The sequence below is a fragment of the Frondihabitans sp. Leaf304 genome, assembly GCF_001423105.1.
GTDB lineage: Bacteria > Actinomycetota > Actinomycetes > Actinomycetales > Microbacteriaceae > Frondihabitans.
This window is the reverse complement of sequence record NZ_LMNV01000002.1, coordinates 711,363-769,033: the sequence shown is the minus strand read 5'-3', so window position 1 is coordinate 769,033 and position 57,671 is coordinate 711,363. Positions and strand designations below refer to the sequence as shown.

At 65.6% G+C, this 57,671-nt stretch carries 52 protein-coding genes, 1 tRNA gene and 2 pseudogenes (1 of these 55 only partly in view); 38 read left to right on the top strand and 17 right to left on the bottom strand.

The genetic code is table 11. From position 1 onward, the window contains the following. The 8 genes from aroA to trmD all read left to right on the top strand — a co-directional run. Positions 1–2,683 carry the 3' portion of a 3-phosphoshikimate 1-carboxyvinyltransferase gene (gene aroA / locus ASF54_RS03395; protein ID WP_055958815.1) on the top strand. The gene continues 470 nt to the left of window position 1, outside the view, so the window shows 2,683 of its 3,153 coding nt (coding positions 471–3,153); its start codon lies beyond the left edge, outside the window; the stop codon is at positions 2,681–2,683. Continuing rightward, complete coding sequence (locus ASF54_RS03390; protein ID WP_055958812.1) at positions 2,680–3,858, top strand: acyl-CoA dehydrogenase family protein; 1,179 nt, start codon at positions 2,680–2,682, stop codon at positions 3,856–3,858. The genes aroA and ASF54_RS03390 overlap by 4 nt, the downstream gene beginning before the upstream one ends. Positions 3,859–3,895: 37 nt before the next feature. Further along, positions 3,896–4,756, top strand: coding sequence for an SDR family oxidoreductase (locus ASF54_RS03385; RefSeq protein WP_055958809.1), 861 nt, complete (start codon positions 3,896–3,898; stop codon positions 4,754–4,756). Then, positions 4,728–6,842, top strand: coding sequence for an FAD-dependent oxidoreductase (locus ASF54_RS03380; protein ID WP_200919559.1), 2,115 nt, complete (start codon positions 4,728–4,730; stop codon positions 6,840–6,842). The genes ASF54_RS03385 and ASF54_RS03380 overlap by 29 nt, the downstream gene beginning before the upstream one ends. Before the next feature lie 233 nt (positions 6,843–7,075). Next, entirely contained in the window at positions 7,076–7,495 is a 420-nt protein-coding gene (gene rpsP, locus ASF54_RS03375; protein ID WP_055958806.1) for a 30S ribosomal protein S16, read from the top strand. A gap of 3 nt (positions 7,496–7,498) precedes the next feature. After that, on the top strand, positions 7,499–7,735 hold the full coding sequence (locus ASF54_RS03370) for an RNA-binding protein (protein WP_055958803.1): 237 nt from the start codon (positions 7,499–7,501) through the stop codon (positions 7,733–7,735). Then, on the top strand, positions 7,713–8,414 hold the full coding sequence (rimM, locus tag ASF54_RS03365; protein WP_084815913.1) for a ribosome maturation factor RimM: 702 nt from the start codon (positions 7,713–7,715) through the stop codon (positions 8,412–8,414). Before ASF54_RS03370 ends, rimM begins: the two co-directional genes overlap by 23 nt. 4 nt (positions 8,415–8,418) lie before the next feature. After that, on the top strand, positions 8,419–9,123 hold the full coding sequence (gene trmD, locus ASF54_RS03360; protein WP_055958798.1) for a tRNA (guanosine(37)-N1)-methyltransferase TrmD: 705 nt from the start codon (positions 8,419–8,421) through the stop codon (positions 9,121–9,123). A gap of 49 nt (positions 9,124–9,172) precedes the next feature. Here the strand turns inward: trmD and map are convergent, their stop codons facing one another. Continuing rightward, complete coding sequence (gene map, locus ASF54_RS03355; protein WP_055958795.1) at positions 9,173–9,943, bottom strand: type I methionyl aminopeptidase; 771 nt, start codon at positions 9,941–9,943, stop codon at positions 9,173–9,175. Positions 9,944–9,981: 38 nt separating this feature from the next. On the opposite strand from map, the gene ASF54_RS03350 reads away from it, so the two are divergent. The 13 genes and pseudogenes from ASF54_RS03350 to ASF54_RS03305 all read left to right on the top strand — a co-directional run bounded on the left by ASF54_RS03350 (position 9,982) and on the right by ASF54_RS03305 (position 19,679). Beyond that, positions 9,982–10,557 (top strand): hypothetical protein, encoded by a 576-nt coding sequence (locus ASF54_RS03350; RefSeq protein WP_157510000.1) that lies wholly within the window; start codon positions 9,982–9,984, stop codon positions 10,555–10,557. A gap of 184 nt (positions 10,558–10,741) precedes the next feature. After that, on the top strand, positions 10,742–11,092 hold the full coding sequence (rplS, locus tag ASF54_RS03345) for a 50S ribosomal protein L19 (RefSeq protein ID WP_055958791.1): 351 nt from the start codon (positions 10,742–10,744) through the stop codon (positions 11,090–11,092). 96 nt (positions 11,093–11,188) lie between these two features. After that, positions 11,189–12,025, top strand: a complete 837-nt coding sequence (gene lepB, locus ASF54_RS03340) for a signal peptidase I (protein WP_235480920.1) — start codon at positions 11,189–11,191, stop codon at positions 12,023–12,025. Positions 12,026–12,059: 34 nt separating this feature from the next. Beyond that, positions 12,060–12,695, top strand: a complete 636-nt coding sequence (locus ASF54_RS03335; protein WP_055958789.1) for a ribonuclease HII — start codon at positions 12,060–12,062, stop codon at positions 12,693–12,695. A gap of 106 nt (positions 12,696–12,801) precedes the next feature. Continuing rightward, positions 12,802–13,125 carry a DUF2469 family protein gene (locus ASF54_RS03330; protein WP_055958787.1) on the top strand — a complete coding sequence of 108 codons (324 nt, stop codon included), beginning with the start codon at positions 12,802–12,804 and terminating at the stop codon, positions 13,123–13,125. A gap of 107 nt (positions 13,126–13,232) precedes the next feature. Then, entirely contained in the window at positions 13,233–13,604 is a 372-nt protein-coding gene (locus tag ASF54_RS03325; RefSeq protein ID WP_055958786.1) for a YraN family protein, read from the top strand. After that, positions 13,601–15,049: pseudogene (locus ASF54_RS17035) on the top strand (YifB family Mg chelatase-like AAA ATPase); the annotation flags it as partial. The gene ASF54_RS03325 and the pseudogene ASF54_RS17035, both read left to right, overlap by 4 nt. Positions 15,050–15,091: 42 nt before the next feature. Further along, complete coding sequence (locus ASF54_RS17030) at positions 15,092–16,909, top strand: AAA family ATPase (protein WP_442855781.1); 1,818 nt, start codon at positions 15,092–15,094, stop codon at positions 16,907–16,909. A gap of 128 nt (positions 16,910–17,037) precedes the next feature. Then, complete coding sequence (locus ASF54_RS16605) at positions 17,038–17,508, top strand: hypothetical protein (protein WP_162237090.1); 471 nt, start codon at positions 17,038–17,040, stop codon at positions 17,506–17,508. A 20-nt stretch (positions 17,509–17,528) separates the two neighbouring features. Further along, complete coding sequence (locus ASF54_RS03315; protein WP_157509999.1) at positions 17,529–17,960, top strand: hypothetical protein; 432 nt, start codon at positions 17,529–17,531, stop codon at positions 17,958–17,960. A gap of 136 nt (positions 17,961–18,096) precedes the next feature. Next, positions 18,097–18,324 carry a hypothetical protein gene (locus ASF54_RS16265; protein WP_157509998.1) on the top strand — a complete coding sequence of 76 codons (228 nt, stop codon included), beginning with the start codon at positions 18,097–18,099 and terminating at the stop codon, positions 18,322–18,324. Between the two features lie 39 nt (positions 18,325–18,363). Continuing rightward, positions 18,364–18,945 carry a GntR family transcriptional regulator gene (locus ASF54_RS03310; protein ID WP_084815911.1) on the top strand — a complete coding sequence of 194 codons (582 nt, stop codon included), beginning with the start codon at positions 18,364–18,366 and terminating at the stop codon, positions 18,943–18,945. Positions 18,946–19,112: 167 nt separating this feature from the next. Further along, entirely contained in the window at positions 19,113–19,679 is a 567-nt protein-coding gene (locus tag ASF54_RS03305) for a hypothetical protein (protein ID WP_157509997.1), read from the top strand. Positions 19,680–19,842: 163 nt separating this feature from the next. Here ASF54_RS03305 and ASF54_RS03300 read toward each other — a convergent pair whose 3' ends face one another. The 3 genes from ASF54_RS03300 to ASF54_RS03290 all read right to left on the bottom strand — a co-directional run bounded on the left by ASF54_RS03300 (position 19,843) and on the right by ASF54_RS03290 (position 24,407). After that, on the bottom strand, positions 19,843–23,661 hold the full coding sequence (locus ASF54_RS03300; protein ID WP_055958773.1) for a phage tail tape measure protein: 3,819 nt from the start codon (positions 23,659–23,661) through the stop codon (positions 19,843–19,845). Positions 23,662–23,778: 117 nt separating this feature from the next. Then, positions 23,779–24,051 carry a hypothetical protein gene (locus tag ASF54_RS03295; RefSeq protein ID WP_055958770.1) on the bottom strand — a complete coding sequence of 91 codons (273 nt, stop codon included), beginning with the start codon at positions 24,049–24,051 and terminating at the stop codon, positions 23,779–23,781. After that, on the bottom strand, positions 24,051–24,407 hold the full coding sequence (locus ASF54_RS03290) for a P27 family phage terminase small subunit (RefSeq protein ID WP_055958766.1): 357 nt from the start codon (positions 24,405–24,407) through the stop codon (positions 24,051–24,053). Before ASF54_RS03290 ends, ASF54_RS03295 begins: the two co-directional genes overlap by 1 nt. Positions 24,408–24,578: 171 nt before the next feature. Here ASF54_RS03290 and ASF54_RS16260 point away from each other — a divergent pair, with 171 nt between their 5' ends. Continuing rightward, on the top strand, positions 24,579–24,857 hold the full coding sequence (locus tag ASF54_RS16260) for a hypothetical protein (RefSeq protein WP_157509996.1): 279 nt from the start codon (positions 24,579–24,581) through the stop codon (positions 24,855–24,857). A gap of 9 nt (positions 24,858–24,866) precedes the next feature. On the opposite strand, the gene ASF54_RS03285 is transcribed toward ASF54_RS16260, so the two are convergent. From ASF54_RS03285 to ASF54_RS16015, 5 genes are all read right to left on the bottom strand, one after another. Next, positions 24,867–25,451: a hypothetical protein gene (locus ASF54_RS03285; RefSeq protein ID WP_157509995.1), complete on the bottom strand. Its 585-nt coding sequence runs from the start codon at positions 25,449–25,451 to the stop codon at positions 24,867–24,869. 684 nt (positions 25,452–26,135) lie between these two features. Next, positions 26,136–27,374, bottom strand: a complete 1,239-nt coding sequence (locus tag ASF54_RS03280) for an AAA family ATPase (protein ID WP_055958762.1) — start codon at positions 27,372–27,374, stop codon at positions 26,136–26,138. Next, positions 27,371–27,856 (bottom strand): hypothetical protein, encoded by a 486-nt coding sequence (locus ASF54_RS03275; RefSeq protein WP_157509994.1) that lies wholly within the window; start codon positions 27,854–27,856, stop codon positions 27,371–27,373. Before ASF54_RS03275 ends, ASF54_RS03280 begins: the two co-directional genes overlap by 4 nt. Before the next feature lie 762 nt (positions 27,857–28,618). Continuing rightward, positions 28,619–28,689 (bottom strand) — tRNA-Arg (locus ASF54_RS03270). Between the two features lie 378 nt (positions 28,690–29,067). Further along, a complete protein-coding gene (locus tag ASF54_RS16015; protein ID WP_084815908.1) occupies positions 29,068–30,477 on the bottom strand; it encodes a recombinase family protein in 1,410 nt (469 codons plus the stop codon). A gap of 34 nt (positions 30,478–30,511) precedes the next feature. On the opposite strand from ASF54_RS16015, the pseudogene ASF54_RS16980 reads away from it, so the two are divergent. From ASF54_RS16980 to ASF54_RS03255, 3 genes and pseudogenes are all read left to right on the top strand, one after another. After that, positions 30,512–30,598 (top strand): annotated as a pseudogene (locus tag ASF54_RS16980) (hypothetical protein); the annotation flags it as partial. After that, on the top strand, positions 30,595–31,803 hold the full coding sequence (dprA, locus tag ASF54_RS03260) for a DNA-processing protein DprA (RefSeq protein WP_055958754.1): 1,209 nt from the start codon (positions 30,595–30,597) through the stop codon (positions 31,801–31,803). The pseudogene ASF54_RS16980 and the gene dprA, both read left to right, overlap by 4 nt. Before the next feature lie 66 nt (positions 31,804–31,869). Beyond that, the gene (locus ASF54_RS03255) at positions 31,870–32,793 is read left to right on the top strand and encodes a tyrosine recombinase XerC (protein WP_055958751.1); all 924 of its coding nucleotides are present in this window, start codon (positions 31,870–31,872) and stop codon (positions 32,791–32,793) included. 10 nt (positions 32,794–32,803) lie between these two features. Here ASF54_RS03255 and ASF54_RS03250 read toward each other — a convergent pair whose 3' ends face one another. Further along, on the bottom strand, positions 32,804–33,361 hold the full coding sequence (locus ASF54_RS03250; RefSeq protein WP_055958749.1) for a peptidoglycan DD-metalloendopeptidase family protein: 558 nt from the start codon (positions 33,359–33,361) through the stop codon (positions 32,804–32,806). A gap of 173 nt (positions 33,362–33,534) precedes the next feature. On the opposite strand from ASF54_RS03250, the gene ASF54_RS03245 reads away from it, so the two are divergent. The 9 genes from ASF54_RS03245 (at position 33,535) to ASF54_RS03200 (ending at position 42,196) form a co-directional block, all read left to right on the top strand. Further along, on the top strand, positions 33,535–34,974 hold the full coding sequence (locus ASF54_RS03245) for a sugar porter family MFS transporter (protein ID WP_055958746.1): 1,440 nt from the start codon (positions 33,535–33,537) through the stop codon (positions 34,972–34,974). Positions 34,975–35,258: 284 nt separating this feature from the next. Further along, complete coding sequence (rpsB, locus tag ASF54_RS03240; protein ID WP_055958743.1) at positions 35,259–36,239, top strand: 30S ribosomal protein S2; 981 nt, start codon at positions 35,259–35,261, stop codon at positions 36,237–36,239. Positions 36,240–36,330: 91 nt separating this feature from the next. Beyond that, positions 36,331–37,164 carry a translation elongation factor Ts gene (gene tsf / locus ASF54_RS03235; RefSeq protein ID WP_055958740.1) on the top strand — a complete coding sequence of 278 codons (834 nt, stop codon included), beginning with the start codon at positions 36,331–36,333 and terminating at the stop codon, positions 37,162–37,164. 122 nt (positions 37,165–37,286) lie between these two features. Beyond that, the gene (gene pyrH / locus ASF54_RS03230; RefSeq protein ID WP_055958737.1) at positions 37,287–38,006 is read left to right on the top strand and encodes a UMP kinase; all 720 of its coding nucleotides are present in this window, start codon (positions 37,287–37,289) and stop codon (positions 38,004–38,006) included. Positions 38,007–38,113: 107 nt separating this feature from the next. Beyond that, positions 38,114–38,629, top strand: coding sequence for a ribosome recycling factor (gene frr / locus ASF54_RS03225; RefSeq protein WP_055961960.1), 516 nt, complete (start codon positions 38,114–38,116; stop codon positions 38,627–38,629). Further along, positions 38,629–39,606, top strand: coding sequence for a phosphatidate cytidylyltransferase (locus tag ASF54_RS03220; RefSeq protein ID WP_084815904.1), 978 nt, complete (start codon positions 38,629–38,631; stop codon positions 39,604–39,606). Before frr ends, ASF54_RS03220 begins: the two co-directional genes overlap by 1 nt. A 67-nt stretch (positions 39,607–39,673) precedes the next feature. Next, positions 39,674–40,231, top strand: a complete 558-nt coding sequence (locus ASF54_RS03215) for a DivIVA domain-containing protein (protein ID WP_235480919.1) — start codon at positions 39,674–39,676, stop codon at positions 40,229–40,231. 46 nt (positions 40,232–40,277) lie between these two features. After that, a complete protein-coding gene (locus ASF54_RS03210; protein ID WP_157509993.1) occupies positions 40,278–41,108 on the top strand; it encodes a transglycosylase SLT domain-containing protein in 831 nt (276 codons plus the stop codon). Positions 41,109–41,461: 353 nt separating this feature from the next. Beyond that, positions 41,462–42,196 (top strand): alpha/beta hydrolase, encoded by a 735-nt coding sequence (locus tag ASF54_RS03200; protein WP_235480918.1) that lies wholly within the window; start codon positions 41,462–41,464, stop codon positions 42,194–42,196. 33 nt (positions 42,197–42,229) lie between these two features. Here ASF54_RS03200 and ASF54_RS03195 read toward each other — a convergent pair whose 3' ends face one another. Beyond that, the gene (locus tag ASF54_RS03195; protein ID WP_055958725.1) at positions 42,230–43,288 is read right to left on the bottom strand and encodes an AI-2E family transporter; all 1,059 of its coding nucleotides are present in this window, start codon (positions 43,286–43,288) and stop codon (positions 42,230–42,232) included. Positions 43,289–43,295: 7 nt separating this feature from the next. Next, complete coding sequence (locus ASF54_RS03190; RefSeq protein ID WP_055958723.1) at positions 43,296–45,056, bottom strand: hypothetical protein; 1,761 nt, start codon at positions 45,054–45,056, stop codon at positions 43,296–43,298. A 217-nt stretch (positions 45,057–45,273) separates the two neighbouring features. On the opposite strand from ASF54_RS03190, the gene ASF54_RS03185 reads away from it, so the two are divergent. Together ASF54_RS03185 and ASF54_RS03180 are read left to right on the top strand one after the other, a co-directional pair. Beyond that, complete coding sequence (locus ASF54_RS03185; RefSeq protein WP_055958720.1) at positions 45,274–47,052, top strand: hypothetical protein; 1,779 nt, start codon at positions 45,274–45,276, stop codon at positions 47,050–47,052. Further along, positions 47,049–48,032: a tetratricopeptide repeat protein gene (locus tag ASF54_RS03180; RefSeq protein WP_055958717.1), complete on the top strand. Its 984-nt coding sequence runs from the start codon at positions 47,049–47,051 to the stop codon at positions 48,030–48,032. Before ASF54_RS03185 ends, ASF54_RS03180 begins: the two co-directional genes overlap by 4 nt. Positions 48,033–48,139: 107 nt before the next feature. Here the strand turns inward: ASF54_RS03180 and glgB are convergent, their stop codons facing one another. The 5 genes from glgB to glgX all read right to left on the bottom strand — a co-directional run bounded on the left by glgB (position 48,140) and on the right by glgX (position 55,561). Next, entirely contained in the window at positions 48,140–50,311 is a 2,172-nt protein-coding gene (gene glgB, locus ASF54_RS03175; RefSeq protein WP_084815903.1) for a 1,4-alpha-glucan branching protein GlgB, read from the bottom strand. 9 nt (positions 50,312–50,320) lie between these two features. After that, complete coding sequence (locus ASF54_RS03170; protein ID WP_055961945.1) at positions 50,321–52,288, bottom strand: alpha-1,4-glucan--maltose-1-phosphate maltosyltransferase; 1,968 nt, start codon at positions 52,286–52,288, stop codon at positions 50,321–50,323. A gap of 369 nt (positions 52,289–52,657) precedes the next feature. Next, complete coding sequence (locus ASF54_RS03165; protein WP_055958714.1) at positions 52,658–52,948, bottom strand: DUF3072 domain-containing protein; 291 nt, start codon at positions 52,946–52,948, stop codon at positions 52,658–52,660. Positions 52,949–53,066: 118 nt separating this feature from the next. Then, complete coding sequence (gene ybaK, locus ASF54_RS03160; RefSeq protein ID WP_157509992.1) at positions 53,067–53,549, bottom strand: Cys-tRNA(Pro) deacylase; 483 nt, start codon at positions 53,547–53,549, stop codon at positions 53,067–53,069. Further along, positions 53,546–55,561, bottom strand: coding sequence for a glycogen debranching protein GlgX (gene glgX, locus ASF54_RS03155; protein ID WP_055961939.1), 2,016 nt, complete (start codon positions 55,559–55,561; stop codon positions 53,546–53,548). The genes ybaK and glgX overlap by 4 nt, the downstream gene beginning before the upstream one ends. A 121-nt stretch (positions 55,562–55,682) precedes the next feature. Between glgX and ASF54_RS03150 the strand changes: the two genes are divergently transcribed. Continuing rightward, on the top strand, positions 55,683–56,864 hold the full coding sequence (locus tag ASF54_RS03150; protein ID WP_055961936.1) for a cysteine desulfurase family protein: 1,182 nt from the start codon (positions 55,683–55,685) through the stop codon (positions 56,862–56,864). Positions 56,865–57,026: 162 nt separating this feature from the next. After that, complete coding sequence (locus tag ASF54_RS03145; RefSeq protein ID WP_055958711.1) at positions 57,027–57,626, top strand: hypothetical protein; 600 nt, start codon at positions 57,027–57,029, stop codon at positions 57,624–57,626. The last annotated feature ends 45 nt before the right edge of the window (positions 57,627–57,671 follow it).

Below are 57,671 nucleotides of genomic sequence, written 5' to 3'. Positions count from 1 at the left end.
GCCGGTCCGGCCCATCGGGGGCGAGGTCTCGATCGCGGGCACGCTCAGCCAGTGGCTGTCCGGCCTGCTTCTCGTCGCCCCCTTCGCCGAGAACGACACGGTCATCCACGTGACCGGCGGCACCCTCAACGAACAGCCCTACGTCGACCTGACCATCCGCATGATGCGCCTGTGGGGCCTCGAGGTCGAGCACGACGACGACTGGCTGACCTTCCGGGTCCGCGGGAACCAGTCGGCGACCCCGCACGACTACGCGATTCCGCCCGACATCGGTTCGGCCGCCTTCGGTATCGCCGCGGCCGCGATCCACCCCTCCGACGTCCTGTTCCGCGGTCTCTCGGCGACGACGACCGCGGAGACCGACCACCCCGAGTCGGAGTTCCTCGACCTGGCGACACAGATGGGCGTGGATCTCTCGATCGACGACGAGACCGGCTTCGTCCGGATCCGGAGTGACGGCTCCCCGCTTACGGCCATCGACATCGACTGTCAGCCGATCCCTGACCTGCTGCCGATCCTCGCGACGATGGCGACCTTCGCCGAGGGCACGTCGACTTTCCGCAACGTCGGGCACATCCGCCTCAAAGAGAGCGACCGGGTTTCGGCGATGCTCCAGCTCAACACTCTCGGCGGAAAGGCCGACCAGACCCACGACGAACTCCGCGTGACAGGAGGCACCCGCGGTCTCACGGGGGCGCCGCTTTCGTCGTTCAACGACCACCGCGTCCTCATGTCGCTGGCGATCGCCGGCACGCGTGCCCGAGGTGCCACATCGCTGACCTATCCGCGCGCCTACCGCATCTCGTACCCGACGTTCCTCGAGGCGATGACCTCGATCGGCCTTGACCTCGACATGGGCGATCCCAAGCCCCTCGAGAGCGCGGAGAACGTCGAGGTCGAGCGCGACACCCTCACCGAGGGCGCCGCGCTGCAGCAGGCCCCGCTCGAGTTGCAGGGGGTCGACGCCGATCCGCTCGTGCTCAGCGAGAAGGTTCGCCAAATGGCGACGAGTCACCCCGACGACGCGGCGGTGATCGAGGTGGGCGGGATCGAACCCGTCACCACGACCTGGCGTCAGCTTCAAGACGAGGCCGACCGCGTCTCGCAGCTGCTCCTCGAGCTCGGGGTGCAGCGAGGCGAGTCGGTGGCGATGCAGCTGCCGAACTGGATGGAGTTCGTGGCGATCACGCTCGGCACCGTTCAGATCGGGGCCGTGGCCACGCCGATCATGCCGGTGTTCGGTCCGCGTGAGACCACCATGACCCTCGCGCGATCTCGTGCCCGGGTCGTCTTCCTCCCGAACGTCTTCCGCCGCCGTCGCCCCGCCCTCGAGCTTCTCGACGTCATCGACGAAGCCCGCGCTCAGAAGCGGCGACTCTCGGTCGAGCACGTCGTCGTGATCCGCAGCGAAAGTCGCGGCGAAGAAACCGGTCGAAGCGACGTCGCACCGATTCCCGCCGACGCGGCCAAGGCCGTCGAGGCGTCCGAATGGAACTGGCGCTACTACGACCGGGCTCTCGCGGCGGTGACCCCGGACGTCGAGCTCATCACCTCGCTCTCGCCCCGACCCGACGACGTCTGCCAGCTGCTCTTCACCTCGGGCACGACGGGTGAACCGAAGGGTGTGCAGCACCCGCACCGCACCCTGGGCCTCGCCACCGCGATGGAGGTGGCCCACCTTGGGCTCGGCGACTCCGACCGCATCTACATCCCGTCTCCGCTGGCGCATCAGACCGGTTTCCTCTACGGCATGCTGCTGTCGTGGCGGCTCGGAGTGGCAAGCGTCATCCAGCCCGTCTGGGATTCCGGAGTCGCTCTCGAGCAGGCTTTCGGCCAGGCGGGAGCCTCCTTCGTCCAGTGCGCCACGCCCTTCCTCACCGACCTGGTCGAGGCGGTCGAACAGGGCGCCAACCCGCCCGAGAGTCTCCGCATATTTGTGGCCACAGGGGCCGCCGTCCCGCGGGCACTCGCGCAGAAGGCGACCTCCGTGCTGCAGACGAGTGTGCTCGGCGCGTTCGGCACCTCCGAGACCTGTCTCGGCGCACTCTCGACGCCGTCCGACACGCCCGAAGACGCCTGGGGTGCCGACGGGCGCGCCCTGCCCGGCATTCGACTCCGCATCGTCGACGACGAAGGATCCGAGGTGCCCGCCGGTCAGGAGGGCAACTTCGAGCTCCTCTCGCCCACGATGTTCGGCGGGTACCTCGATCGTCCCGACCTCACCGACGACGTCTTCACCGCCGACGGTTGGTATCGCACGGGCGACCTGGCGAGACTCGACGACCACGGTTTCCTGCACATCACCGGACGGATCAAAGACGTCATCAACCGCGGCGGCGAGAAGATCCCGGTCGTCGAGATCGAGAACCTGCTCTACCAGCACCCGCTCGTCAGCGATGCGGCGATCGTGGCCATGCCGGATCCTCGTCTCGGAGAACGAGCGTGCGCGTTCGTCGTGGCCGCCAAGAACGGCGAGCAGCTCGACTTCGCCGCAATGCAGCACTACCTCGCCGAAGCCGGCGTCTCGAAGTACTACTGGCCCGAGCGGCTGGAGTTCCTCGACGAGATACCGCGCAACGTCGTCGGTAAAGTCCAGAAGAACGTGCTTCGCGAGAGGGCCGCCGCCCTGGTCTCCGACGAAGCCCGAACCTCCCACACCGCAGTCCAGGAGACACAGTCATGACCCTCACCGCCCCGGCCCCCGTCTCGTTCGACGAGGCCGAATTCCAGGCCATCAAAGCCGACATCACCGCGTGGGTCGAAGGCCTCGGCGAAGACATCGCCAACGAGATCGAGGCCACGGGCGCGGTGCCCGACCGTCTGCTGCCCGAACTGCGCGACCGCGGCTACCTGAGTCTCGCGGCGCCGGTCGAGCTCGGCGGCCGAGGCATCCCGTTCTCGCGCTACCTCGAGCTGATGGAGATCGTGTCGCGCTCGCACGCGTCGATCCGCATGCTCGTGCACGTCATCAACGGCACCTGGCGTGCCATGGTGCCCTTCGCGACGCCGGAGCAGATCGAGGAGGTCGTCAAACCGTCGATCGCCGGAACGAAGCTCGTCGCCTTCACACTCACCGAAGCGACGGCGGGTACCGGCCAAGACCTCCGCACCACGGCACGGCTCGAGGGCGACACCTGGTACCTCAACGGCGAGAAGCACCTCATCACCTTCGGCGTGAAGTGCGACTACTGGCTCATCGCGGCGCGCATTGAAGGATCGACCGACAAGAACGGCTTCGTCGCGTTCTTGATGCCCAACACGGGGCTTCCGGGCGCAGAGGTCATCGACGACTCCGAGACGATGGGGGTGCGCGGCACCGACCATGCGATCCTGCGGTTCACCGAGACGCCCGTTGCGGCGTCGGCTCTTCTGGGGGAGCAGGGCGACGGCCTCGAGGTCGCGCTCGGCGGCTTCCTCCTGCCGAGCCGCGTCTCGGTCGCCATGAGCGCCGTCGGGCTCGCCGAGCGGGCTCAGCAGCTCGCCGTCGAATACGCCAACCGGCGCGAGACCTTCGGCAAGAAGCTCTCCAGCCGCCAGGCGATCCAGTTCTACCTGGCTGAGAACTACGCCGACATCGCCGCGGCTCGAGCTCTCGTCATCGAGGCAGCGAAAGCCTACGAGGAGGGCCGCGCCGATGCCGGCGCACTCTCCAGTGCCTCGAAGATGATCGCCGTCGACATGCTGGCGCGCGTCACCGACAAAGCCCTGCAGGTCCACGGCGGTCAGGGCTACTGGAAGCGCAACACGATCGAGCGTGTATACCGCGACGCTCGGGCACAGCGCTTCGAAGAGGGCACGAACGAGATCCAGAAGCTCATCGTCGGTCGGGCCGTCGTCACCGGCGCGGTCTCGTACTGACCTCCCCCACCTCTCCTCACCTCCTGAAAGGCCCTCCTTGGCTCCCGAAACATCCACCCGACCGCTCGCTCTGATCACGGGTGCATCCCGTGGCATCGGCAAGGTGCTTGCGCTCAAGCTGGCGGCGCGCGGCGTCGATGTCGTCGTCACCTACAAGAAGAACGCTGACCTCGCCGACGAGACCCTGCGCGAGATCCGCGCCCTCGGGGCGGACGGCATCACGGTGCAGCTCGATGTCGAGCAGCCCGAGTCGATCGAGGCGCTCTTCGCGACCGTCACCGAGAAGTACGGCAAGCTCGACATGTTCATCGCCAGCGCGGCGGCCTCGGCGTTCAAGCCGGTCGCCGAGCTCAAGCTGCACCACCTCGACCGCAACTACGCGACGAACATCCGGTCGTTCGTGCTCGGTGCCCAGGCGGCGGCCGCGATCATGCCCGACGGCGGACGCATTGTCGCGATCACGAGCTACGGCTCGCTCCGCGCGTTCCCGACCTACGCCTCGCTCGGAGCCGCCAAGGCCGCCAACGAGGCGTACGTGAAGTTCATGGCCACCGAGTTCGGCCCCCGGGGCATCACGGTCAACGCCGTCAACGGTGGGCTCATCGACACCGACTCGCTCGACTACTTCTACAACTCGGTTCCGGGCATGGCACCGATCGAGACGGTGCTCGAGAAGATTCCGTTGCAGCGCAAGGGCACGGCCGACGAGGTCGCCGACGCGGTCGACTTCCTCCTCTCCGAGAAGGCCGGTTACATCACCGGCCAGACCCTCTCGGTCGACGGCGGCCTGACCGTCGTCGCGCCGCCGTTCTGGGCCGACACCACGAGCCCGCTGCGCGAGGCCGTGCTCGGGTCGACCGTCGACGGCGATGCCTCCGGTGCTGCCGACGTCTCCTGAGTCGGAGCTCCTCGGCATCACGATGACGCCGTGGTCGCTGGGCTCCCTCCGCCTGCCGCACCGCGTCGTCATGGGAAGCATGCACACGGGGCTCGAGGTGCGCGACGACGGCGGAGCCGCTCTGGCGGCGTTCTACCGTGAACGCGTCGAGGGCGGGGCGGCACTCATCATCACGGGTGGTCTCGCCGTGAACTCTGAGGCCCGTGGCGGGGCCGACTACGCCGTCCTCGGTGAGTCCGCCGCCGATGCGCGGTTCGCTCGAGCGGTGCAGGCCGTGCACGAGGCCGGGGGAGCGATCTCGGCACAGCTGTTCCACGCCGGTCGGTACGCCCTCACTGAGGGCCTCGTCGACGAGGGGGGAGCGCCCGCGCAGGCCGTCGCTCCGTCGGCTGTCGCCTGGCGAGGCGCCCGCGGGGCCGTGCCGATTGCTCTCGACGAGCGTGGGATCCTGCGCACCATCTCGTCGTTCGCCGACGCCGCGCGCACAGCGCAGCGTCTCGGCTTCGATGCCGTCGAGATCATGGCGTCCGAGGGCTATCTCATCAACCAGTTCTGCTCGCCGATCACGAACCTGCGCGACGACGAGTGGGGTGGCGATGCCACACGTCGTCGACGGTTCGCCGTCGAGGTCGTACGCGCGGTGCGAGACGCCGTGGGGCCGGAGTTCCCGGTGAGCATCCGCGTCTCGGGCGACGACCTCATGCCCGATTCGTCGACTCCGTCCGACGTCGACGCGCTGGTGATCGAGGTCGTCGAGGCCGGTGTCGACGCGGTCAGCGTCGGGGTCGGCTGGCACGAGTCCCGCGTTCCGACGGTGCAGGCGGCGGTGCCCCATGGCGTCTGGGTTCCATACGCCGAACGACTCGCCGCGGTGGTCCGGTCGTCCGGCCGGCCCGAGGTGGCCGTCATCGCGAGCAACCGGCTGACCGACCTCCGTGACGCCGAGGACGTCCTCGTTCGCGGCGTCGTCGATGCGGTCGCCCTCGCGCGGCCTTTCCTGGCTGACCCCGACATCGTGCAGAAGAGCGCCGACCGACGCTTCGATCTGGTGACGACCTGCATCGGCTGCAACCAGGCGTGTATCGATCGCTCCCTGTTCGGAGAGGCCGTTTCGTGCCTCGTGAACCCCCGTGCCGCGCGCGAGCTGGAGTTTCCGCGTGTTCCGTCTCGGTCGCGTCGACGGGTCGCCGTCGTCGGAGCAGGGCCCGCGGGTCTCGCGTCCGCTGTGGATCTCGCCCGACGCGGAAACGACGTCGTGGTCTTCGAGGAGCGCGCAGGTCTCGGCGGTCAGTTCGATCTGGCCGCGTCGATTCCCGGTAAGGAGGACTACGCGGGACCCGTGCGGTCGTGGCGCGCCGAACTCGACCAGCTCGGCGCTCGAATCGAGACCGGTCGCCGGGTCGACGCCTCCGATCTCGTCGCGTTCGACCACGTCGTCGTCGCCACGGGCGTGCGTCCTCGTGTGCTCGATCTGCCCGGAATCGACCTCCCGCACGTCGTCTCGTACGAGCGCGCGCTTCGCGAGGGGGTGCCGGCAGGAACGGTCGCTCTGATCGGCTCGGGTGGCATCGCCATCGACACCGCGACCTTCCTGGTCGAGTCAGGCCAGGAATCGGTTCGCGCGGAATCGTTCGTCCGCCAGAACGGATTGCCGGCAGACGGCGTGCGCGGATCCTCGGCCCCTCACCGTCGTGACGCGACGCGCCCGCACCCGACCCGTCCGGGATCCTCCGTGTCGATCGTCTCGCGCTCGGAGCGCTTCGGCAGGGGTATCGGCCCGACCTCGCGGTGGGTCGCCGTCGGCCGGCTGCGGCAGGCGGGTGTCCACTTCGTTACGGATGCCCAATACCGAAGGATCCGGCCCGGCGCCCTCGAAATCGAGGCCGAGGGCGGGGTTCTCTTCAGCATCCCCGCCGATACGGTCATCGTCTGCGCCGGCCAGGAGTCGCGCGGCGACCTCGCCGGGGCGCTCGACGCCGCGGGCATCGCTCACACCGTGATCGGGGGCGCTCTCGATGCGCGCGCTGTCGATGCCGTGCGTGCGACCTCGGAGGGTCTGGCCGCGTCTCGACTGGTCTCTCCCTAGCGCGATTCGGCGACGGGTCCGAGCCGCCGTGCAGGAGTCGCGACACAAGGGCGACACGGCCGCGGCAAAGATTCGCCAGAACGTTGCCGGTCTGCAACAATGAGAGGTCGAGTCCGCGGCACCCGACCCTCTAATCAGGTGTCAGTGCGACTTCATCAGAGCTTTCGAGCCGAGTGTGCCCCCACGCTCACGGCTAGCAACTCGCCCCAAAAAGAAATTCCTACAGGAGAATTGTGGCTGTCAAGATCCGTCTGAAGCGTCTCGGTAAGATGCGCGCTCCCTACTACCGCATCGTCGTTGCCGACTCGCGCACCAAGCGCGATGGTCGTGTCATCGAAGAGATCGGTAAGTACCACCCCACCGAAGAGCCCTCGTTCATCGAGGTCGACTCCGAGCGTGCACAGTACTGGCTCGGCGTTGGCGCTCAGCCGACCGAGCAGGTCGCTGCGCTCCTCAAGCTGACCGGCGACTGGGGTCAGTTCAAGGGCGACAAGAACGCCGTCAGCACTGTCAAGACCAAGGTCGCGAAAGAGGCCTTCGTCGCTGACGAGAAGAAGAAGCCCGTGCTGAAGCCCAAGGCTGAGAAGCCGGCCGAGGCCCCCAAGGCCGAGGCTCCTGCCGCCGACGAGTCCGCAGAGACGACCGAGGCGTAGTCAGTGCTCGCACCTGCACTCACACACCTCGTCCGGGGGATCGTCGATCACCCGGACGAGGTGCAGGTGGTCTCCAAGGCTTCTCCGCGCGGCGACGTGCTCGAAGTCCGAGTCCACCCCGAAGACCTCGGACGCGTCATCGGACGCTCCGGGCGCACCGCCAAGGCGCTTCGCACTCTCGTCACGGCTCTCGCCGACGGGAAACGCGTTCGCGTCGATGTCGTCGACACCGATTCCTGAATCGGTGGCAGACGACACGAACACCCGAGTCGACGCGCCGTCCCCCGAGGGGACGCGTCTTCGCGTCGGCCGCCTCACCAAGGCCCACGGCCTCAAGGGTGGGCTGAAACTCGAACTCTTCACCGACGCTCCTGAAAAGCGCTTCGTCCCCGGCGCCGTGTTCGCACTCCAAGTGCCGACCGACAGCCCCTGGCACGGCAAGACGCTCGAGCTCGGCGAACTCCGCTGGTACAACTCCCACCCCGTGGGCTTTTTCACCGGCATCTCCGACCGCAGTGCGGCAGAAACCCTCGCCAAGGCCATCCTGTGGGTCGAGCACGAGGGGCTCGAGGTCAGCGACGAGCCCGACGCGTGGTTCGACCACCAGCTGGTCGGTCTCTCGGTCGTTCGCGACGGCCACGAGGTGGGCACGATCGCCCGCGTCGATCACCTGCCGGCCCAAGACCTGCTCGCAGTCGAGACGCCGTCCGGCGAGGTGCTCGTGCCCTTCGTGAGCGCGATCGTTCCCTCGGTCGATCTGGCCTCGCGGACGATCACCGTCACACCGCCGCTCGGTCTCTTCGAGGAGCTCGTCGACGATGCCGCCGAGAGCGACGCGGAGGCTGGCGCGGAACGCGACGAGACCGCCCCGGTGACCGCGTCGGATCCTGACGTCGCCGCTTCTGAAGACCAGAAGTAGTTCCGTGCGGATCGACATCGTCACGATCTTTCCGGAGTTCTTCGGAGTGCTCGACGTCTCGCTTCTCGGCAAGGCCCGTCAGCAGAAGCTGCTCGACGCAAGGGTCCACGACCTCCGCGACTTCACGCACGACCGGCACCGCACCGTCGACGACACCCCGTACGGCGGCGGCGCCGGCATGGTGATGAAGCCGGAGCCGTGGGGTGAAGCCCTCGACTCCCTGCTCGGTGACGCGGAGCCCGGCACCGTCATGGTCGTGCCCTCGCCGGCCGGCACGCCTTTCACGCAGGCTCAGGCACGCGAACTGGCCTTCGCTCCTCGGCTGGTCTTCACTTGCGGCCGTTACGAAGGCATCGATCAGCGTGTCATCGATCACGCGCGCACCCGGCCCAATGTCGAAGTGCGCGAGATCAGCCTGGGCGACTACGTCTTGAACGGCGGCGAGGTCGCCACCATGGCGATGGTCGAAGCCATCGGACGCCTCGTGCCCGGCGTCGTCGGCAACCCCGAGAGCCTCACCGAAGAGAGCCACGAAGACGGCCTCCTCGAATACCCGAGCTACACGAAGCCCTCGACGTGGCGCGGGCACGAGGTGCCGCCCATTCTGCTGAGCGGCAACCACGGCGCCATCGCGACCTGGCGTCACGAGCAGCAGGTCGAGCGCACCCGAAGGGTTCGGCCCGACCTTCTCGGCGAGGCGTCCGAGTAGGGCGTCGAACCGGCTGGGTACACGCAGGGCGCGACACCGAAGGATCCGACTATCCCCGCGCGGTCAGAACGAGCGGGCCCTCTGGCGTGATCGCCACCGTGTGCTCGACGTGGGCCGCTCGCGAGCCATCGGCGCTCTTGATCGTCCAGCCGTCGGCGTCGGTGTAGATCTCGTCGGTGCTCTGCATGAGCCACGGCTCGATCGCGATGACGAGGCCCGGCCGCAGCGGGAAGCCGCGGCCCGCGCGCCCGTCGTTCGCGATGTGAGGGTCGCCGTGCATCTCGGTGCCGACGCCGTGTCCGCCGAACTGCAGGTTGACCGCGTAGCCGGCTGCGCGGGCGACGTCGCCGATCGCGGCAGAGATGTCTCCGATGCGCCCGCCGGGCTGAGCCGCGGCGATGCCAGCCGCGAGAGCCTGCTCGCAGGCGTCGATGAGGGCTCGGTCTTCGGCGGTCTCATCGCCGCCGACGACGATGCTGAGGGCACTGTCGGCCACCCAGCCGTCGACCTTCGCTGCGAAGTCGAGGCTCAGCAGATCACCCTTCTGCAGGCGGTAGTCGAACGGGAGTCCGTGCAGCACGGCGTCGTTGACCGAGGTGCAGATGACCTTGCCGAACGGCATCGCGCCGAAAGACGGGTGGTAATCGATGTAGCAGCTCTCCGCTCGCGCCGCCGTGATCATGCGGTGGGCGAGGGCATCGAGCTCGAGAAGGTTGGTGCCGGGCGTCGCGGCTTCGCGTGTGGCCTCGAGCACTGAGGCGACGAACCGCCCAGCCGGTCGCATGGCGTCTATTTCTCCGGGTGTTCGCAGATCGATCATGGAGCCATTCTTCACTGTCCGTGCATAGTCTTCACTGCATGTGGGTTCGTCGAGGTCTATACCGTGCTGTGTGGGTGGCGGCAATCGTGCTGCCGGCGTGGGTCCTGCTCGCCCGCGTGTTCTTCGGTGCCCCCCTCGGCTACCAGTTCGTCGCGCAGATCGTGCTCGTCCCGATCCTCTTCGTGGTGCAGGCCGTCGCCATCGCCCTGGTGTTTCTCCGACGCGACAACCGCATTCGTCGCGCCGTCTCGTGGATCGACGCCGGGCTCCTGACGCTCACCTGGCTTGGCCAGTTGGGCATCGGCTTCTTCCTGGTCGACTCGACTTCGTCGCGGTCGGCGGCTTCCGCGTTCAGCGCCCTGGTAGGCAGCGACGCGGTGGCCCTGTCGACCGCACTTTCTGCCGCGTCGATCGTCGTCACGATCGCGGCCGGGGCGGCGCTTCTGGTCGCAAGCATCTGGCAGTCGATCCGGGCGGCCCGAGAGGGCTTCCGCTCCACGCTGGCCGAGATGGAGCGGGTGGTGCAGGGCGGAACACCAGGATCCAGCCCGACGTCACCCGGATCCTTCGCTGCCGATCCCGAACACACGATCCGCATCGCCCCCCGCGCGTAGCGCCGGGCGTGTCGCCTGTGGCACAATGGCTGATTGTGCCCGCGCACGACTCTGCCACAGGGGAGTCTGCCGTTACGAGGCACGAACACTCTTCGAAATGCGCCGGTCGGCAACGAGCTCGACTCGATCGACAGGCGCCCCGAAACCGCGATCGACCTGTGGCGGTTGCAGAGAGCGAATCATCATGAGCCACATCCTCGACAGTCTGGATGCCGCGTCGCTTCGCAGCGATGTCCCCGACTTCCGCGCCGGCGACACCGTCAAGGTCCACGTCAACATCATCGAGGGCACGCGCTCGCGCGTCCAGGTGTTCCAGGGCGTCGTCATCGGCCGCCAGGGCGACAGCGTCCGCGAAACCTTCACCGTCCGTAAGGTCAGCTTCCAGGTCGGCGTCGAGCGTACGTTCCCCGTGCACTCGCCGGTCATCGACCACATCGAGCTCGTCAGCCGTGGCGACGTGCGCCGCGCGAAGCTGTACTACCTCCGCGAGCTCCGTGGCAAGAAGGCAAAGATCAAAGAGAAGCGCGACAACTAGTCCGCGCGTCCCGGTGGCAGGGCTGACACGCTCAGCACTCTCGCCGCTTCCGAGCTCCCCGTCCAGTACCATTTGGCGGGGAGCTCTGGTGGTTAAATGACAGATAACAGCACGTTCATGGGTAGGTTGCGTCGAGGCATGCAGCTCCCGTCGGTGACGCCCGACAGCGAGGCCGTTCGCGGTCGCCGTCGCTCAGACGACAATCCCGCCGACACGGGCGGCCGCAAGAAGCGCCGTGGCGGTGCCGGGCGGTTTCTCCGCGACATCGTCATCATCTTCCTTGTCGCCCTGCTGATCTCCTTCCTGATCAAGACGTTCCTGGTGCGCTCGTTCTACATCCCGTCCGAATCGATGCAGAACACCCTGCAGGTGAACGACCGCATCATCGTCAACGAGCTCGTGCCGCGCGTGACTCCGATCAAGCGCGGCGACGTGGTCGTCTTCAAAGACCCGGGCGGATGGCTCGGGTCCACCGACCAGGTGTCGTCGACCACCGGCAACCCGGTCATCGACGGATTCCAGTGGGCGCTCACCCAGGTGGGGCTCGGCACGCAAGACAGCGACGACCACCTCATCAAGCGGGTCATCGGCCTGCCGGGCGACAAGGTCGCCTGCTGCAACGACTTCGGCCAGACGACGGTCAACGGTGTTCCGCTCGACGAGAAGGCCTACACGAAGCTTCCGGCCGGTGTAACGAAAGAATCGAAAGACGATTTCAGCGTGACGGTTCCGGCCGACTCACTCTGGGTCGAGGGCGACAACCGCTACAACTCCGCCGACAGCCGGCTTCAGACCGGAACGCCGTCGAAGGGCTTCGTGCCCGAGTCCGACGTCGTGGGTCGCGCCTTCGTCATCACCTGGCCGGTCAGTCGCTGGACGTGGCTCGACGACTACCAGAGCGTCTTCCGCGGCACCGACAAATCGACACAGTAATGGCACGCATCCGATTGATTCTGGGCTGCTGCTGATGGTGGTCGCCGATCCGACCCTCGACTTCGAGCGGTCACTGCACGCCGAGGGCGTCACCTGGGTCGTGGGCTGTGACGAGGTAGGCCGCGGCGCCATCGCCGGGCCGGTCGCGGTCGGCATGAGCGCGGTAATCGCCGCGTGCGATCCGCACCCTGCTGGCCTTCGCGACAGCAAGATGCTCAGCGAGAAGCGTCGCGAATCGATGTATCCGCTGGCCGTCGATTGGTCGCATGCGTCGGCAGTCGGATTGGCAGAGCCCGGCGAAGTCGACGAGTTCGGCATCATCGCCGCTCTGGGGATCGCCGGAAAACGCGCGCTCGTCCAATTGCACGAGCAGGGCGTCGGGATCCTCGATTCCGTCGTGGTGCTCGACGGCAACCACGACTACCTGTCGTCCGCACTGACGCATCCGCCGCGCATCACCACTCGAATCAAGGCGGACCGCGACTGCGCCTCGGTCGCCGCCGCCTCGGTGATCGCCAAGGTGCACCGCGATCGCATGATGATCGACTTCGACACCCTGCATCCCGGCTACGGCTGGGCCGGCAACAAGGGCTACGGCTCGGCGACGCACTACGAGGCGCTTCAGGCCCTCGGGCCGTCTCCGCTGCACCGGCTGACCTGGCTGCACTGACGCAGTCACGTTCTCCTCGGCGGTACGGAATCAGCCATGCTCGGCCCTTCCGTGCCATTGCGGCAACGCTCGGGTACGCAGCGGTCGCGGGTAAGATAACTCCTCGATGGACGACGACGATTTCGAAGACTACGACCGCGAGGTCGAGCTCGCTCTCTACCGCGAATATCGTGACGTCGTGTCGCAGTTCCGGTACGTGATCGAGACCGAGCGACGCTTCTACCTCGCCAACGAGGTCGAATTGTTGCGCCGCGACACCGAGCACGACTTCTACTTCGAGCTGACCATGAGCGACGTCTGGGTGTGGGATGTCTACCGCTCCGACCGGTTCGTGAAGTCGGTGCGGGTGCTGACCTTCAAAGACGTCAACGTCGAAGAGCTCACGACGCGCGATCTCGAACTGCCCAAAGAGCTCGCGCTCGACGAGTAGCCGGGCCTCGTCTCCCCAGGCGGTCGACCGCCCGGAGTTCTCCCCAGTCTGACGACTCCTCCGTCTGAGACGGCGCCGTTTCGCGATCCTCGAAGCAGGAGGTCGTGATGACGAAAAAGAACACGAATCAAGAAGTCGGTGCCCTCGGCGAGGAGGTGGCTGCCGTGCATCTCGCTGAGCGGGGCTACCGGATCCTCGATCGCAATTGGCGGTGCCCCGAGGGTGAGGTCGACATCGTCGCCGAAGACAACGACTACGTGGTCGTCGTGGAGGTGAAGACGCGCACGGGCCACGCGGCGGGGCATCCGTTCGAAGCGGTGACGCCCGCGAAAGTGCAACGGTTACGGCGGCTGGCGCTCGCCTGGGCTCACGGCAACCCGCGTTCCGGCCAGCGGCTGCGGGTCGACGTGGTCGCGGTCACCCTCGAGGCTGATGCCGCGATGCGACCCGTCATCGAGCACCTCGAGAACGTCGCGTGACCGTCGCACGCACCGAGGCGGTCGCCCTGGTCGGAGTGGGTGGCCAGCTCGTCGAAGTCGAGGCCGACATCAGCGACGGTCTACCGGGCTTCGTCTTGATCGGACTGCCTGACACGTCGCTCGGCGAAGCCCGCGACCGGGTGCGAGCCGCTGCGGCGAATTCGGGCTGCGCGCTGCCGCCGCGCAAATTGACGGTCAACCTGTCGCCGGCCGCACTGCCGAAACAGGGCGCATCGTTCGACCTGGCGATCGCCGTCGCCGCACTGGCGGCATCCGATCTGGTCGACCGCCAGTCGATCGACCGGGTCGTCCACATCGGAGAGCTCGGGCTCGACGGGCGACTCCGGCCGGTGTCGGGTGTGCTGCCCGCCGTACTCGGCGCTGTCCGCGCCGGCGCCCAACGCGTGATGGTCCCGACGGCCAATGCGGCCGAGGCGACACTCGTGCCCGGGGTCAGGGTGGTCGGCGTCGCAAGTCTTCGAGAGGCAGCGATCTGGCACGGCGGCGACTTCACGCCCGAGGAGGTCGAGCCGCTGACGCTCCCGGCGGCCGCCCCTCGACCGGAGAGCGAGCTCGACCTGGGGGAGGTGATCGGCAACCGGGCGGCCGTGGAGGGTCTCGTCGTCGCTGCGGCGGGCGGGCACCACACGATGATGGTCGGGCCGCCCGGGTCGGGCAAGAGCATGCTGGCGGCGCGGCTACCCGGTCTCCTGCCCGACCTCGACGTCGAATCGGCCCTCGAGGTGTCGTCGATCCGCTCGCTCTGCGGCCTGCCCCTCAGCGGCGAGCTGGAGCGGCGCCCGCCTTTCGAAAGCCCGCATCATTCCTGCAGCGCTACGGCTCTCGTGGGTGGCGGAAGCGGTGTGCTGCGACCGGGCGCCGTGTCGAGGGCGTCGCGCGGGGTTCTCTTTCTCGACGAGGCACCCGAGTTTCCGGCCCACGTGCTCGACGGACTCCGTCAACCCCTCGAGTCCGGCGAGATCCAGCTCCAGCGCACCGCCGTCGGTGCCGTGTTTCCGGCGCGCTTCCAGCTCGTGCTCGCAGCAAATCCCTGTGGCTGCGGGCAGTACGGCAGTCGCGACGTCCCCTGCGAGTGCACTCCGTTCGCCAGGCGGCGGTACCTCACCCGGGTGTCTGGGCCGCTCGTCGACCGCATCGACATCCACCTGCGGCTCACGCGGATCGACGCGGCGCAGTTTCACCTCGCGACCGACGGCGCTGTAGACACGACCAGCACGGCGGAGGCGCGTGTTCGGGTCGAACGAGCTCGAGAGCGAGCCGCCGTTCGGCTGGCGTCGACACCCTGGCGCCTCAACTCGGAGGTACCCGGTGCGTGGTTGCGGGCCGAACCCCAGCGCCTGGCCGCCGCAGACACCGCCGACATGGACCGCGCGCTCGAAGGCGGCACCCTCACCATGCGGGGCTACGACCGCGTGTTGCGCCTCAAGAGAACACGCGAAAAACATTTGTGGAGCTATCCTGAAGACATGGGGGATAACGCTGAAAAGGCACTGCCGAGATGGCAGGAAGTCTTTGCCGGTCTGGGTGTCGCGGGTTATCGAAGCTATGGCCACACTTCGGTGCAAAGGTTTGGCCCAATCGGGAACGTGCACCTCGTTGCCGGCCAGAACAACGCCGGAAAAAGCAATGCCCTGCGAGTGTTTGCGGAACTTGGTCCGCTTGTCTCAAAGGGAGCTTTCTATCAGCATCAATTCGACATCGCCGGGGCACTTCCCGACGGGTGGCCTACCAACCAACCGTTGGTGGTTTCCATCGGATTGCGGTTGACGGATGAGCTTATGGACCTGTTTACGCTCGGCACGACGAATTCCGAGCCTTACCTCCGCGAGTTCTTTGAGTACGACTTGTTCAGTCACGGTTCGCACGGAGTTGTTTGGTTTGACTACGACATAGTAATTGAGGAAAACCGGTGCACCCCAAAGCTACGCGGGGATGTATTCCAGCAACGGATCGACAGCCTTCGTACTCCCGAAATAAGTCAGACGATTAGCCAAGTTGTGTCGATCGGCAACCTTGGATCCGTAAGTCCTTCGAGAGATGCGATGCGGCTGGTCCAACACGTCAATCCTTGGCGCTTTTTCCCTCCCGTGACGCAACTCGCCGCTGCGCGCCAACTCACGGCTGATGACGACGAAACCGATCTTATCGAGCAACAGAGTGTCTCAGGACGTGGGCTCATAAAGGGCCTCCAGAACTTAGCTCACCCCGACAGCAGCAACCGGAGGCGGGACGCTCCCCGATACGAGGCCATAAACCGGTTCGTGCGAGACGTCCTCGACGATGCCGAGGCTCGCATCGACACCAACGCGAGAGGAACAGAGCTGTTCGTCAAGACAAACGGTGTCGATCGGGAGCTTCACGACTTGGGAAGCGGCATTGAGCATCTGGTTTTGATTGCTGTGGCGTCAACCCTCGCACAGGACACGCTCGTGATAATCGAGGAGCCGGAGCTGTTCCTGCACCCTTCGCTGCAGCGCAAGCTTCTGACCTACATCGGAAATCAGACATCGAATCACTTCCTAGCCTCAACTCACTCGGCCCATTTGCTAGATTCGGCCAGCTCGTCCATTTCACACGTAGAACTCGTCGATGGCTTCTCGCAAGCAAGGCCCGCAATTGAGCCTGGGGAAAGAGCAGCGCTTGTAAGCGATTTAGGCTATCGGGCATCTGATTTGGTTCAGGCCAACTTCCTAGTTTGGGTAGAGGGCCCAAGCGACCGGACGTATATTCGCGAGCTTATTAGGCTTGCAAACTCCAATCTCGTTGAAGGTTCCCACTACTCCGTCATGTTCTACGGGGGTGCCTTGCTGAGGCACCTGAGCTTTGATGACCCCGAGGTCGACGACTTCATCAAGATGAGAGCCATAAATCGAAAGGCTGCGGTGGTCATTGATAGCGACATCGATGGCGCGCAGCGAACAGCTATCAACCAGACGAAACAACGGGTTGTAGATGAGTTCCGTAACGACGAGTTTGGCTTAGCCTGGGTGACCGCTGCGTATACGATCGAAAATTACGTGCATCACGATCTTCTTCGCCAAGCCGTTGCGGACCTTTATGGGGGTAAAACTCTGGCTATGGAACTTCCGGACACGAAGAGTCCATTGAAAAAAGGCTCTGTTATGGGGAGAAAGTCTGAGCCATCGAAGACACTCATTGCGAGCAGGGTCATCGAGCTCGCATCTGAGTCGGGCCGCACTTGGACCTCTGCACCGTGGAGACTGGATGCTCTCGAGATGGCCCATCGTCTGGCGGCTGAAATAGGGAAGGCAAACGGTAACTAGTTCTACGCGTTCGACTTTCGAGAGCTAGGAAAGGCTGAAGTCTGCAACCTCCGCTTGGGCTTAAAATCGTTGCGACCGAATGAGATGGCGCTAAAGTCGAGGAAATTGCTCAGGAACGGGGCTCCGAGATGCGAACCGAACACACACTAGATGGAAAACTCATTCACGCGTTGATGTCGCCCCCAATCAGGGTTTTGATTTCTCCGCCGCGGGACGGGTCATTGGATCGAGACGAACACATCGAACGGCTGAGCGAAGACTCGCTGGGGGAGTTTGAGTCGGAAGCTGACGACACAACCGAGTGGATGACCCGTAGTGATGCGTCCAGATACTCAGTCAAGCGGCTGCAAGTGGCATTTGAGGCCGAATCCAGGATTTCAGCAAGGCTTTATAGCCTTGTAGAGCAGCATCTTCTCAGAAATCTTGTATTTATCTGTGTCCTTATTGCACTGTTCACCGTATTTTTGCCTTTTGACAGGGTAGATACCCTGCAGAAATTGGCTCTTACAGTCTCGGCCTATTTAGGTGCCCTCCTGGCTGCCGCTCATCAGTTTCTGGCGCTTCGGATGGTTTGGACCCATCGGAATAGAAATAAGTGACGACTCAAGATGGGTCCACGGTGCCTGGCATCTTGGTGCCCCTGCCTAATACTGGGCCGGCTAACTTCACAGGGGAAGCTCAAACGCAGCTAGAGAACAGCGTGCGGGAATACGCAACTCAGCTGTCGATAACGGCCAAAGCGCTATGTAGCGACGAACTCGTCCTGGAGAGGCACGTAATACGGGCCGCGCATACCCTTTTTCCAGAGCAAGCGGGCGAGACGGCGAAGAAACTCATTGACTGGTCTAAACGAATCGGATTTGTCGTCCTGGGCTTCCTGTGCGTTCAGTTCATGAATGTCCTACATGCAGCCCAGGCAAAGCACCCGAACAGCTCGGGCGATATCATAGGACTTCTCGTCCTGCTCGTAGTCGCCGCGGCCTTCATCGGCGTTCCGCTTTTCTTTGAATTCGGTGGTATGCGAGCCAAGTTGAAAGTGAAACGAAACTAGGCGACGTGGAAATGTCGGTGGCTTTCCCCAAGCTCGTTCCATGGGTGTAAGTGGCAGCGGTGAAGCAATCAGTCGAATTCTTAGCCGACCGCCTCAGTCGCACCCATACGCGCACGGTTCGTTCGGGTTTTGGGTCGTGCAGCAGAAGCCGGCTCCGCCTCTCGGCTGGGTGCTCACTCGTTCAGAGCATGGCGTGTACGTGATGGACTGCTACGCATACTGCCGAGATAAGGGCGGCAAGCGACCATGGCTCAAGACGTTCGCCTCGCTCAATTCGGCGGTGGCCTGGATGCTGCAGCACGAACAGGACATCTGGGATCTGATCGACCGGAGCCAACCGGAACCAGATCATGTGATTGGCTAATACTTTGGCTTTAAATACTCATTGGTATATCCTGAGCTCATGCCTGTACCTACACCTATAGTCTCCCCAGAACCCCGCCGCCTCCTTCGCGATGTCGTACTCGACAAGATGCTCGCCGCCATCATGGATGGCACCCTTGAGCCGGGTGAGCGTCTCAATGACGATGAGCTGACCAAGTGGCTTGGGGTGTCTCGCACGCCTGTGCGTGAAGCCATCGCCCGACTTGCCGACTGGGGCTTGGTTGACATGGAGCCGAACCGGTACACCCGCATCGCCGAGGCTGATGAGAAGGTGTACGCCGAAGCGGATCAGTACCTTGGTGGGCTGCACTCTCTGGCATTGGAGTGGAGCGCTGGCCGACTCTCGACGGCGCAGAAGAAGACCGTGGCTAAGTCGCTCTCGGATGCCGAGAAAGCAATCAAAAATGAAGACCCGGCCGGTGTCCTGGCTCTCCTCGATGCTTACGGCGAGACGGTTCTTGCCAGCGGCAACGACCTATTTATCGCAGCCGAATTGCCGCTCCGCACAAGGGTCAAGTTCCTCACCCCAAAGGATGCGGGCAAGATCGACTGGACCGGCGTCGCTGTCTCTGCCGATCGATTGAAAAGGGCAGTCTCGTAGACCTCTGCATTAGGTCTTCAACCTAAGATCTCGATATGGGGAATCCGGCGCGTGAGCTTCTAACCATCTTTCGGGCTTGGAGCAGCGCTCAAGGTAGTAGCGGGGAGCCGTACGTCACTCGGGGCTGGGCAACGGGAGCCGAGCCTGACGGCGAGTACTTCGCCGCGATGGCAAGCCTGCTTCAAATACGCCGTGATCTAGACGACCTCGGGGATGCCGGCGCTGACGTCGACCATTACGACACGTATGTCAGCGCCTGGTTGCAGATGCTTCTCAACTATCCAAATCACTGGCAAGCTGCGGCATCTGGCGGGGTGGCCTTCCCGAAGTCAGACCTGGACCACCTTGCAGGGCTGGCCACATTGCTGGACATGACTCCGCGCCGCGTACTGCCGGCAGGAGGTCAGGATCTTCTTCGCAAGACCATCGCGGATGCTAAGACCCTGCTCATTGAAGACACGTCGCTGTCGAGTCAGTTGCAGACCTACTTAGTCCGATTGATCCGTGAAATCGAACGTGCTCTCGAAGACGAGGCGTTGGGTGATGAATTCGATTACCTAGCCAAGGCAGAAGACTTGTGGGTTGCGCTGCAGGCCGCTGCCGGTCAGTCACGGGGAAAAAAGACGGGGTGGAAGGCCGCCGCCGCCCGGCTCCTAATTCCTGCCGCCGGTGGGGTTCTTACCCATGCAGGTGAACTCGGCTTGGACGGAATCCAACAGGCACTCGGTCGTTGAACCCAAAAGCGCCTGACAAATCTGACTCCTGAGTAGCAAAGGATCCCTCTGCCTTTGAATTACAACTACCCACCACTCCTCAGCACGCTCCCCACTCGTTCCCTCTTTCCTGCTGTTTCGATCTCGGGCATCCAAGCCCCCGACTCGCTCGCGTGCTGACAACTCAAACCATTCCGATCATCTGTCGAGAGAGTTCACGTCCAAGGACCGTGGTAATCGTCTGCGGGTCCACGCCCTGAATCGGTGTGATGTTGTTCTGCTGCGTGTACTGGTTACCACCGGGTGCTGACTTCAGCGCCTCCACCAGGGCCTTGGCGTCGAGCCCGACACCGCCTCGCACGTAGACCGGTCGTACGTATCCACCACCGGAGTAGCCGGGGTAGCTGTTCCGGTTCATGGCTTCAAGAACCATCCGGTTACGGGGGTTTGCTGTAGCCCGTGCGTTTGCGACGAACTCGCCAGCGTGGACGACTCCCGCCACCTGATTGACCGAGCCAACCCCGGTGTAACCGCCTGCCATGTAGCCCTTGAGGCCAAGTCCCTTACCGACGACCTTCCGGAGCAAGAGCCCCTGAGTTTTGAGCTCAGTCGTAATCGTTTTGGCGTTTTTCCGGGCGTCAGTCAGGGCCGTCTGAGCGGCCTTAATCTGGGCACCGTAGTTCGCATCCGCCACCTGCTTGCCGATCGCGGCCGAGGTCGACTGAACCGACTTGTAGTCGGCGTTCACCGACTTGATACCGGCCCCTGAGAGCGCATCAAACGACTTAGCCATACGCAATGCCTCTACGGGTGCCAGCCCTGCAATCTGGGCGATTAGAGCGGGGCTGAGCCCCTTCTTCCTGAGCTTCTCGAGGATCGGTGCAAGCTGCTTCAGAGTGGCTGCCGTTCGGGACTGGCCTCGAGCGAACGACGACGCCGAGCCAAAGTCAGAGACACCTTGGTTTGAAAGGTTCGATGCCACCGACGAAGCCAACGACGACGACTTGTCTTTCAAATCACCGAGCTTGTCAGAGGCCTTCTCGACCGCTGCCCCGGCTTTGTCGGATGCCTTCTCGAGCTTCAGCATGCGCACTTCGGAGCGGTTCGCCTGAGCAATGAAAGCGGCCCGTGTCTTGGAGGAATACGCGGACGCATCCTGGCCCATTGAGTAGAGCGAACGCACACCCTCGCCCGAGTCGAATTCGCCCGCACGCACTGTAGATCGGAACGAAATACGATCGGAGGACGAAGCCCCGGTAGGTGCATCCTGCGCTGCCTTCAAAGCCTTCTCAGCAGCCGCCGTGCGAGCCTTGGCGGTCGCCAGCCGGCCCTTAGCTGCTGCCGACTTAAGCCGGTCGTAGTCAGCCTGAGAACGCTTCTGAGCAGCCTCCGCGTCGTCTAGCTTCCGCTTGGCAGCACCAACAGCAACGGGGCCACCCTGAGCAAACCTAGGCAGAGATCCCGAGTTGAGCGCGACCAATGTTCCAAGCCCGTACTTGTGCACTGAGGACGCTTTCACAACGAACTCGCCGTTAGAGAGCAGCGTGGGGATGCTGTCGGAAGTCGACGTCCCAGGGCCCCGAACGGAACCGCCTACGGCCTTGCCCGGCACCTTGAACGAACCATCCACGGGCAGACCGGTCTTATTGGCCGCGAGAACCGCAGTGATTCCCACGGTTCGAGCCCGAGTGATCTCGTTCAGGGTGCCGTTGAAAGCAAACAACGCCTGGGTGGCTGCTGCGACACCAGTCAGCCCGATAGCCGTATTCACGTTCTTGGGAATCAAGCCGAGACGATCGGCGTAAGCAACCGCCTGCCCTTTCGTGAGGCCGAACTGCTGGCCCTGAGCGATAAGAGCCTCACGGCCCCTACTGACCGCCGCTGCCGCCGCCTTCTGACTGCCGGTGCTCGTGTAGATCGCACTGGCCGACGCTAGGGCGGACGAACCAATCGTGTCGAGAGCCGCCGCGTTCGCGCGGCCCTTTTCCGTGCCGACGTCGAGCGTGCGCCCGTTCTCCTTAAGTGCGCTCGTGGCATCGTCAATCGACGCCTGGAAATCGCGGGTGGTGCTGTTCACGTCGAACTGCGACTTACCAAAGTTGCTGATCGCGTCTGCGAGATCCTGAATGTCACCGCTAGCGGCGGTAGCCGTACCCGAGAGGTCCGCGAGCCCATCGGCCTGCTTCTTAGCTGCAGTAGTCGCCAGGTTCGCCGCCAGCTCGCCCTTACCCTGCGCAAGGTTCAACAGCTCCTGCTTAGAGAGATTCTTTCCCGATGCCGCTGCAAGGTCAGTCAGTGCCGACGCGTAATCGGGCATCGTCTTAAGCAACTTCTGAGCCGTGTCTTCGCCACCACCCGCTGCCTTTACCAGCTTGTTGAACCCGTCCGCCGCCGAGGGAAGATCCGAGCCCGCTAACTGTCCAAGAGTCGTGCCGATCTGACCAAACTGAGCTTTGAACCTGCGGCCCGTGTCACCTAGCCCGATGCCGACACCGGCGAAAAGATCCCCAGTCGTCCGGTTGGCTTCCTGCGACGAATCAGACAGGTAATTGAGCGCGTCGCCAACACCTTTCGATTCCTCTGACACCAGGTCAAAGAACCCGCCGCCGCCGCTGAACTGACTGTTCAGGCTTTTTAGGTCACCGAGCTTAGAAGCCGCGTTCAGCTTCGACACCTGGTCGCTAGTCAGATTCGCCGTGGTCCCCAGACCGCTCAAGGCTGCCGTAGCGACCGCGACGCCAGCGACGACACCACCGCCGATACCAAAGCCCTTAGCCAGCCGCGTACCGGTCACGTTCATGGTTTGGAGTGCTGCGCGAGCTGCCGCAACTTTGGGAACCATCGACAGGAAACCACCACCGACGAGAGCCGACGCTGCCACCACCGTCCCGAGCGCAAGGGCCGTCTGCTGCACACCAGCCGGTGCCTGCCCAAACGCATTCACGAGCCCGGTAGCACCCTGTGTGAGGTCGCGAAGAGCACCGTTGGCCCCAGAGCCCGTCTTGATGAGAGCCGTGTCGAGAGAGCCGCCAAGCTGCTCGATGTCGCCCTTGAGGTTGTCGAGCTTAATCCGGGCAGTCTCAGCCGCGTACCCGGTGTCATTGGTTTGATTTATGTACTTCTGGATGCCGTCGGCACCTTCGCTGTACAGCACGTTTGCAGCTCGCACGGCGTCCGAACCGAAGATGATCTTGGACGAGGTGGCCTGCTGCTCAGGGCTCAGTTTCTTGAGTGCTGTCTGGTACTGACCAGCAAAGTCGGCAATACCGACGAAATTACCCCTAGCGTCATAGGCGCTGATGCCCAGCTTCTTGAACTCATCGGAGGCCTGCTTAGACTGCGGAACTAGAGCCTGCAGCATGGTCTTTAGAGATGTACCGGCATCGGATCCTAGGAGCCCCTTGTCGGCAAAAGCGGCGAGTACACCAGTCGTTTCCTCGACGCTGAGGCCCGTCTGGTTCGCCACCAACCCGGCCTGCCCGAGCGCTGCAGAAAGGTCGGATACGTCACCGACCGCTTTACCCGCACCAGCCGCTAGGAGGTCGGCTACGTGGCTTGCCTGGCTACCGTTGAGGTTGAACTGCTTCAGCGTGATTGCTGTCTGCTGAGCTGCGTCCGCGACTTCGAGGCCACCCGCTGCGGCGAGGTTCAGAGCGCCGGCTAGACCACCGCCGAGAATGTCTTTTGAAGTCAGGCCAGCTTTCGACAGTTCCTCGATCGCGTTCGCTGCCTCCGTGGCCGAGTAGACCGTCTTAGCACCCGCGTCGATCGCAGCGTCTCGGAGCTGCCCCATAGTTGCGGCAGACGCATGGGTAGCGGCCTGAACATTCGAGATCGCCTGATCGAAGTCGGCAAACTTCTTGACCGAGATAGCCACCGACGCCGCCGCGACGACACCAAGCGACGTGAGGCCCTTACCGAGCCGGTCGAACGCCTCGCGCTGCTGTGCCAAACGCTCAGCAGCCGTACCCGTCGCCCTGGTGGCCGCTGCGGCCTGATTCATGCCGGATACGTAGTTGGAAACGTTAGCTACTAGGGAGACTCGAGTGATTCGGTCGGAAGCCATACCGGCCTCGCTTTCTGCCCCTAGGGGCGCAAGATGGGGGAAAAGTCAGCGGCCCTAAACGGCCGAGTCGTCTTCGGTTTGGACAGCAGAGGCAAGACCGGGCCGGGACTCTGACCAAGAGCGGTCGTGGCTCACACGGACCACGTTGGCGACGATCGTCATCCACGTATCCGGGTCGGAACGAGGCAGGTCGTGGAGTCGGCACCAGTCGCGGATCTCCTGACGCCACACGTTGAAACCGCCCTGAGACGCCCAATGCGAGTCGTCATAGGTGAGGATCCAGTCAGGGAGATCGGCCGTCTCTTCACGCTGCTTACGGCGGACCACTAGCGGCGCATTCCGTAGACGCCGCGAGCTTTCCGGGCAGGCGGCAACACGTCTTCTTCGAGAGCCGGAATGCCGAGAGTGGCGAGCAAACGAGCAAGAGCAAGCCGCTGCTGACGAGCCTCCGCAATCGCCGGATGCACCCGGTCACCCTGCGACGACGAGATCATCACCCCGTCCGACGCGACAGCAGCATCCATCTGCACAATGCGGTCACGGGTGCGGCAAGCCTCCTCGAGAATCGCCAGCTCGTGACCAGCCCAATCAAAGTCAGCCGTACCGGAGTCCCACAATTTGCGGCCCGCGGCGTTCAACCCCCACGGTGTAGGGACTGCCGGTTGAGACTGCTTAGCGTTCATGAGATCCGCTCCAATTCAGGGGACTTAAGGGGGTAGGGGGCACTGTTTTGAGGGCCGGGGAGAGAAGGGTTGCCGCCCCGGAGGTCCACCAGGTGTGGACGCCTGACCCCCGGGGCCAGGGGTGCGTGCACACCAGAGCTTCTAGGTGCGCAACCTCGTAGGCTTACCGGCGTGGATCCCAAAACACTGCTGGCTTTGATGTTCGGTGTGTCGGCGGCGCTGCCCCTTTGTGGGATTGGCTGGTCGATAGCCGAGGGAGTGAAGGAGCGCACTCGGCTGAAGGTGGCCAAGCCGGGAACGCTTGCAGAGTTCAATCTCAAGAACGAAGCAGCGGCTGGTCTGGCATCTCGGCGGAGCCTGGTGTTGTCTCCTGTTCGCGACTTAGCCTTTGTCGGAGGGGGCGTCGTGGTTGCCTCAATAGCGGGGATCTTGTCGCTGTACATCTTGTGATGTCGCGGCCTAGCCTTCGGCAAGGGCGCGGATGGTGGTGTCATCCAGTGCGCCTAGCTCGCTTGGCTTGTAGATCACGAAAGCCCAGTTATCGACGAGGTTCGTGGTGCTGGCCTGAGCGGTCCACAGTTCAACCACGTCTGCTTCTGCTGCCGGGTTGTCTGCGATGTAGCGCTCGACAAGGGGCTCGAGGCGGGCGGCGAATGCCTGACTGAGGATGGCCTTCGTGAGGATGGTGTCGGCGCTGAGCTGCGCGTTGGTATACATCCGGTCGAGGTCGCGGGGTGCGCTGCCGTCTTGCCAGTCGAGGTTGCTCACGCGGTCGAGTGCGTCGCGGTAGCTGACCGTGTCGACGGTGGGTGCGTTGGCGCGGAGACCGAACAGGTTGCGCTCGAGGTCGGCCTGACGTTTGCGGGACTTGGTTGTCTGCTGCTCGCTCAGTGCCGTCAGTTGATCCTTGGTCGCGACGTACTGCTTGGCGATAGCGATCCGCTTGCCTTCGCCGGAGAGGCTGGTGTTGCCCTGAATGCTTTTAATCGTGGCCTGGTAGGCGGTGCTCAGCACCGTGGCCCGATCCTGTTCTGGCGTTGCCATGGTGTGTCTCCCTTGTCGTCGGCCCGGGGTTCTGGTGGCCTAAGACAAGGGTCGAGCGACTGCCGCAAACGGCGCTCGGTAACTTCCGTTTGCGGCAGTCGGGGGTGTTAGTGCGCCCGGTATTGCTTCGCTGAGGCGGTGTCGATGCTCCACTGACCGCCGACCCGTTCGGCTTTTAGCCGGCCCCGTTTGCAGGCCTCGCGCACACCCCGTTGGGTTAGCCCGGTGATGGTCGCGGCTTGTGCCGTAGATACCCAGTTACGCTCTGCCCTGACGGGTGGTGTATGCACCAGGGGCAGGGGCGCGCCCGCATTGGATTCCCAAGTGATTGCGGCGACGTGGAGGGCAGTGAGCACGTTGTACAGCTCGCCGTCCCCCATCTCGTTTGCTTGGGTGCGCCATTTGGAGAGCTGCCCAGTTCGGCGCATTCGTGCTGCTACACGGGCAGGGACTAAGACGGTTGGCCCATCGAAGTAGTAGGACTCTGCCGCTTTGGGTTCCCGACCAGAGCGGGGGTTGGTGGTGGTCATTTCCCCTGCCCATCGATCGTGGCGAATGCGGGGCATGTGTCGTCGTGGAAGATCTGCGCCACGGTGACTTGGGGACTGATCTCGACCATTCGCAATTCGGCGTTGCAGTCGGGGCAGAGGGAGTCTGAGATCGGTATCCCGAACGCGTTGCGGGTCATCGGTTGCCCCCGTCACAGCCGGGATGCGTGGCCTGATCTTTCAAAGCGGGGCTCATGGTCAGGTGACAGACGGAGCAAAGAGCGACACTCTCCCCCTGCTGTTGCACTGTCTCAGTTGCCGCACTTGCCTCACTTATGTTGTTAAGTGAGGCAAGTGCGGCAAGTGCGGCACCCGAGACGACTGAGGCATGTGCCGCACTTGGGGCATATTTGCCGTAACCGTTCTTTTCGATGTGCCCGCGCTTGGCGGCTCGTGAGAGGTAAGAGCGCACGTCGCCGGGGCTCATCCCTAGGTCGGCGGCTACTTCGGCTGGTTTGCATCCAAGAGGCCGGTGGTTGACGTAATCCACCACTGCACCGATTGCCTCGCCTAGGTCGACGTCATCGGGCTTGTTCACGATGTCAGTAACGCTGATCGTGGATTCGCCCAAGTAGTCGACCCGGGCCACAGAGGCAACGTCGCCGCCAGCTAGGGGCACGTCTGTGGATACCAGGTTGAACGAGAACGAGTCGCCCCGGCTTTCGGAATAGTTCGACTTGTCGACGCTGGCGACCCGCTGCCCGGTGTCTTCGTCGGTCACAAAGAGGATGACACTGCGGGCGGTGTCCCTGAATGCGTGCGAACCGCTGAGCAAATCGCGGGTGTCGCCGGTCCCTTTTCGAAAATGCATGAGCGCCACAATCGCCACGTTCAGCTCGCCGGCTAGGGCAGTAAACGGGTTCAGTGCCTTTCGCACTTCGGAGGTCTTATCGAGGTTCGCCCCGTCCATCATTGAGGTCAGAGGATCGACAATGATGAGCTTCGCGCCGGACTGAATGACGGCCTGGCGGATGCGTCCAAGATCTTCCGCGATCGACGGAACTTCGCTGAGTTCCATCCCCTCTACCTCTGTTCGGATGGTCAGTGAGAACACCTGAGACATGTCCGCGCCTGCCGCGATGAGACGCGGGGCGACGACTGTAGCTAGGTCGTCTTCGTGGCCGACGAGCAGCACGCTCGAGGGCTTGCTAGCGAATTCTCCGTCAAGAGATCCACGGGTCACTTGGGAGGCGAGCCACAGTGAGAACGTCGATTTACCTTCGCCACCACGGCCCGCAAAGATCGTCGCTGTACCCATCGGGATACGGCCTTTCCAAAGGAACGTTTGACGCTGCGGGGCCACCGTTCCCATGGGCGTGAGAATCATCGTCCGGGCTGCGGGCTTGGTGTCGGTTGCTAGGCTGCTGGCGGTCATTCGGTGACTCCCCACGCTGCGGCGAGATCTCCACCGGGGTAGTTGCTCGCTGCGTCCTCTTCGCGTGCTGCTCGACGTTTCTGCAGGTCGGCCCAAGAGAGGTACTCGCCTTGCGGTTTCGGTTGCCGGAGCGTCATCTCGAAATAGAGCCTGTCGGCTTCGCCCTTGTGCGTCTGGATCTCCGAGTCACGGGAGGCGCGGCCCTGCTGGTAGGCGAACTCCCACAGCTGCGTAAGAGCGGGGGAGAGCTGCCAATAGTGCGCGTAGCCGAGGACGAGATCCATGGCGAGTCCGTCCAAGTAGTTCTCGGCCTTCTCGCTGAGCACTATGCGGTGGGGATACTCGTTTCGAGCCGCCAGAAGTGGCTGCGCACAGTCGTTGTCGATGACGGTGGTATCGCCTAAACTTGCTTGCTTCAGCCCGCCAGCCGGAACTTGTGCCGCCTCGGTTCCGATACCGGGGCGGTTCTCTTTTGCGGTCACGCAGCGTCACCCCGCAGAAGAGTGGCGATACGGTCTCGCTGTTCGGGCGTGAGCGGAGGGGCCTCGGCGACCAACCGGGCCACATGATCCTCGAGCCGAGCGGCCTTAAGGTCGCGTCGGGCATTGATCAGATCAGGATCATCCGTAGGGCGAGAGCGGGTAAGAGCGGCGAGTCGCGCGCGTTCTGTTGTCCAAGACAAGTAAAGCCTCCGAGCATGAGAAATAACCCTCTGCTGGGAGGCGGCTTGGCTCCAGGTGCTGTATTCCGATTTCTCGGAAGCATCGCCATCTGAGCTACTTAAGTATAGCTGCTAAAAGCGAAAGCGTGACTTCCGCGACATTCTCGTTGGCCAGCTTTGAAAAGGCGGCATGCACGACTTCTTCACGGCGACTCATGGACAATGCGCACAGATGGCATTTGAAGTCGTAGCGCCCTCTTGACCCGGAGTCAGCACGATCTTCGAGGAGCTCATCTTCTGACAAGACGCGGTTACCGACGAGCACAGTTCGTGAAGACTTGGGTAAATCGGCAATGGGTAGACCGCCTCGGTAATAGTGACCAGCGCGCAACCAACGCGGCGACACTTGGCCACCGACGTCACCCCAGTAGAACGAGTCGATGAGCCAGGGCCGGCCGACGTGGGACTCGGCGTTACAAAAGATGGAGAGCCGTCGGGTCGAGTCGTCTCGGTCGTACGTGAGCACCGACTTGAGGGGGCGTCTAGGGGCGGAGGTCATTTGCCGCAACCTTTCTCGTTGTTGTCCCTTCGGCAGGATTCGAACCTGCGGCAAGAGATTAGAAGTCTCTTGCTCTTCCGCTGAGCTACGAAGGGTTGGTGCCCAGGCCGTGGACGGCCTGGGCTTCCGGCTGGTGCTGCCGGATCGGTGCTGCCGTCATGCCTCCTTGGCGCTATTGACGGATTTCGCGGTGGTGGCACGCCGCCAGAGCCGAACGGGGTCTACGCCAGCGGCGGCGCAATCCACCATCAAGCCTGCTACGTCGATGTGTAGCGGGTCATCAATTCGAAGGCCAGCCTCCGTCGCGACATTCGCGAGCCGTGTCGAGAATGCCTCGGCCTTTGTCCGAGCGATAGTCGAGCCGGTCTCGAGCGGTCCGTATGTAGCCTGTTCCATGATCGTTCCTTTGATAGGGGTTGCGATTGTGCCTCCGGCTTGAGCGGTAACTTGAGCCGGAGGCGTTCCTGTTCGGTCTATGACCGCCAGTCGATCCCAACGGTGTCGGGATCGAAGTTTCTGACTCCTCGTCCCACGGGACGAAGAGTGATGATGGCGAGAGCATCGATGACGGCGCGTTTGCGGGGCACCGTCAGTGCGGCCCAGGACGCTGCTACATCGTCTGCGCCCACCAGAGGCCCGAGCAGATCCACCCGACCCGCGTCAGCGAGTTCAGCTTCTATGGCGCTCAAGCGGCTCCGCAGGCGCTCGGTAGCGGTTCTCAGTTGTCCACTTGTCAGGGTGCCGTCTGCAAAGTCAAGAGCTAGGATGTCGAGCCGTTCGCGCAACCCGACTGCTTCCAGCTTGAGACGCTCCGTGTCGGGCTGATTCGTAGTCTGCGTCAACTCACGGGCGTCGGGCTGGGAGAGTCTGGCGACCATGACCGTTTCGACGAACTCTTCGACTGGTTGTGCTCGTCTAGCGAAATGCCCGCCCGCCCCGCTGCATCTGTACGCGGGAACACCTTTGCGGGCATTCCCGCCGGCGTGGACTTTAGCGTTGCAAACCCCACAGACGGCCAGCCCAGAAAGAAGGTATCGGCCGCGCTTGGGGGCGCTCAGACGGGTCGGGTTCCGCAATGCGGCATTTACGGCCTCCCACGTACTCTCATCCACGATGGGAAGCCACTCCGCTTCCGCCACGATCTCCCCTAGGTGCGAGCGCTTTCCCATATACCTAGGGTTCGTAAGCACCATACGAACGGAATAGTGCTTCCAAGGGGACGGCTCGCCTCGGTGTTCGGGGGAGTAGCGCTTCTGGCCCGTGAAGAAACCTGCCGCGTTCCATGTTCTGGCGATCTCGGCTAGAGGGACACCGGAGAGGAAAGATTGGAATGCCTCCGAGACGGCTGCTGCTTCTTCCGGGCGAATGACTACGCCGTCGTCCTCGTATCCAAAGGGTCGTCGTCCGGAGGTGCGCCGCCCTTTGGCTGCCGCTTGCGCCGTTGCTCGTTTCTGTCGTTCGCCTTTCCGACGAGCTTCGAATCGGGCAATACCAGCGAGCATGGTTGCCCGAAATTCGCCGTCCGCCGTTGTCAGATCAATTTCTCCGTCGACAGTAAGAACTTTTACTCCGGTGTCGGTGAGGGTGACGAGGTCGCCTATCGTGCGTAGGAGCCGGTCTAGGTCGACGGCGATCACTACATCGCACTTCTTTGCTCGAGCATCCCTGAGGAGCCGCGCCCAGGCCGTGTTAGCACCCCGGGCTTTCGATGCGGAAGTGTCGTTGTCGACGTACTCTTCAGACACGGCCCAGCCGCGAGCCTTGGCAAGGGAAAGGCACCTGTCTCGCTGTCGGTCGATGCCCTCCTGAATATCCAACGATTGACGGAAGTAGAGGGCAGCGCGCGTCTCGGGTCTCGCATGTTTAGCATTGTTCGGCTGCATGACTTAAGTATGCGCACAAGTTGTCCTTCTTCTCGCCTGGACGCTCGCCGACCTCGACGCCCAGGACCGCCCGGATGCCGGTCACGTCGGAGCGGCCCTCGCGCTCAGGAGGCCGCGGTGATCCCGGGCCTCGGCGAAATCGGCGATGCCGAGGTCGTCGCCCTCCTCGGGGGTGTGGGTCGAGACCGCGCTGAAACCGCCGGCGATGACTTCGCCTCGGTTGTCTGGTCGTGCCTTGTCGAACCGGGCGATTCGGTGGGCGGGGTGCTCCGAGCGGCCTTCGGGCAGGCGGGGGCCTTCGACGTCCTCCGCCGCGACGACTCCGACGTCGTTCGAGCGCTGGTGGAGGCAGGATTCGGCACGGAGGGTCTCGACATCGCTGCGGCAAAAGCCCGCTGGGCTCCGCGGCTCAACCCGGTCGCGATCCGCTCCGCCCTTCGCGCCGCGAGCATCGCGGGGGCGCGGCTGCTGCTCCCGGGCGATCCGGCGTGGCCGACGAGCCTCGACGAGCTGGGGCTGCACGCCCCCGCGACGCTCTGGATCCGGGGTGATGCGAGCGCGCTGTCCTCCCGGCCCTCGGTGGCATTGGTGGGATCGAGGGCCTCGTCGAACTACGGGGAGCAGGTCGCAACCGAACTCGGCACAGGGTTGGTGCTCCGCGGGTTCGGCGTGGTGTCGGGCGGCGCCTACGGTATCGACGGGGTAGCCCATCGAGCGGCCCTCGCGTCCGGCGGCCTCACCGTCGCCATCATGGCCGGGGGAGTCGACCGCTTCTATCCGGCGGGGCACCATGATCTTCTCGTGCGCGTGGCCGAGACCGGCGCGGTCGCCTCGGAGGTGCCGTGCGGCACGGTGCCGTCGCGCTGGAGGTTTCTGCAGCGGAATCGCGTGATAGCTGCGCTGACCGCAGCGACGGTCGTCGTCGAGGCGGGTCATCGGTCGGGCGCGCTCAACACGGCCGGTCACGCGCGGAGCCTCGGGAGGCCCCTGGGTGCGGTGCCGGGGCCGGTCACGTCGCCCTCGTCGGCCGGGTGTCATCGATTGCTGCGCGACCCCGAGGTCGTGCTGATCCAGGGGGTCGACGACATCGTGGGCGCCGCTAGCCCCGATCTGGTCGATACGTCTTCCGGCGGTACCGGACGCCGGAGGTCCGCCGCCGAACACCGCGTGCTCGACGCACTGAGCGGGCGGCAGGCCCGCCACGAGGATCGCATCGAGCGGGAGTCGGGGCTGACGGCGGCCGAGGTGCAGGCGACTCTCGCCGTGCTCGAGCTCGCCGGTCAGGTCGAAGAGCGCGAGCGGGGGTGGGTGCGGCTCGTGAGATGACGAGGCGCCATCCGGGCGACGGGGTGCCGCGCCTCGTCGCCGTCCGGGCGGGCTTACGCTGGCGTCGTGGACGACACCCTCGCGCGCGACATCGACGACTTCCGGTCGTGGCTTCGCTCCGCCCGCGGGCTGAGCGAGCACAGCATCCGCGGGTACGGGGCCGATCTCGCCGACCTGCTCGCTTTCGTCCGCGGCCGACTCGATGAGGATCCGCGCACGGCCGGCCTCGACCTCGAGACCCTGCGCGACTGGCTGTGGGAGTCCACCGACCGTGGCCTCGCCCGCTCCACCATCGCCCGGCGATCGGCCTCCGCCCGCGCCTTCACGCGATGGCTGCACGAGACCGGGCGGGTCGACGTCGATCCGGGTGTCCGGCTTCGAGCGCCGAAGGCGGAGGGTCACCTGCCGCGGGTGCTGACCCGGGACCAAATGGGCGGGATTCTCGATGAGCTGGCCGCCGCAGCCGTCGGCGGCGACGCGACCGCCCTCCGCGACCTGGCCGTCGTCGAGCTGCTCTACGGGGCGGGGCTCCGCGTCGGCGAGCTCGTCGGCTGCGACCTCGGCGACGTCGACTTCGAACGGCTCGTCGTGCGCGTGCTCGGAAAGGGCGCGAAGCAGCGCGTCGTCCCCTTCGGAGTGCCGGCGTCGGCCGCCCTCGACGACTACCTCGCCCGGGGCCGACCACAGCTCGCAACAGGCGTCGACGCCGATCGTGCAGCGCTCTTCGTGGGGCGATCGGGCTCGCGTCTGGGGGCACGGTCGGTCTACGCGCTGGTGGCCCGGATCCTCGAGCCTCTTCCGGGTTCAGGCCCGGCGGGGCCGCACGCGCTGAGGCACACGGCCGCGACTCACCTGCTCGACGGCGGGGCCGACCTCCGTGCCGTGCAGGAGCAGCTCGGTCACGCCAGCCTCGGCACGACGCAGATCTACACGCACGTCTCGACCGAACGCTTGCGCGAAAGCTATCGATCGGCGCACCCCCGCGCCTGACGTTCTCGGGTTACAGGGGCCGTGTCGGCAGGAGAACGGAGCGGCGCAGCTCGCCGAGGAGGAGGAGCGGCGACACGTAGCGGCCGTCGACCCGGGCCCCGAGGTGGAAGCAGGGCTCCGACGACGCGCAATGGCCAGGCTCGACCACGCCGATGGGTTGCCCGCGGTCGACGTGCTGACCACGGGCCACAATCGCGCGCACCGGCTCGAAGCTCGACAGCACTCCGCCCGCGTGCTCGAGCGACAGCACCTGCCGATCGACGACGGTTCCGGCGAAGTGCACGACGCCCGCCTCCGGGGCGACGACGACCACACCCGGCATCGACGCCACGTCGATACCGCGGTGGCCCTGCGACCAGACCGCGCTGGGTGCTTCATACGGTGTGACGACCCGGTGGGGTGGGGGAGACGGCCACGACCAGCGCCCTGCGACCGCAGCACCGGGATCCTTCGCGACGACCGTGGCGACAGTCGCTCCGGCAGTCGTGACCGCTCGGACGGGGGAAAGCTGCGGGGCCAGGCCGAGAGCGACGGCGAGCAGGAGCGTTGCGAGAAGGCGGAGAACCATGCCCCCAATGCTCGCGTCGGCGCAAGCGCCTCGGCGGGCGTAGGGTCTTTCTGTGCACAACGATTCGTGCACGTCGCATGTGGGGAGGCGGCGGTCACGAGTCGCTGCTTCCTGAATAATCTTGTCGGTCTCGCCGCCCCAGGCTGGATCGACGGCTTGGAAAGTAGAGAACAGTGTCCGACACGACATCCACCACTCCGCCCGGAGAAGCGAAGAAGCTCGAGAGGCGGGTGACGGCCCTCGCTGTCGCCGCGGCCGTCGGCGGGTTCCTCTTCGGATTCGATTCCTCCGTCATCAACGGTGCGGTCGACTCGATTGCTCAGCAATTCGGCATCCCCGCTGCAGCCACCGGCATCACGGTCGCCTCGGCCCTTCTGGGCTGCGCCGTCGGCGCCTATGTCGCCGGCCGTCTCGCCGATCGCTTCGGTCGCATCAAGGTCATGCTCCTCGGGGCGATCCTGTTCTTCGCCTCGTCGATCCTCGCCGGTCTCGCTTTCGCGGTCTGGGACTTCGTGCTGTGGCGCGTCATCGCCGGCATCGGCATCGGCATCGCGTCGGTCATCGCTCCGGCGTACATCTCGGAGGTCTCGCCGAAGGGCATCCGCGGTCGTCTCGGCTCGTTCCAGCAGCTGGCGATCACGCTCGGTATCTTCGCCGCCCTGCTCTCCGATCAGCTTCTCGCGACCGGCGCGGGCAGTGCCTCGGCGATGCTCGGGCCGTTGGAGGCCTGGCGTTGGATGTTCATCGTCGGCGTCGTCCCCGCCGCGGTCTACGGCATCCTCGCTCTGCGTCTTCCCGAGTCGCCTCGCTACCTCGCGGGCGAGGGCCGTCGCGACGAAGCCCGGAGCGTACTCAGTCAGATCGTCCCGACCGAGACCGTCGAGACCAGCCTCCACGACATTGAAGACGCCATCAACACCGAGGCGAAGCTCGCCAAGAAGTCGAGCGTCCGCGGGCCGGTCGCCGGTCTCCAGGGCATCGTCTGGGTCGGAATCATCCTGGCCGTGCTGCAGCAGTTCGTCGGCATCAACGTGATCTTCTACTATTCGACGACCCTCTGGAAGGCCGTCGGCTTCCAAGAGAGCGACGCATTCCTCATCTCGACGATCACCTCCGTGGTCAACGTCGCCGTCACCTTCGTGGCGATCGCCCTGGTCGACAAGGTGGGCCGTCGTCCGATGCTGCTCGCCGGTTCGATCGGCATGACCATCAGCCTCGCCGCGATGGCCGTCGCGTTCAGCCAGGCCGACATCGTCTCCGGAGACCCGCAGCTCCCCGGTGCCTGGGGCCCCATCGCCCTTGTCGCGGCCAACCTCTTCGTGGTCTCGTTCGGCGCTACCTGGGGCCCGCTCATGTGGGTCCTGCTCGGTGAGATGTTCCCGCCGAGCATCCGTGCGGCCGCCCTCGGCATCGGTTCGACCGCCAACTGGATCGCGAACTTCGTCGTGACCGTCGCGTTCCCCGTCTTGTCGGCGATCAACCTGACTCTCGCGTACAGCATCTTCGCCTTCTTCGCCCTTCTGTCGTTGATCTTCGTGTTCTTCAAGATCAAAGAGACCAAGGGTCGCTCACTCGAAGAGATGGGCACGGCGGCGGTCGGAGCGAACGCTTAGGATCCCACCGCTCGCGACACACACGGACGCCCTGTTCTCCAGACGGAGACGGGGCGTTCGTGGTGTTACTATTAGCAAGCAGTCTGCTTGCAGGCTGACTTCGCGTGCCCTAGCCGTATGTGCATCAGCACAAGACGCGGCGGCAATTCCACCCATTCGGTCTCTCGACGATCATCACGATCTCGGGGGCGGGTGTGAGGCCGGGCACCAGGCAGAGGCGACCGACCGGTCGTCCATTCAACCGAAAAGACGCGCGTCTTCGCGCGTAGAGAAGGAGAACGGCCATGGCCGTCGTCACCATCCGCCAGCTGCTCGACAGCGGCGTTCACTTCGGACACCAGACCAGGCGCTGGAACCCGAAGGTCAAGCGATTCATCCTCGCGGAGCGCTCCGGCATCCACATCATCGACCTCCAGCAGTCGCTCGGTTACATCGACAAGGCGTACGACTTCGTCAAGGAGACGGTCGCCCACGGCGGCACCATCCTCTTCGTCGGCACCAAGAAGCAGGCTCAGGGGTCCATCTCCGAGCAGGCTATCCGCGTCGGCCAGCCGTTCGTCAACCAGCGCTGGCTCGGTGGTCTCCTGACCAACTTCCAGACGGTTTCGAAGCGCCTCGCTCGCATGAAAGAGCTCGAAGAGATCGACTTCGACGACACGACTCAGGGCTTCACCAAAAAAGAGCTCCTCATCAAGAAGCGCGAGCTCGACAAGCTTCACAAGACTCTCGGCGGTATCCGCAACCTCACGAAGACGCCGTCGGCTCTCTGGGTCGTCGACACCAAGAAAGAGCACCTCGCGATCGACGAGGCCAAGAAGCTCGGCATCCCCGTCATCGGCATCCTCGACACCAACTGCGACCCCGACGAGATCCAGTTCCCGATTCCGGGCAACGACGACGCGATCCGTTCCGTCGGTCTGCTGACGCGCATCGTCGCCGACGCCGCTGCCGAGGGCCTCATTCAGCGTCACCAGAAGCCCGAGGCCGGTGAGACCCCGGTCGAGCCCCTCGCCGAGTGGGAGGCCGAGCTGCTCGCGCAGTCGACCGACGCTCCCGCCGCTGACGCTGCCCCGGCTGCCGACGCCTCTCCTGCCGCCGACGCTGCCCCCGCTGCCGAGCCGACCGAAGAGAACGACGCCGACGCTCAGGTCGCCGAGAAGGCACTGGGCGAGCCCGTCGCCAACCCGGTCGCCGAGGCCGACCCCGAGGTCGCGAACGCGGTCGACGCCGACGCTGCTGCTGTCGACGCCGCCGACGCCAAGTAACACCCTCCCCGTCGGGATCATCGGGCGTTTCGGCGCCCGGTGATCCCTTCCTCACGATTCAGCCTCTGATCCACGAAAGGTGGGCACATCTATGGCCAACTACTCACTTGCCGATGTCAAGGTGCTTCGCGACCGTCTCGGCGCGGGCATGCTCGACAGCAAGAACGCACTCGTCGAAGCCGACGGCGACCTCGACAAGGCGATCGAGATCCTCCGCGTCAAGGGCCTGAAGGGCGTTGCAAAGCGCGAGGGTCGCACGACGACCGCCGGTCTCGTGACCGCCAAGCCCGGTACCGCCGGCACCGCCACGATCATCGAGCTCGCCAGCGAGACCGACTTCGTTGCGAAGAACACCAAGTTCATCGCTCTGGCCGAGACCGTTCTCGACGCTGTCGCCGCCTCGGGCGCCGACGACGCCGCGACCGGCAACGCTGCCATCCTCGCGGATGACCAGACGGTCGCCGCGTATGTCGACCAGGAGGCCGCCCTTCTCGGTGAGAAGGTCGAACTCCGCACCGTCGCTACCGTGCCGGGCACCGAGTTCGCCATCTACCTCCACAAGACCTCCAAAGACCTGCCCCCGCAGGTCGGTGTGGTCGTCGGGTACACCGGTGGCGATGCCGAGACCGCTCGCTCCATTGCGCAGCACGTGGCCTTCGCTGACCCGAAGTTCATCAGCCGCGACGAGGTTCCGGCCGACGAGGTCGAGCGCGAGCGCGCCATCGTCACCGAGACCGCGAAGAACGAGGGCAAGCCGGAAGCTGCTCTGCCGAAGATCATCGAGGGTCGCCTGACGGGCTTCTTCAAGGAGATCGCCCTTCTCGACCAGGCCTATGCCAAAGACAGCAAGCTGTCCGTGCAGAAGGTCCTCGACGAGGCCGGCATGACCGTTCAGGGCTTCGCCCGGATCAAGGTCGGCGCGTAGCGTCTTGCATGATTGGGGCCTGAGACGATCACTCGTCTCGGGCCCCATTTCTCTGCCCTGATTTCACCGCCACCATTTCTCGATAACCTGACCTGAGACATCACCAGAGGGAGACCAGCACGATGAAGACACCGAAGATCGCACGCAGGCGGGTCCTCCTGAAACTCTCGGGAGAGTCATTCGGCGGAGGCTCGCTGGGAGTGAACCCCGACGTCGTGAGCGCACTGGCCCGCGAGATCGCCGAGGCCTCTAGCGAGGTCGAGGTCGCGATCGTCGTCGGCGGAGGCAACTTCTTCCGCGGGGCCGAGCTAAGCCAGCGCGGAATGGATCGCGGCCGCGCCGACTACATGGGCATGCTGGGCACCGTGATGAACGCCCTCGCCCTGCAAGACTTCCTGGAGCAGACCGGAGCCTCCACGAGGGTCCAGTCGGCCATCTCGATGACGCAGGTCGCCGAGCCCTACATTCCGCGGCGTGCCGCACGCCACCTCGAGAAGGGCCGCATCGTGATCTTCGGTGCCGGCGCCGGGTTGCCCTACTTCTCGACCGATACCGTGTCGGCTCAGCGGGCCCTCGAGATCGGTGCCGAAGAGGTGCTCGTCGCTAAGAACGGAGTGGACGGCGTCTATTCGGCCGACCCCCGCCTCGATCCGACCGCTGTCAAGCTCGACCATCTCACCTACCAGGACGCCCTGGTCAAGGGTCTGAAAGTGGTCGACTCGACTGCATTCAGCCTCTGCATGGACAACGGAATGCCGATGCATGTCTTCGGCATGGAGGGCGAGGGCAACGTGGCTCGCGCAATCCGTGGCGAGCGCATTGGAACGCTCGTCAGCAACTGACGGGCTCGGCGCGGCCCCGGTAACCACCGGGGCGGCCCGGGTAAGCTGACGACGAACTAAGGAGCACTGTGGCGATCACCGACGTATTGACCGAGACCAAAGACAAGATGCGCAAGGCGGTCGAGGTTGCGAAAGACGACTTCAACACCGTACGAACCGGACGCATCAACCCGGCGCTGTTCCAGAAGATCCCCGTCGACTACTACGGCACCCCGACGCCGTTGGCTCAGCTCGCCTCACTACAGGCGCCTGAGGCACGCACGCTCATCGTGACCCCGTACGACAAGACCGCTCTCAAAGAGATCGAGAAGGCCATCACGACCTTCCCGAACCTCGGCGCGTCTCCGTCGAACGACGGCACCATCATTCGGGTGACCATTCCCGAGCTGACGCAGGATCGCCGCAAAGAATTCGTAAAGATCGTTCGTGGCAAGGGCGAAGACGCGAAGATCGCCGTCCGCAACATCCGCCGTAAGGCGAAAGACGACCTCGACTCGCAGACCGAGGTCGGCGATGACGAGGTGGCTCGCGCCGAGAAAGAGCTCGAGTCGATCACGAAGGGCTTCGTCGACCAGATCGACGACGCTTTGAAGAAGAAAGAAGCGGAGCTGCTCGAAGTCTGATGGGCACGGCTCCTTCCGATCCTGATCAGTCTGGTTCGTCGAACCAGAAGAGACCCGACTTCGACGAGCGCGCGCACAACGCTCGCCACGAGCTCGAGGCCAATCTCCGTGCGCAGCGCGCGCGACTCGAGGCCAGCAACGAGAAGCTGACGGCGCGCACGGGCCGCAATCTCCCTGCGGCTATCGGCATTGGGGTCGGTCTCGGCGGGTCTGTGCTACTTAGCCTGGTTCTGGTCAAGTGGGTCTTCGTCATCGTCGCGGCCGCGCTGATCTTCTTCATCGTCATCGAGCTGACGAACGCGCTGAGGTCAGCGGGTCGCAAGGTGCCGCGCATCCCAAGCGTGGTCGTGGCGATGGCCGTGGTCGTCGCCTCCTACGTCTGGAAGGCGGAGGGGCAGTGGCTCGTCCTTCTGGGCGGCGTCGTCGTCATCTCCGTCTGGCGGCTTGTCGAACAAGCTCTGCCGTCTCGACGGGCGTCGGCGGCCGACACCGGTCGCGACCTCGCAGCCGGCGCCTTCGTGCAGATCTACACGACGTTCCTCGGATCCTTCCTCGTCCTCCTCACCGCCCAAGAGGGCGGCCAGTGGTGGGCGCTCGGAACACTCATCATCGTCATCGCGGTCGACACGGGCGCGTACGCGACCGGGCTCAATTTTGGCAAGCACAAGATGGCACCGCGTATCTCGCCCAAGAAGACCTGGGAGGGCTTCGCAGGATCCGCGGCGTCCGCCATGATCGCCGGAGTCTTGATCTCCGTGTTCATGATTCACGAGCCCTGGTGGCTCGGCATCATTCTCGGAGCCGTTCTCACGCTGACCGCCACTGTCGGCGACCTGACGGAGTCGCTGATCAAACGCGATCTGGGCATCAAAGACATCTCGGCCTGGTTGCCCGGCCACGGGGGATTCCTGGATCGACTCGACTCGACTCTGCCGTCGGCGGTAGTCGCGTATGCGCTCTATCTGATCTTCGCTTGACGTCGGATCCTGGGCTCTTCTGCTCTGGGAGTTCGGGCCCGGCTGTTCGTGCGGCACAATGGTCGGCGTGAGTGCGACTTTCCCGAGAGTGACCGGTTCGACCCGCGGCTACGACATCGATCAGGTGGAGGAGTTCTTGAAGCGGGCTAGAGCCGCGTATTCGAGCGACTCCACGACCGTCTCCGAGGCGACCGTCTCGGCCGAGACGATTCGGCACACCGCCTTCGGCATGGTCAAGAAGGGCTACGAGCCCGCGCATGTCGACGCAGCACTCGAGCGTCTCGAAGACGCTTTCGCCATGAGGGAGCGCGACCGGGTGCTCCGGGCTACGGGCGACGAGACCTGGTTCGCCGAGGCCCGATCGACCGCCGAGGCCATCGTCGCCCGGTTGGAGAGGCCGGAGGGGCGGCGTTTCGACCGTGTCACGTTCCTTTCGGCGGGGTACCACCCCAAAGACGTCGACAGCCTGGTCGAGCGGCTGCAGGGGTATTTCTCGGAGGGGCGCGCGCTGAGCATCGAAGAGGTGCGCACGAGTGTGTTCCGCCCGAAACGCGGCGGTTACCGCGAGGGCCAGGTCGACCTGGTGCTCGATTCGGTGATCGATGTGATGCTCGCCGTCCGGTGAGTCGCCCTTGGCGGAGCGTGATCCATCCGTTATAGTTGTCGAACTTATGGGTAGGCACTCCGCAGTTCAGGCATCCGCAGTTCCGTCCTCCGACCGCACGTCGAGGCACGAGCACCGGGCAGTCGTTCCCCGACCTCGCGTTTCCGCTCCGGTCCGCCAGGTTCGTCCTGCTGAAGCGGCGGGTGCGTCCTTCGCGGCCCGCCCCGCAGGTCGGCGTCGTACCAGCCAGCGAGTCATCGTTCCCCTGGTCGGCTTCGCGGCCAGCTTCGCGTTTGTCTCCGCCTCGCTCGTGAACCCGCTGTCGGGGGCCGTGGCCGCAACCGCAGCGCCTGTCTCACTCGCGCCAACCGCACCCTCGGCTCAGGTCGCAGCCGGCCAGAGCTACACGGTCGCCTCCGGTACCACCGTGGCGACTAGTCGCGACGCCTACACCGTCGAGTACACCGCGCCCGTCGTCAAGAAGGCGGCACCGGTGGTGACGACCGACACGACCGAGACCGACACCGCTACTGCGACCGACTCGTCCGCATCGGCGACACCTGCAGTCACTGCGGCTCCCGCTGCTGCGGCCGCGACGCCCGGCAGCGCCCAGGCGATCGGCGCCGAGCTCGTCGCCGCCCGAGGCTGGGGCACCGACCAGTACAACTGCCTCGTCTCGCTCTGGAACAAGGAGTCGGGTTGGAACGTCTACGCGGCCAACCCGTCCGGTGCCTACGGAATCCCGCAGGCCCTTCCTGGCAGCAAGATGTCGTCCGTCGGTGCCGACTGGCAGACCAACCCGGCCACCCAGATCACCTGGGGCCTGAACTACATCCAGGGTCGCTACGGAAACCCGTGTGGCGCCTGGGCGCACTCGGTCGCCAACAACTGGTACTGAGCGACTCCTCGATCGAGGCTTACTTTCGTCTCGTTCGATAAGGTTCTATCTATGCCTCGAAGTAACCGACCTCGGCGCCCCCGGGGTCGTGGGGCAGAGACCGAGTCGGAGTCAAGCGACCTCGGCCGGATCCTCTTCGGTGGTCAACAGACCGAGGTCAAGCGGGGGCGCGAGTTCGTCGTCCAGTCGATCTCGGGGGCCTCGTCGCCGAAGGCGTACGTCTGCCCCGGGTGCAGCAAGTCGATAGAACCTGGCACACCCCACGTGGTCGCCTGGCGCGCCGACGGTCTCTTCGGCGCCGAGAGCGATCTCGCTGCGCGGCGTCACTGGCACACCCACTGTTGGAGGATCGCGTGACAGAGCAGCCGTCCAGATCGAGCATCGACGTTCGCGGGGGAGTCGAGCTTCCGGCGAGACGAAGCGACATCGAGCTGCACACGGCCGATGGGCTCACGCTAGTGGGAGAGCTGGCGCTGCCGGTCGATGCTGCGCCCTCGGGCACCCTTCTGACCCTGCACCCCCTGCCGACCGCAGGAGGGTTCATGGACTCCCACGTCATTCGCAAAGCCGCCGCTCGTCTGCCGGCCCAGGCCGACATGGCCGTCTTGCGGTTCAACTTCCGTAGCGCCTCGTCGCCCCGGGGTCGTTCCGAAGGGGAATTCGGCGACGGCGAGACCGAACGCTTCGACCTTGCCGCGGCGATCGCCTTCGTCGCCGAGCGCGGGCTTCCCACACCGTGGCTAATTGGCTGGTCGTTCGGCACCGAGGTGGCGCTCAAGCACGGCCTTGAGCATGACATCGCGGGTGCCATTCTCCTTTCGCCACCCCTCGCCCGCACGACCGACGATGAGTTGCGTCGGTGGGCAGGGAGTGGGCGTCGTCTCGTCGCGATCATTCCCGAGTTCGATGACTTCCTCCGCCCCGAGGCAGCCCGTCATCGCTTCGCGGTCGTGCCCGAGGCAGAGCTCATTGAAGTCGCCGGCGGCAAGCACCTATGGGTCGGAGAGAATCAGACCCGGCGCGTGCTTACCGAGATTGTCGATGTCGTCAACCCGACGGCACTCCCTCTCGGCGAGACCTGGTCGTAGAGAGCAGTCCCCTGCCGGAGCGGCCGAAGGCGCCTATTTCGTGTTCTGGCGAGGGATGACGACCTCGCGCACGATCAAGAGGACAGCCGCGGCGACGGGAACGGCGATGAGAGCGCCGAGCACGCCCAGCAGAGTGCCGCCGACGAGGGCTGAGATGATCACGATCACGCCCGGAACCTTGACTGCGCGTCGCATCACACGCGGCGCGAGGATGTACGCCTCCACCTGCATGTAGACGAGGTAGTAGATGGCGAGGAAGATCCAGGTCGCGGGGGAGAGGGGAAGGAGCGCGACCTGGGCGAGGACGATGACGGCTGCCGCCCCGACTGTGCCTACCAGCGGGATTAGGGCGCCGATGAACGCGATGAAGGCGAAGAAGGCCGGCAGCTGCGCACCCGAGATTGAGAGTACGACGAAGCTCAGGATTCCGTTGAGGAGCGCCAGGGCCACCTGCCCGATGACGTAGCGGCCGATCGAGCTCGAGATCTGATCGGAGAGCCGGATGTATTCGGGTCGACTCGAGCGGGGAATCAACTGCGAGACCCCGCGCTTCATGCTGTCGAGCGACGCCATGAAGTAGAGCGTGAGAATCAGGACGATCAGGACCCCGGCGAGGCCGTTCGAGATCGCCACCCCCACCGCGAGCACTCCGCCGCCGATGGCGACGACGTTCTTCGGGTCGGTAAGGAAGTCGACGACGGAGTTGAGGCTGTCTTGCACGTCGAAGGCGTCTTTGGGGACGAGCGACTGGAGATTGTCGACGAACTGCTGTGCCGTCACGCTCTGCAGGTAGGTCGAGAGGTTGGTGACGAGCGTCGAGGTCTGCTGCACGATGGTGGGCACGATCGCGAAGACGACGCCGACGAAGGCGAGGAGGACTCCGACCATGACGATGGTGATCGCCAGAGGCCGGGGGACGTGACGGTTCTCGAGCCACCGCACCACCGGGTCGAGCCCGAGGGCGAGGAAGAGGGCCACGCCCACGTAGGTGATGATCGTCGACAGCTCGCCGAGGGCGGTGCCGATGAGGATCGCCGTCAAGACGCCGAGGCCACCGAGGAGGCCGAGACGGTAAGCGTTGGAGATTCTCACGCGAGGATCACTCGCCCTGCTGGGACTGCGACTCGGCTACCTGGCCGACCATGCCCCGGAGGTTCTCGAAGTAGGCCGCCACGGAGTCGCGCTCCCGGTTGATTGCCGACAGGCGCTCCTCGGCGTCGCCGATGATGCCGCGCGCCTGGCGCTCCGCATCGGTGACGAGGAACTCGGCGCGCGAGCGGGCATTGCTCAGGGTCTCGTTCGCCACTCGCTCCGACTCGGCGCGGGTCTTGCGCGCCGCGGCGTAGGCGTTCGCCTCCGCCTCGCGGGCCTCTTTGCGCTTGGTCTCTGCACGCTCGGTCACGTCGGCGAGCTGAGCGTTCGCCTCGTCGAGGAAGGTCTGAGTCTCTTCGACGGCGTCGTGGTGCCGCTGGACGTAGTCCTGCTCGGCCTCGTCGCGTCGCGTCGCCAGCTCGACCTCGAGAGCGGTGCGGGCCGTGTGCGCCTCCCGCTCGAGTTCAGCAGCGATCCGGTCGCGATCGGCGGCGATCTCGGCATCGAAGGTCTCGCGCTCGCCACGGAGGCGGGTGCGCTGTTCGTCGTCGTCGTGGGCGAGGCGGGCGCGCGTCTCGGCGAGATCAGCGTCGAGCTCGGAGCGGGCGCGAGCAGCTTCGGCGGCGATCCCGGCCTGATGATCAGCGAGATCGCGCTCGATGCGGTCGCGGGTCTGCGTCAAGTCGCGGTCGATCTGCTCACGGGTCTCGCGGGTGGTGCGTTCGATCTCTTCCGCGCTGGCCAGCCGGGCGGCTTCGATATCGGCGTGCGCGTCGGCGACCTCGCGGTCGAGCTCGGCGCGGGTGCTCTCGGCCTCTCGAGCGAGGGCCTCGCGGGCGGTCGCCGTGTCGCTTGCAAGAAGGGCCCGGGCCGCGGTGATCTCGCGGTCGAGTTCGGCTCGGCCGTTCGTGATCTCTTCGGCAAGTTCGGTTCGGGTGCCGACGACCTCGCGATCGAGCGAGTCGCGCCGTGCGGCGACCTCGCGTTCGAGGTCGGCGCGGGTCGTCTCGTCGAGCCGGGCCAGATCGTCGCGGACGGTGGTGGACTCGAGTTCGAGCTCGGCGCGCTGGCGCTCGGTGTCGCTTGCGAGGAGGGCGCGGCCCTCCTCGGTGTCGCGTGCGAGGTCGGCTGCACCTTCGCGTGCCTCGGCGACCTCGGCCTCGACGGCCGCCCTGAGGTCAGCGACCTCGCGTTCGGCGGCGGCACGAAGGGCAGCGGCTTCGCGCTTTGCTGTCGCCATGGCCTCGGCGGCCTCGGTGGAGGCGTTCGTGCGCGTAGCAGCCGCATCGCGCTCGGCATCGGCGATCATTGCCGCCGCATCGTCGCGAGCCCGGGCCACGAGACGATCGGCTTCTCCGGTCGACTCTTCGACCTGGGCGGCGGCGCGGCCGCGAGCGTCGTCGAGGATGTCGGCGGCGCGCTCACGTGCTTCGTCGGTGACTCGCTCGGCCTCGGCGCTGGTCGTCGAGCGAAGCTCGGCTGCGTCGCGCTCGGTCTTGGCGATGAGGTCGTTCGACTGCTCTTCCGCGAGCCGAAGCGTGTTTTCCAGTTTGGCCCCGAGGCCCTTGTAGCTCGGCTCCCCGACCTCTTCGAGTTCGTCTTCGAGCTCTTCGATGCGGTGCGACAGCTGCCGTGCCGATTCGGCCTGTTCGGCTCGGTCGTTGTTCGCCTTGATCAGTTCTCGCCGGAGATCGCCGAGAGCTTTCTCGACCTCCTCCTTCTTGTACCCGCGGAGTTCGGTTCCGAATTCAGCCTCATCAGTGGCCACGATGTCTCCCTGTGGTTGGGGCGAGCCCGGATATCTAACGGGACACGAGAACGGTGGACGGCGGTGGCATGCCCGAGGGCGGCCAACCTCCGCATTTTAGCGGGATTCCCGGCCTCTCATGCTGGCTAGGCGTCTCTCAGAGTCGTCGGCTACCCTGAAGGGTCTTAAATTCGCTGCCGCCAGATACCCGGATGGTGGCACGAAGGGAGAAAATCTCGTGCGTTTCGTCTTGGCCGTCATCACCCTGGTGATCGCGGCTCTGTTGGTGCTCCTCGGGCTTGCTCAGCGGACGGTATTCGCGCCGCCCGACTCGGTGACCTCGTCCGTGACGACCACGTCGTCCGCCCCCGTCACGATCATCCCGGCCAGCGCCCTGAAGGCGTACCCGGGGCGGGAGAGCATCCACATCGAAGGGGATGGCACGTCGTTCGCCGCCTACGCGAAGACCGCCGACATCACCGCCTGGGTCGGCGACTCCGCTCACAACAGGGTTTCGTACGACACCTCGCTGAAGAAGCTGGTGAGCAAGACCGTCGAGGGAACATCGGGGTCGGTGCCGGATCCTCGTGATTCCGATCTCTGGTACACCGAGTTCTCCGGCCAGGCCCTCAACTTCTCACTCGACGCGCCCGACGACATCTCTCTCATCGTGGCGACCGACGGCACCAAGCCGGCGCCGTCGAACCTCTCGGTGAGCTGGCCGCTGTCGACCGCGACCCCGCTCGTCGGACCGCTCGTGACGGCCGGCCTCCTCGTGTTCCTCATCGGCATCGGCCTCTTCGTGTGGGCGATCGTCCACCACCGTCGCACCCGTGGGCCTCGTCGTTCGTCGGGTGGCGGTCGCCGCCCCAAGCTTCCTCGTGCCGAGCGTCAGGGCTCTGTGCGTTCGTCACGCCGTGCAGCGCTCGGTGCGTCGGCGGGCAAGGGCAGTCGCGGTCGGCGCATGGTCGCCGTCGTGCCGATCGTGCTCGTCGGGGCCCTCGGCCTCGCTGGCTGCTCGTCCGACTACTGGCCCCAGGGGCCGTCCGATTCGACGGCCGCCACGGCAACGCCGACACCGTCCGCCTCCGCCGAGGCACCCGGCGACGCCCTCCAACCGCCGGCAGTGACGGTCGCCCAGGCCAAGCGGATCATCGAGCGCATCGTCAGCGTGCAGACCCGAGCCGACAAGGCGGGCAGCACCGACCTGGCGTCGACTCGATTCACCGGCCCCGCACTTGAGCAGCGCACCGCCAGCTATGCGATCCGCAAGAACGACGATTCGGCCGCTCTGCCCGTGTCGATCCCGACGGGTTCGGTGACGCTGACGCTTCCGCAGCAGACCGACTCGTGGCCGCGCACCGTGTTCGCGCTGGTCAAAGACAACGACTCGACGAAGGTCGCGCCGGTCGGCGTGATGCTGACGCAGGAGTCCGCGCGCGACGCGTTCAAGGTCGACTATCTCGTCGGCCTCGAGGCGGGTGCCGAGATTCCCAAGGTCGCTCCGGCGACGACCGGGGCGGCTCGTCTCGCACCCGACGTCAAGTTGCTCGCGATGGAACCCGACAAGATCGCCGCCGCCTACGCCGACGTCTTGAAAGACGGCAAGGAGAGCGCTTCAGCCGCGGCGTTCCAGACGAGCGGCGACACGCTCCGCCCCAAGATCGGCAAGTCGTACAAGGACAAGAAGGCGGCGGCACTGCCTGCCACGGCTAAGATCGCCTACTCGAGTTCAGTGAACGACGAGCCGAGCATCGCCTTCGCGACCAACGACGCCGGTGCGATCGTCTCGGTGGCCATCAACGAGACCGAGACCGTCACACCGACTAAAAAGGGTGCCGAGGTCAACACCGAGGGCGAGGTCAAATCGCTCTCCGGTGTCGACAAGTCGACGAAGGGCATCGAGGCGACGTATGGCGTCGAACTCCTCTTCTCCGTCCCGCCCGTCGGCAGCGACGACAAGATCGTCCTCCTCGGCTTCAGCCAAGCACTGATCTCAGCGAAAGAAGTCTCATGAGCAACGTCCCTCCGAGCGCCGCCAGTCTTCGCGGCGCCGTCGACCTCTCCTCCCTGGTGAACCGTCCGGCAGCACCCGCTCCCGGTCACACCGAAGGATCCCCGGCGACGCCCGCAGCATCCGGCGCCGAGGGCGCTGCACCCGCAGCGGGCGTCCCCTCGCTCGTGGTTGACGTCACCGACGCCGCGTTCTCGTCCATCCTCGACCTGAGCAACCAGGTGCCGGTCATCGTCGACATCTGGGCCGAGTGGTGCGGCCCATGCAAGCAGCTCTCGCCGATCCTCGAGAAGTTGATCGTCGAATATGCCGGCCGGTTGGTGCTTGCCAAGGTCGACGCCGACACGAATCCGCAGCTGACGCAGGCCTTCCAGGCCCAGTCGATCCCGACCGTGGCCGCCGTCATCGCGGGGCGCCCCGTGTCGCTCTTCGTCGGCGCGCTTCCCGAAGCGCAGGTGCGCGATGTCTTCGAGCAGGTGCTCGAGCTGGCCGAGCAGAACGGCGTGACCGGGCGGCTCTCCGTCGACGGTGCCGCTGCCGAGGCCACTGGCGAACCCGAGCCCGAGCCGCTGCCGCCGCACCACCAAGACGCCTACGACGCCATCGAGCGGGGTGACTACGACGCGGCGAAGGCGGCGTACACCACGGCGATCGCTCAGGATCCCCGCGACAGTCTCGCGGTAGCGGGGTTGGCGCAGGTCTCGCTGCTCGCCCGCCTCCAGGGTGTGACGATGGCCGACGTGAGGGGGGCGGGAGCCTCGTCGCCCGACGATCTCGACGCGCAGCTGGCAGTCGCCGATCTCGACCTGAGCGGTGGGCACGTGACTGACGCCTTCGATCGGATCCTCACGCTCTTTCCGAAGCTCGACCAGCCGGGCAAAGACGCGGCGCGCACGCGTCTGCTCGAGTACTTCGAGGTCGCAGGGCTCGACGCACCCGAGGTCGTGGCCGCGCGGCGTCGCCTGACGATGCTGCTGTACTAAGCGCTGACCGCTCTCGGCATCCGCCGACACACGAATCCCGGTCTCACCGGCCTGCCGAGGCTGGTCGGAGAGACCGGGATACGTGTTACGGCACCGGGCCGTGCGGCTCAGGCGCCGAGCTTCAGCCAAACGACACCGAGCGGCGGCAGTGTGACCTCGGCCGAGGCCGGGCGTCCGCCCCAGGGGTCGTTGGTCGCCGTGACGCCACCGAAGTTGCCCACACCGGATCCACCGTATTCACCGGCGTCGGTGTTGAGGATCTCGTGCCATTCGCCGGCAACGGGAAGCCCGAGTCGACGGGTGACCGGCTGGCCGGAGAAGTTGGCGAGAACGGCCACCTTCGATCCGTCGTCGGACTTGCGCAGGAAGGCGACGACACTGTCTTCGCTGAGACCGCCGTCGATCCACTCGAAGCCGTCGGTGTCGAAGTCATGCTCCCAGAGCGGCCTCTCGGCGCTGTAGACGAGGTTCAGGGTGCGCACGAGCGAGTGCAGGCCTTGGTGCTCGGGCTGGTCGAGCACCCACCAGTCGAGGCCGCGCTGCTCGCTCCACTCCGACTGCTGGCCGAACTCGGAGCCCATGAAGAGCAGCTGCTTGCCCGGGTGGCCCCACATGAAGGCCAGGTAGGCGCGGAGGTTGGCGAGTTTCTGCCACTCGTCTCCTGGCATCTTGCCGATGAGGGAGCCTTTGCCGTGCACGACCTCGTCGTGGCTGATGGGCAGCATGAAGTTCTCGCTGAACGCGTAGACGAACGAGAATGTCATCTCGGAGTGGTGGTAGCTGCGGTACATCGGGTCTCGCTGGATGTACTCGAGCGAGTCGTGCATCCAGCCCATGTTCCACTTGAGGCCGAAGCCGAGGCCGCCCTCGCTGGTGGGGCGCGTGACGCCGGGCCACGACGTCGACTCCTCGGCGATCATCATGATGCCCGGGCTCCGCTTGTAGGCCGTCGCGTTGGCTTCCTGCAGGAACGAGATCGCCTCGAGGTTCTCACGGCCGCCGAACTTGTTCGGCACCCACTCGCCTTCGTTGCGGGAGTAGTCGAGGTACAGCATGGAGGCCACCGCGTCGACCCGGAGGCCGTCGATGTGGAACTCCTCGAGCCAGTAGAGCGCGTTCGACACCAGGAAGTTGCGCACCTGCGAGTCACCGAAGTTGAACACGAGTGTTCCCCAGTCGGGCTGCTCACCCAGGCGCGGGTCGCTGTGCTCGTAGACGGGCTGACCGTCGAAGTTGGCGAGGGCCCATTCGTCTTTGGGGAAGTGCCCGGGAACCCAGTCCATGATCACGCCGATGCCGGCCTGGTGGAGACGGTCGATCAGGTACCGGAGGTCGTCGGGGGAGCCGAAGCGCGAGGTCGGGGCGTAGTAGCCCGTGACCTGATAACCCCAGGATCCGCCGAACGGGTGTTCGGCCAACGGCATGAACTCGACGTGGGTGAATCCGAGATCGGAGACGTAGCCGATGAGGTGGTCGGCCAATTCGCGGTACGAGAGGCCAGGACGCCAGGATCCGACGTGCAGCTCGTACACACTCATCGGCTGCGTGGACGGCTCGACGCTGGCACGCTTGGCCATCCACTCGGCGTCGGCCCATTCGTGGGCGGCCTTCGTGATGACGGAGCCGGTCGACGGCGGGATCTCGGCCTGCCGTGCCATCGGGTCGGCCCGCTCGACCCAGCGGCCGTCGGCCGTCAGGATCTCGTACTTGTAGGTGCCCTCGGTGAGACCGGGGACGAAGAGCTCCCAAATGCCGTTGCCGTCAAGGCGGCGCATGGCGTGCGCGACGCCATACCACCCGTTGAAGTCGCCCATGACCCGGACGGCCTGCGCGTGCGGGGCCCAGACTGCAAACGAGGTGCCGAGGGTGCCCTGCTGCTCGCGGACGTGCGAGCCGAAGACCCTCCAGAGCTCTTCGTGGCGTCCTTCGCCGAACAGGTAGAGATCGAGCTCGCCAACCGTCGGCCAGAAACGGTACGGGTCGTCGGCGACCCAGGGGGCGTCCCCTCCGTCGTACGTCGCCTCGATGCGGTATGCGCCCGGTTCGATGATGGCGAGCGCCTCCCACACGCCGTCGGTGACGTGGCTCATGGAGAGTCGCGCCCCCGTCTCGATGATGAGCGTCACCTGCGAGGCGAGCGGTCGGAGAACGCGAACGAGGACGCCGGCGTCGACGTGGTGCGGCCCGAGCACGGTGTGCGGTCGCGGGTGGCTGCCGACCGAGACGAGGTGCGCCTCGTTCGGGTCGAGGGCGGGGATCACGAGGTTCTGTGTGCTCACGGGTGCCTCCTAGGGCGTGCGGGTGAAGTCGACGGACAGCACATGGGCGGGTTCGACGAACGAGTCGAGGCGAACGTAGTTGTCGTCCGTCCATGTCCAGGTCTGCTGGGTGATGAGGTCGCGGACGGTGAAGGTCGACCCGGGTTCGAGCCCGAGGGCCCGGAGGTCGAGCCGGACGGTGGTCTCGCGGGCCGAGTGCGGGTCGGTGTTGGCCACGACGATGATGGCGTCGGAGCGACCGGAGCGGGTGTGCTTTCCGGCGAGGAACTTCGAGTAGACGAGGATCGCGTCGTCGTCGCTGCCGTGAATCGTCAGGTTGCGCAGTTGACGCAGTGCCGGGTGCTGCCCGCGGATCCTGTTCAGTTGGGTCAGGTAGGGCGCGATGCTCGCTCCGGCCTCTTCTTCGGCGGCCCAGTCGCGCGGCTTGAACTCGTATTTCTCGTTGTCGATGTTCTCTTCGGAACCCGGTCGTGCGACGTTCTCGATCAGCTCGTAGCCCGAGTAGACCCCCCAGGTCGGTGAAGCGGTCGCCGCGATCGCTGCACGCACCTTGTAGGCCGGAACCCCGCCGTACTGCAGGTAGGGGGTGAGGATGTCGTGCGTGTTGACGAAGAAGTTGGGTCGGAACCAGGCGGCCGTCTCGTCGGAGAGCTCGGCGAGGTACTCCTCGAGCTCCCACTTCTCGTTGCGCCAGGTGAAGTAGGTGTACGACTGCTGGAAGCCCACCTGAGCGAGTGCCTGCATCATGGCGGGCTTCGTGAACGCTTCGGCCAGGAACACCACCTCGGGGTGGTCTTCGCGGATGTCGCGGAGCAGCCACTCCCAGAAGTGCACCGGCTTCGTGTGCGGGTTGTCGACTCGGAAGATGGTGACCCCGCGGTCGATCCAGAGCCGGACGATGCGGAGGATCTCGGCGCTCAAGCCCTCGTAGTCGTTGTCGAAGTTGAGCGGGTAGATGTCTTGGTACTTCTTCGGCGGGTTCTCGGCGTAGGCGATAGTGCCGTCGGGGAGCGTCGTGAACCACTCGGGGTGCTCTTGCACCCACGGGTGGTCGGGGGAGCACTGCAGAGCGAGGTCGAGGGCCAGCTCGAGCCCGACGTTCTTGGCGGCGCCGACAAACCACTCGAAGTCGGCGACGGTGCCGAGCGCGGGGTCGACGGCATCGTGCCCGCCGTCGGCGCTGCCGATGGCGTAGGGGGACCCTGGGTCGTTGGGGCCGGCCTCGAGGGTGTTGTTCGGCCCCTTGCGGAACGTACGGCCGATCGGGTGCACCGGCGGGATGTAGACCACGTCGAAGCCCATGCGGGCGATTGCGGGAAGGCGACGGGCGGCGGTGCGGAAGGTGCCGCTCGTCCACGAACCGTCGTCGCGGATCTTCGCCCCTTCGCTCCGAGGGAAGAACTCGTACCAGCTGCCCACCGCAGCACGAGTCCGCTCGACTCGGACGTGCTTCTTGGGGCTCGCCGTGACGAGGCTCGCCAGAGGCTGCGCCGCGAGTGCGGCGGCGATGCGGGAGTCGCTCGCGACCCTCATGCGGGCGGTTGCGCTCAGGGAGGCATTGCCGAGGGCCTTCGCCCCGTCGCGGAAGAGAGCGGAGGCGGGATCGCGTTGCGCGGCCCGCTGCAGCAGCTCGGTGCCGAGGGCCAGCATGTTGTCGACGTCTTGTCCGGCGGGCACCTTGATATCGGCGGCGTGCATCCAGGTCGCCCAGTCGTCGTTCCAGGCCTCGATCCACCACGTGTGGGTGCCCTCGACCTCGAAGAGATGCTCGGTGCTCCACCGGTCGGTACCCGGGATCCCGAGGGTCATCGGCGACCTCGTGACGGCGCCGGTCGGGTCGGTGACGACCAGTGCGGCATCGATTATGTCGTGGCCCTCACGGAAGACCGTGGCCTCGAAGGGCACGACTTCTCCGACGAAAGCCTTCGTATCGAAGACGTCGTCGGGAGTTCGGGGACTGAGGCCCGCAATGGGGATTCGTCCTGTGGATGTTCCGGCTCTAAATTCTGTTCGCTTCGCCACACCATGACCGTACCCGGTTCGCCCGGGCCCTGGCCTAGCGGACGCATTCGGGGTACCCCGGTCGATCGGAAGGCGTCTCCCGGACGACGTGGGACAGATGGGAGCAGATGGTGCTGGCCCCCGAACTGGGTGCAGGTCAATCACGAATGAATCGTGTCCGCAGAATGGGGGACCGCTAATGTCGGTCGTGCGCCGAGCAGACCCGAAATCGCTCCGGCACACCCGCCCCGGCTCACCGCCGCGGCACCGCCCGACCGCCAGGACCTCACCCGAATGGGCCCTGTCGGTCGGTGCGGGCGTGCAGTGTGCGTCAGTACCTAGTGGCTACGCGCCGCGACCGGTCTTCTGCTGCAGGCGGTCGATGTGCTCGCTCGCCTCCGCCTTGGTCATGTCGGCCGACAGCTCTTCGCCGGCCTCGCGCGCCAGCGTGTCGAGGTAGCTCTTTTGCGGCCCGGTGATGGGCTCGTCGCCCGTCACCCACTCTTCGGGGTCTTTGGAGGCGGAGTTGCCCGGCTCGGGCTGGGCGCCGCCGAGGGTCTCGCCGGTGGTGGTGTCGGGCGTGGCCTCGGGGGCGTCGGCGGGGGTGGGGGTCTGGTCTTCCGGTGCATCAGTCATGCGGGGAACGGTACGCCGAGCCACCGACACAGCCCGGCATGCGCTGTACCCCGCGGCGGCTGGCGGATCCTCGGCCCCGGTTCTTCTCGCGAATCGGCTCCGTACCAGCCGGTGACAGCTACGACCGGGCTATCGCGGAGAACGTCGCGTCAGCGGCCCGAGCGAGATCGCTCGGCGTGAGCTCCACGTCGAACCCGCGCCGGCCTCCCGAGACGAACACCGTGTCGAACAGCTCCGCCGTCTCGTCGATCACGGTGCGGAGCCGCGTCTTCTGACCGATCGGGCTGATCCCCCCGACGATGTAGCCGGTTCGGCGCGCAGCAACCGCTGGGTCGGCGAGGGCCGCCTTCTTCGCCCCGACCGCCGCGGCCAGCGCCTTGAGGTCGAGCTTGCCCGACACCGGCACGACGGCGACGACGAGTGCATCGTCGGCCTGCACGACGAGGGTCTTGAACACGCGGTCTTCGTCGAGCCCGAGCACGGCCGCGGCCTCCTCGCCGAAGTTCGTCGCCGTGTCGGCATGCTCGTACGCGTGAGGCGTGAAGACGATGCCGAGGTCACCGAGCAGTGCGGTGGCCGGCGTAGCGGGCGAGGCGGTCACACGACCCGCCAGAGCGTCACCGTCGGCCCCAGGATCCCGTACGACTCCCCGGGCAGCCGCGGCCGTGGGTCGAATGCGTCGCCGCTCGTCCAGAGCACCTCGTACGATTCGATGTCGCTGTACTCGGGGAGTGTGACGGTCACCGGGCTTTGGGCGCCGTGCACCACGATGAGAACGCGGTTGAACGCCTCGAACTCGGGAGTGGACGCTGCCAGGTAAAGCAGAGTGCGGTGCGCGGGGTTGCGCCAGTCGTCCGGCTCGAGAGGGCCGCCGTCTGCGCCGAACCAGGTCATGTCGGTGGCGCTCGGGGTGACGTCGCCGAAGGTGCCAAAGCGCACGGGGCGAAGCGCCGGGTTCTCGCGCCGGTGCCGGATGAGCGCCTTCGTGTCGGCGAGCAGCGCCTCCCGCTCGTCGTCGAGGTTCCAGTCGACCCACGAGGTCTCGTCGTCGGAGCAGTACCCGTTGTTGTTACCCCGCTGGGTCCGCCCGATCTCGTCGCCGGCGGTGAGCATGGGCACGCCGGCCGACAGGAAGAGCGTCGCGAGGAGGTTGCGCGAGGCTCGCCTTCGGGCGTCGAGGATCCCCGGGTTGTCGGTCGGCCCCTCGGCCCCGTGATTGAACGAGCGGTTGTCGTCGGTGCCGTCGCGGTTGTCTTCGCCGTTGCGGAGGTTGTGCTTCTGGTCGTATGCCACGACATCGGCGAGCGTGAAGCCATCGTGCGCCGTGATGAAGTTGACGCCCGCGAGCGGACCGCGATCGTGAGCGTAGAGGCCACCCGACCCCGAGAGCTTCGAAGCGAAGGATCCGAGACCGTTCGTGCTGGATCCTGAGCCCCTCGCGTGAGCGATGTCGCGCAGCCAGAACTCTCGCACCCGGTTGCGGAAGCGGTCGTTCCATTCGCTCCAGCCGACGGGGAAGTTGCCGGTCTGCCAGCCGCCGAGGCCGACATCCCACGGCTCGGCGATGAGCCGGACGCCCTCGAGCGCCGGGTCGTCGCGAATGGCCGTCAGCAGCGGGGCATCCGGGGAGAAGACGGCGTCGGGGCCACGACCGAGCGTCGCGGCGAGGTCGAAACGGAAGCCGTCGATCTGCAGGTCGTTCGCCCAGTAGCGGAGAGAGTCGAGCACCAGGCGGGACGCCGCGGGGAGGCTCGTGTCGAGCGTGTTGCCGCACCCGGTGACGTCGATGGGGTTACCGTCGGCGTCGTGCCGGTAGTAGCTGCCGTCAAGCCCCCGAAGGCTCGTCACCGGGCCGTCTTCGCCCTCTTCTGCGGTGTGGTTGTAGACCACGTCGAGCCAGACCTCGATGCCGGCGGCGTGCAGCAGCTTGACCATGCCCTTGAATTCGCGAAGCACCGCGCTCGGCCCACCGAGCTGAGCGTCGCGGGAGGCGTAGCCGGCGTGGGGCGTGAAATACGACAGCGTGTTGTAGCCCCAGTAGTTCTCGAAGCCCTGAGCGACCAGTCGCTGCTCGTCGACGTGCTGGTGCACGGGTAGGAGCTGCACGGCCGTGACTCCGAGATCGGTCAGATAGGCGATCGTGTTTTCGTGGGCCAGGCCCGCATAGGTGCCGCGCAGGTCGTCGGGGACGAACGGAGCCAGGCGCGTGAGGCCGCGGACGTGGGCCTCGTAGACGACGGTGTGGTCGAGAGGCGTACGCGGCTTCTCGACGCCGCCCCAGTCGAACGACTCATCGACGACGACACCGCGCCACTCACCGCGACCGGTGCGACCGAGCCCCCGGGCGTACGGATCGAGGAGGTTCACGCCCGGATCGAACGGCGTGCGCACCCCGTCGTCACCGACGATCGGGCCGTCGGCCCGCAACCAATAGCGGCGACCGGGCGCGAGGCGAGGATCCGAGCCACTCCAGACCCCGTGCACGTCGCGCGTGAGCGGAACGACGTGCTCGGCGGGGGCATCGTCGATCACGAGGTCGATACCGGTCGCCCGCCCCGACCAGACACGGATCGTCGGACCGTCGGCGGTGACGCGGACGCCGAGATCTCTCAGAGGATCGGCCCGGGCGCTCTCAGCCTCGGCAGAATCGCGCGTCGCGGCATCGCCGCCGTCGCGGGGAAGGAGTTCGACGTCAGACACGCGATCTAGAGTAGTGACCGACGAAGGAGGAGCCTTGCCTGTCTACCTCGACCACGCGGCGACGACCCCCATGCTCCCCGAGGCCATCTCGGCGTACACCGAGGCACTCGGAGCGGTCGGCAATCCCTCGTCCATTCACAGCGCGGGCCAGGGCGCCAAGCGGGTGCTCGAAGAAGCCCGCGAAACCGTGGCCTTCTCGCTCGGCTGCGATCCCATCGAAGTCGTCTTCACCTCGGGCGGCACCGAGAGCGTGAACCTCGCGGTCAAGGGGCTCTGGTGGGCCAGGCAGTCAAAGAGGCCGCGCCCCCGGATCCTTGTCGCCCAAGGTGAGCACCACGCGACCGTCGACACGGTCGAATGGCTCGAACGCTACGAGGGCGCAGTGATCGAGTGGATTCCCCTCGACGCCGAGGGCACGATCGAGATCGAAGCGCTCGCCGCGGCGCTCGAGGCCCACGATGACATCGCCCTCGTCACGTTCCTCTGGGCCAACAACGAGGTGGGCACCCTTGAGCCGGTGCGCGAGATCGTCGCGCTCGCCGCAGCATTCGGCGTTCCGGTGCACTCGGATGCGGTGGCCGCGTACGGGCAGGTGCCCATCGACTTCCGTGCGACCGGTCTGGCGGCGCTCAGCGTCTCGGCGCACAAGGTCGGCGGGCCCATCGGCATCGGTGCTCTCGTGCTCTCGCGCACCGCCACGGTCGTGCCGCTCATCCACGGGGGTGGGCAGCAGCGTCAGGTGCGGTCGGGCACGCAAGACGCCCCCGCGGCGGTCGCCTTCGCCGTCGCAGCCCGTTCGGCGTCGGCCTCGGCCGCCGACCCGTCGCGCTATCAACGCCTGCGCGACCGCGTGATCGACGGGGTGCGGGCCGCCGTGCCGTCGGCCGTACTCCGGGGTGCGCCGGTCGACCGGTTGCCGGGCAACGCTCACTTCACTTTCCCCGGGTGCGAGGGCGACTCACTCCTCTTTCTGCTCGACGCTGCCGGCGTCTCGGTGTCGACGGGCTCGGCGTGCCAGGCGGGCATTCCGGAGGCGTCGCACGTGCTTCTCGCGATGGGGCTCGACGACGACGAGGCACGCGGTGCCCTCCGCATCACGGTGGGGCACTCGACGACCGACGCCGACGTCGACGCCTTCCTCGGCGCACTGCCGGAGGCCGTGGCGCGGGCAAGCCGGGCCGGGCTCTCGGCGCGGGTGCCGGCGCTCGGGCACTAGCCGCGCGGTCGGCTGCGCCACGCGCTGCTGCGATTCGTGCTGTCGCGCTCGTGCTGCGTCGCTTACCGTTTCACGCATCGCTTACCGAATTTCCGGTGAGCGATGCAGAAAACGGCTAGCCAATGTCGGCGGCCGGGCGAGGCACGGGCCAGGATCGGCCGTATGCAGATCTATTCGGCAGCTCCCGCCGCCCGCACCCGCCAGATCGCCGGTGATGTCGTGGCCGTCGTCGGCATAGTGCTGTTCGTCGTGCTCGGCGTGGTCGTCGCGGGAGTCGTAGCGGCCCTCGCCGACGTCGGCCGGACCGTCGAGAACGCCGGCTCCCGCCTTCGATCGACGCTTGGTGACGCCGCCGAGACGCTCGGGGGAGTGCCCCTCGTCGGTAAATCGGCCAGCGCGCCATTGCAGCAGGCGAGTCAGGTCGGCGACACCTTCGTCGATGCCGGTCAGCGGCAGCAGGAACTGATCGGGCATCTCAGTCTCACGGCTGGGCTCGTCGTGAGCCTCGTACCGATCGCCGTCATCCTCGTGGTGTGGCTGCGCCCCCGGTTGCGCTTCGTTCGGCGGGCGGCCGAGGTTCGCGGGCTCTCGCTGACCGACGGCGGGCTCCAGTTGCTGGCGTTCCGGGCACTCGCAACCGGCGACACCGCAGGGTTGCTTCGGCTCAGCCCGAACCCGGTGGCGGCGTGGAGCGCCGGCGACGATCTCGAGCAGCGGCAGCTCGCGGAGTTCGCGCTCCGTGAGGCGGGCGTGCTGCGCTGACCGGCGCCGACGGCCGGGCGCGTGCGTTGGGCGGGGGTCGGCGTG

Excerpts from the sequence above, each read along its gene's own strand:
- ASF54_RS03390 (WP_055958812.1), top strand. The coding sequence starts at position 2,680 with ATGACCCTCACCGCCCCGGCCCCCGTCTCGTTCGACGAGGCCGAATTC.
- ASF54_RS03380 (WP_200919559.1), top strand. The coding sequence starts at position 4,728 with ATGCCTCCGGTGCTGCCGACGTCTCCTGAGTCGGAGCTCCTCGGCATC.
- rimM (WP_084815913.1), top strand. The coding sequence starts at position 7,713 with ATGTCGTCGACACCGATTCCTGAATCGGTGGCAGACGACACGAACACC.
- map (WP_055958795.1), bottom strand. The coding sequence starts at position 9,943 with ATGATCGATCTGCGAACACCCGGAGAAATAGACGCCATGCGACCGGCT.
- ASF54_RS03350 (WP_157510000.1), top strand. The coding sequence starts at position 9,982 with ATGTGGGTTCGTCGAGGTCTATACCGTGCTGTGTGGGTGGCGGCAATC.
- rplS (WP_055958791.1), top strand. The coding sequence starts at position 10,742 with ATGAGCCACATCCTCGACAGTCTGGATGCCGCGTCGCTTCGCAGCGAT.
- lepB (WP_235480920.1), top strand. The coding sequence starts at position 11,189 with ATGACAGATAACAGCACGTTCATGGGTAGGTTGCGTCGAGGCATGCAG.
- ASF54_RS03335 (WP_055958789.1), top strand. The coding sequence starts at position 12,060 with ATGGTGGTCGCCGATCCGACCCTCGACTTCGAGCGGTCACTGCACGCC.
- ASF54_RS03330 (WP_055958787.1), top strand. The coding sequence starts at position 12,802 with ATGGACGACGACGATTTCGAAGACTACGACCGCGAGGTCGAGCTCGCT.
- ASF54_RS03325 (WP_055958786.1), top strand. The coding sequence starts at position 13,233 with ATGACGAAAAAGAACACGAATCAAGAAGTCGGTGCCCTCGGCGAGGAG.
- ASF54_RS17030 (WP_442855781.1), top strand. The coding sequence starts at position 15,092 with ATGGGGGATAACGCTGAAAAGGCACTGCCGAGATGGCAGGAAGTCTTT.
- ASF54_RS16605 (WP_162237090.1), top strand. The coding sequence starts at position 17,038 with ATGCGAACCGAACACACACTAGATGGAAAACTCATTCACGCGTTGATG.
- ASF54_RS03310 (WP_084815911.1), top strand. The coding sequence starts at position 18,364 with ATGCCTGTACCTACACCTATAGTCTCCCCAGAACCCCGCCGCCTCCTT.
- ASF54_RS03305 (WP_157509997.1), top strand. The coding sequence starts at position 19,113 with ATGGCAAGCCTGCTTCAAATACGCCGTGATCTAGACGACCTCGGGGAT.
- ASF54_RS03300 (WP_055958773.1), bottom strand. The coding sequence starts at position 23,661 with ATGAATCAGGCCGCAGCGGCCACCAGGGCGACGGGTACGGCTGCTGAG.
- ASF54_RS03290 (WP_055958766.1), bottom strand. The coding sequence starts at position 24,407 with ATGAACGCTAAGCAGTCTCAACCGGCAGTCCCTACACCGTGGGGGTTG.
- ASF54_RS03285 (WP_157509995.1), bottom strand. The coding sequence starts at position 25,451 with ATGGCAACGCCAGAACAGGATCGGGCCACGGTGCTGAGCACCGCCTAC.
- ASF54_RS03280 (WP_055958762.1), bottom strand. The coding sequence starts at position 27,374 with ATGACCGCCAGCAGCCTAGCAACCGACACCAAGCCCGCAGCCCGGACG.
- ASF54_RS16015 (WP_084815908.1), bottom strand. The coding sequence starts at position 30,477 with ATGCAGCCGAACAATGCTAAACATGCGAGACCCGAGACGCGCGCTGCC.
- ASF54_RS03250 (WP_055958749.1), bottom strand. The coding sequence starts at position 33,361 with ATGGTTCTCCGCCTTCTCGCAACGCTCCTGCTCGCCGTCGCTCTCGGC.
- rpsB (WP_055958743.1), top strand. The coding sequence starts at position 35,259 with ATGGCCGTCGTCACCATCCGCCAGCTGCTCGACAGCGGCGTTCACTTC.
- tsf (WP_055958740.1), top strand. The coding sequence starts at position 36,331 with ATGGCCAACTACTCACTTGCCGATGTCAAGGTGCTTCGCGACCGTCTC.
- pyrH (WP_055958737.1), top strand. The coding sequence starts at position 37,287 with ATGAAGACACCGAAGATCGCACGCAGGCGGGTCCTCCTGAAACTCTCG.
- frr (WP_055961960.1), top strand. The coding sequence starts at position 38,114 with ATGCGCAAGGCGGTCGAGGTTGCGAAAGACGACTTCAACACCGTACGA.
- ASF54_RS03220 (WP_084815904.1), top strand. The coding sequence starts at position 38,629 with ATGGGCACGGCTCCTTCCGATCCTGATCAGTCTGGTTCGTCGAACCAG.
- ASF54_RS03210 (WP_157509993.1), top strand. The coding sequence starts at position 40,278 with ATGGGTAGGCACTCCGCAGTTCAGGCATCCGCAGTTCCGTCCTCCGAC.
- ASF54_RS03180 (WP_055958717.1), top strand. The coding sequence starts at position 47,049 with ATGAGCAACGTCCCTCCGAGCGCCGCCAGTCTTCGCGGCGCCGTCGAC.
- ASF54_RS03165 (WP_055958714.1), bottom strand. The coding sequence starts at position 52,948 with ATGACTGATGCACCGGAAGACCAGACCCCCACCCCCGCCGACGCCCCC.
- ASF54_RS03145 (WP_055958711.1), top strand. The coding sequence starts at position 57,027 with ATGCAGATCTATTCGGCAGCTCCCGCCGCCCGCACCCGCCAGATCGCC.